This is a genomic window from Arthrobacter sp. D5-1, assembly GCF_017357425.1.
Classification (GTDB): domain Bacteria; phylum Actinomycetota; class Actinomycetes; order Actinomycetales; family Micrococcaceae; genus Arthrobacter.
On the sequence record NZ_CP014571.1, the window covers coordinates 848,461 to 905,596 of the forward strand.

Annotated in this window: 52 protein-coding genes and 1 pseudogene (2 of these 53 running past the window's edge); 19 read left to right on the forward strand and 34 right to left on the reverse strand. The window is 62.9% G+C overall.

From position 1 onward, the window contains the following. The 10 genes from AYX22_RS04040 to AYX22_RS04085 all read right to left on the reverse strand — a co-directional run. On the reverse strand, positions 1-1,188 hold the 5' portion of the coding sequence (locus AYX22_RS04040) for an MFS transporter (protein ID WP_207596221.1). The gene continues 159 nt to the left of window position 1, outside the view; the window shows 1,188 of its 1,347 coding nt (coding positions 1-1,188); its start codon is at positions 1,186-1,188; the stop codon falls past the left edge of the window. 9 nt (positions 1,189-1,197) lie between these two features. Then, on the reverse strand, positions 1,198-2,652 hold the full coding sequence (locus AYX22_RS04045) for an amidase family protein (protein WP_207596222.1): 1,455 nt from the start codon (positions 2,650-2,652) through the stop codon (positions 1,198-1,200). Between the two features lie 103 nt (positions 2,653-2,755). Continuing rightward, a complete protein-coding gene (locus tag AYX22_RS04050; RefSeq protein ID WP_207596223.1) occupies positions 2,756-3,781 on the reverse strand; it encodes a carbon-nitrogen hydrolase family protein in 1,026 nt (341 codons plus the stop codon). Positions 3,782-4,080: 299 nt separating this feature from the next. Continuing rightward, a complete protein-coding gene (locus AYX22_RS04055) occupies positions 4,081-4,557 on the reverse strand; it encodes a heme-degrading domain-containing protein (protein WP_207596224.1) in 477 nt (158 codons plus the stop codon). Beyond that, a complete protein-coding gene (locus AYX22_RS04060; RefSeq protein WP_207596225.1) occupies positions 4,550-5,566 on the reverse strand; it encodes a Gfo/Idh/MocA family oxidoreductase in 1,017 nt (338 codons plus the stop codon). The genes AYX22_RS04055 and AYX22_RS04060 overlap by 8 nt, the downstream gene beginning before the upstream one ends. Before the next feature lie 4 nt (positions 5,567-5,570). Further along, positions 5,571-6,479 carry a biopolymer transporter Tol gene (locus tag AYX22_RS04065; RefSeq protein ID WP_207596226.1) on the reverse strand — a complete coding sequence of 303 codons (909 nt, stop codon included), beginning with the start codon at positions 6,477-6,479 and terminating at the stop codon, positions 5,571-5,573. Between the two features lie 11 nt (positions 6,480-6,490). After that, complete coding sequence (locus tag AYX22_RS04070) at positions 6,491-7,492, reverse strand: sugar phosphate isomerase/epimerase family protein (protein WP_207596227.1); 1,002 nt, start codon at positions 7,490-7,492, stop codon at positions 6,491-6,493. A 1-nt stretch (position 7,493) separates the two neighbouring features. Then, positions 7,494-8,660, reverse strand: coding sequence for a Gfo/Idh/MocA family oxidoreductase (locus AYX22_RS04075; protein WP_207596228.1), 1,167 nt, complete (start codon positions 8,658-8,660; stop codon positions 7,494-7,496). Between the two features lie 15 nt (positions 8,661-8,675). Continuing rightward, the gene (locus tag AYX22_RS04080; protein ID WP_207596229.1) at positions 8,676-9,797 is read right to left on the reverse strand and encodes a Gfo/Idh/MocA family oxidoreductase; all 1,122 of its coding nucleotides are present in this window, start codon (positions 9,795-9,797) and stop codon (positions 8,676-8,678) included. Then, a complete protein-coding gene (locus AYX22_RS04085; protein WP_207596230.1) occupies positions 9,794-10,555 on the reverse strand; it encodes a sugar phosphate isomerase/epimerase in 762 nt (253 codons plus the stop codon). Before AYX22_RS04085 ends, AYX22_RS04080 begins: the two co-directional genes overlap by 4 nt. A gap of 220 nt (positions 10,556-10,775) precedes the next feature. Between AYX22_RS04085 and AYX22_RS04090 the strand changes: the two genes are divergently transcribed. Next, the gene (locus tag AYX22_RS04090; RefSeq protein WP_207596231.1) at positions 10,776-11,993 is read left to right on the forward strand and encodes an ROK family transcriptional regulator; all 1,218 of its coding nucleotides are present in this window, start codon (positions 10,776-10,778) and stop codon (positions 11,991-11,993) included. A gap of 91 nt (positions 11,994-12,084) precedes the next feature. Beyond that, entirely contained in the window at positions 12,085-13,278 is a 1,194-nt protein-coding gene (locus tag AYX22_RS04095; RefSeq protein ID WP_207596232.1) for an MFS transporter, read from the forward strand. Between the two features lie 120 nt (positions 13,279-13,398). On the opposite strand, the gene aceB is transcribed toward AYX22_RS04095, so the two are convergent. Together aceB and aceA are read right to left on the reverse strand one after the other, a co-directional pair. Continuing rightward, complete coding sequence (gene aceB / locus AYX22_RS04100; RefSeq protein ID WP_207596233.1) at positions 13,399-15,051, reverse strand: malate synthase A; 1,653 nt, start codon at positions 15,049-15,051, stop codon at positions 13,399-13,401. 249 nt (positions 15,052-15,300) lie between these two features. Next, positions 15,301-16,632 carry an isocitrate lyase gene (gene aceA / locus AYX22_RS04105; protein WP_089593676.1) on the reverse strand — a complete coding sequence of 444 codons (1,332 nt, stop codon included), beginning with the start codon at positions 16,630-16,632 and terminating at the stop codon, positions 15,301-15,303. Positions 16,633-16,785: 153 nt separating this feature from the next. Between aceA and AYX22_RS04110 the strand changes: the two genes are divergently transcribed. Continuing rightward, entirely contained in the window at positions 16,786-18,300 is a 1,515-nt protein-coding gene (locus AYX22_RS04110) for an XRE family transcriptional regulator (RefSeq protein ID WP_207597461.1), read from the forward strand. 171 nt (positions 18,301-18,471) lie between these two features. Then, positions 18,472-19,776 carry a serpin family protein gene (locus tag AYX22_RS04115; protein ID WP_207596234.1) on the forward strand — a complete coding sequence of 435 codons (1,305 nt, stop codon included), beginning with the start codon at positions 18,472-18,474 and terminating at the stop codon, positions 19,774-19,776. A 100-nt stretch (positions 19,777-19,876) separates the two neighbouring features. Here AYX22_RS04115 and AYX22_RS04120 read toward each other — a convergent pair whose 3' ends face one another. After that, on the reverse strand, positions 19,877-20,491 hold the full coding sequence (locus AYX22_RS04120) for a TetR/AcrR family transcriptional regulator (RefSeq protein ID WP_207596235.1): 615 nt from the start codon (positions 20,489-20,491) through the stop codon (positions 19,877-19,879). Between the two features lie 301 nt (positions 20,492-20,792). On the opposite strand from AYX22_RS04120, the gene AYX22_RS04125 reads away from it, so the two are divergent. Further along, positions 20,793-21,725 carry a cytochrome b/b6 domain-containing protein gene (locus tag AYX22_RS04125; RefSeq protein WP_207596236.1) on the forward strand — a complete coding sequence of 311 codons (933 nt, stop codon included), beginning with the start codon at positions 20,793-20,795 and terminating at the stop codon, positions 21,723-21,725. Positions 21,726-21,790: 65 nt separating this feature from the next. On the opposite strand, the gene AYX22_RS04130 is transcribed toward AYX22_RS04125, so the two are convergent. From AYX22_RS04130 to AYX22_RS04170, 9 genes are all read right to left on the reverse strand, one after another. Continuing rightward, a complete protein-coding gene (locus AYX22_RS04130) occupies positions 21,791-22,627 on the reverse strand; it encodes a hydroxymethylpyrimidine/phosphomethylpyrimidine kinase (RefSeq protein WP_207596237.1) in 837 nt (278 codons plus the stop codon). Positions 22,628-22,670: 43 nt separating this feature from the next. After that, positions 22,671-23,657, reverse strand: coding sequence for a TAXI family TRAP transporter solute-binding subunit (locus AYX22_RS04135; RefSeq protein WP_207596238.1), 987 nt, complete (start codon positions 23,655-23,657; stop codon positions 22,671-22,673). After that, positions 23,650-25,065 (reverse strand): HAMP domain-containing sensor histidine kinase, encoded by a 1,416-nt coding sequence (locus AYX22_RS04140; RefSeq protein ID WP_207596239.1) that lies wholly within the window; start codon positions 25,063-25,065, stop codon positions 23,650-23,652. Before AYX22_RS04140 ends, AYX22_RS04135 begins: the two co-directional genes overlap by 8 nt. Beyond that, positions 25,062-25,724 carry a response regulator transcription factor gene (locus tag AYX22_RS04145; RefSeq protein WP_207596240.1) on the reverse strand — a complete coding sequence of 221 codons (663 nt, stop codon included), beginning with the start codon at positions 25,722-25,724 and terminating at the stop codon, positions 25,062-25,064. Before AYX22_RS04145 ends, AYX22_RS04140 begins: the two co-directional genes overlap by 4 nt. Before the next feature lie 175 nt (positions 25,725-25,899). Next, the gene (locus AYX22_RS04150; RefSeq protein ID WP_207596241.1) at positions 25,900-27,297 is read right to left on the reverse strand and encodes an MFS transporter; all 1,398 of its coding nucleotides are present in this window, start codon (positions 27,295-27,297) and stop codon (positions 25,900-25,902) included. Positions 27,298-27,838: 541 nt separating this feature from the next. Next, positions 27,839-28,294, reverse strand: a complete 456-nt coding sequence (locus AYX22_RS04155; protein WP_207596242.1) for a hypothetical protein — start codon at positions 28,292-28,294, stop codon at positions 27,839-27,841. Between the two features lie 45 nt (positions 28,295-28,339). Then, entirely contained in the window at positions 28,340-28,612 is a 273-nt protein-coding gene (locus AYX22_RS04160; protein WP_207596243.1) for a hypothetical protein, read from the reverse strand. Positions 28,613-28,794: 182 nt separating this feature from the next. Then, the gene (locus tag AYX22_RS04165; protein WP_242703517.1) at positions 28,795-29,688 is read right to left on the reverse strand and encodes a TIGR01777 family oxidoreductase; all 894 of its coding nucleotides are present in this window, start codon (positions 29,686-29,688) and stop codon (positions 28,795-28,797) included. Continuing rightward, positions 29,688-30,350 (reverse strand): TetR family transcriptional regulator, encoded by a 663-nt coding sequence (locus AYX22_RS04170; protein WP_207596245.1) that lies wholly within the window; start codon positions 30,348-30,350, stop codon positions 29,688-29,690. The genes AYX22_RS04165 and AYX22_RS04170 overlap by 1 nt, the downstream gene beginning before the upstream one ends. A 310-nt stretch (positions 30,351-30,660) precedes the next feature. Between AYX22_RS04170 and AYX22_RS04175 the strand changes: the two genes are divergently transcribed. Continuing rightward, entirely contained in the window at positions 30,661-31,371 is a 711-nt protein-coding gene (locus tag AYX22_RS04175) for a queuosine precursor transporter (protein ID WP_089593686.1), read from the forward strand. Between the two features lie 81 nt (positions 31,372-31,452). On the opposite strand, the gene tgt is transcribed toward AYX22_RS04175, so the two are convergent. The 5 genes from tgt to AYX22_RS04200 all read right to left on the reverse strand — a co-directional run bounded on the left by tgt (position 31,453) and on the right by AYX22_RS04200 (position 36,204). Beyond that, positions 31,453-32,724 carry a tRNA guanosine(34) transglycosylase Tgt gene (gene tgt / locus AYX22_RS04180; RefSeq protein WP_207597462.1) on the reverse strand — a complete coding sequence of 424 codons (1,272 nt, stop codon included), beginning with the start codon at positions 32,722-32,724 and terminating at the stop codon, positions 31,453-31,455. Between the two features lie 107 nt (positions 32,725-32,831). After that, the gene (locus AYX22_RS04185) at positions 32,832-33,542 is read right to left on the reverse strand and encodes an SRPBCC domain-containing protein (protein WP_207596246.1); all 711 of its coding nucleotides are present in this window, start codon (positions 33,540-33,542) and stop codon (positions 32,832-32,834) included. 72 nt (positions 33,543-33,614) lie between these two features. Next, on the reverse strand, positions 33,615-34,676 hold the full coding sequence (locus AYX22_RS04190; RefSeq protein WP_207596247.1) for a DUF6707 family protein: 1,062 nt from the start codon (positions 34,674-34,676) through the stop codon (positions 33,615-33,617). A gap of 73 nt (positions 34,677-34,749) precedes the next feature. Beyond that, the gene (locus tag AYX22_RS04195) at positions 34,750-35,289 is read right to left on the reverse strand and encodes an NUDIX hydrolase family protein (protein ID WP_024819523.1); all 540 of its coding nucleotides are present in this window, start codon (positions 35,287-35,289) and stop codon (positions 34,750-34,752) included. A 183-nt stretch (positions 35,290-35,472) separates the two neighbouring features. Continuing rightward, entirely contained in the window at positions 35,473-36,204 is a 732-nt protein-coding gene (locus AYX22_RS04200) for a hypothetical protein (protein WP_207596248.1), read from the reverse strand. A gap of 85 nt (positions 36,205-36,289) precedes the next feature. Between AYX22_RS04200 and AYX22_RS04205 the strand changes: the two genes are divergently transcribed. Further along, a complete protein-coding gene (locus AYX22_RS04205) occupies positions 36,290-36,895 on the forward strand; it encodes a YdeI/OmpD-associated family protein (protein ID WP_207596249.1) in 606 nt (201 codons plus the stop codon). On the opposite strand, the gene AYX22_RS04210 is transcribed toward AYX22_RS04205, so the two are convergent. After that, positions 36,892-38,049: a glycoside hydrolase family 76 protein gene (locus AYX22_RS04210; RefSeq protein WP_207596250.1), complete on the reverse strand. Its 1,158-nt coding sequence runs from the start codon at positions 38,047-38,049 to the stop codon at positions 36,892-36,894. The genes AYX22_RS04205 and AYX22_RS04210 overlap by 4 nt on opposite strands. An 84-nt stretch (positions 38,050-38,133) precedes the next feature. Here AYX22_RS04210 and AYX22_RS04215 point away from each other — a divergent pair, with 84 nt between their 5' ends. Then, entirely contained in the window at positions 38,134-38,931 is a 798-nt protein-coding gene (locus AYX22_RS04215) for an SDR family NAD(P)-dependent oxidoreductase (RefSeq protein WP_207596251.1), read from the forward strand. Next, positions 38,931-40,223, forward strand: a complete 1,293-nt coding sequence (locus AYX22_RS04220) for an acyl-CoA dehydrogenase family protein (protein ID WP_242703518.1) — start codon at positions 38,931-38,933, stop codon at positions 40,221-40,223. The genes AYX22_RS04215 and AYX22_RS04220 overlap by 1 nt, the downstream gene beginning before the upstream one ends. A 26-nt stretch (positions 40,224-40,249) precedes the next feature. On the opposite strand, the gene AYX22_RS04225 is transcribed toward AYX22_RS04220, so the two are convergent. The 3 genes from AYX22_RS04225 to AYX22_RS04235 all read right to left on the reverse strand — a co-directional run bounded on the left by AYX22_RS04225 (position 40,250) and on the right by AYX22_RS04235 (position 43,533). Continuing rightward, the gene (locus AYX22_RS04225) at positions 40,250-41,077 is read right to left on the reverse strand and encodes a DUF1684 domain-containing protein (RefSeq protein WP_207596252.1); all 828 of its coding nucleotides are present in this window, start codon (positions 41,075-41,077) and stop codon (positions 40,250-40,252) included. 229 nt (positions 41,078-41,306) lie between these two features. Further along, positions 41,307-42,662 (reverse strand): Ig-like domain-containing protein, encoded by a 1,356-nt coding sequence (locus tag AYX22_RS24290; protein ID WP_207596253.1) that lies wholly within the window; start codon positions 42,660-42,662, stop codon positions 41,307-41,309. Positions 42,663-42,756: 94 nt separating this feature from the next. Beyond that, positions 42,757-43,533 (reverse strand): hypothetical protein, encoded by a 777-nt coding sequence (locus AYX22_RS04235; protein WP_207596254.1) that lies wholly within the window; start codon positions 43,531-43,533, stop codon positions 42,757-42,759. 166 nt (positions 43,534-43,699) lie between these two features. On the opposite strand from AYX22_RS04235, the gene AYX22_RS04240 reads away from it, so the two are divergent. From AYX22_RS04240 to AYX22_RS04275, 8 genes are all read left to right on the forward strand, one after another. Beyond that, positions 43,700-45,262 (forward strand): sigma-70 family RNA polymerase sigma factor, encoded by a 1,563-nt coding sequence (locus AYX22_RS04240; protein ID WP_242703519.1) that lies wholly within the window; start codon positions 43,700-43,702, stop codon positions 45,260-45,262. A 312-nt stretch (positions 45,263-45,574) separates the two neighbouring features. After that, a complete protein-coding gene (locus AYX22_RS04245; RefSeq protein ID WP_242703520.1) occupies positions 45,575-46,282 on the forward strand; it encodes a PIG-L deacetylase family protein in 708 nt (235 codons plus the stop codon). After that, positions 46,282-47,205 (forward strand): ATP-grasp domain-containing protein, encoded by a 924-nt coding sequence (locus AYX22_RS04250; RefSeq protein WP_207596256.1) that lies wholly within the window; start codon positions 46,282-46,284, stop codon positions 47,203-47,205. Before AYX22_RS04245 ends, AYX22_RS04250 begins: the two co-directional genes overlap by 1 nt. After that, positions 47,202-48,479 (forward strand): glycosyltransferase family 2 protein, encoded by a 1,278-nt coding sequence (locus AYX22_RS04255; RefSeq protein ID WP_242703521.1) that lies wholly within the window; start codon positions 47,202-47,204, stop codon positions 48,477-48,479. The genes AYX22_RS04250 and AYX22_RS04255 overlap by 4 nt, the downstream gene beginning before the upstream one ends. Next, positions 48,476-49,579 carry a hypothetical protein gene (locus tag AYX22_RS04260; protein ID WP_242703522.1) on the forward strand — a complete coding sequence of 368 codons (1,104 nt, stop codon included), beginning with the start codon at positions 48,476-48,478 and terminating at the stop codon, positions 49,577-49,579. The genes AYX22_RS04255 and AYX22_RS04260 overlap by 4 nt, the downstream gene beginning before the upstream one ends. A 174-nt stretch (positions 49,580-49,753) precedes the next feature. After that, positions 49,754-49,933 (forward strand): hypothetical protein, encoded by a 180-nt coding sequence (locus tag AYX22_RS04265; RefSeq protein WP_207596257.1) that lies wholly within the window; start codon positions 49,754-49,756, stop codon positions 49,931-49,933. Between the two features lie 118 nt (positions 49,934-50,051). Beyond that, positions 50,052-52,850, forward strand: coding sequence for a phosphoenolpyruvate carboxylase (ppc, locus tag AYX22_RS04270; RefSeq protein WP_207596258.1), 2,799 nt, complete (start codon positions 50,052-50,054; stop codon positions 52,848-52,850). 202 nt (positions 52,851-53,052) lie between these two features. Next, complete coding sequence (locus tag AYX22_RS04275) at positions 53,053-53,358, forward strand: hypothetical protein (RefSeq protein ID WP_089593699.1); 306 nt, start codon at positions 53,053-53,055, stop codon at positions 53,356-53,358. Positions 53,359-53,390: 32 nt separating this feature from the next. On the opposite strand, the gene AYX22_RS04280 is transcribed toward AYX22_RS04275, so the two are convergent. Further along, on the reverse strand, positions 53,391-54,035 hold the full coding sequence (locus AYX22_RS04280; RefSeq protein WP_207596259.1) for a DedA family protein: 645 nt from the start codon (positions 54,033-54,035) through the stop codon (positions 53,391-53,393). 54 nt (positions 54,036-54,089) lie between these two features. Here AYX22_RS04280 and AYX22_RS04285 point away from each other — a divergent pair, with 54 nt between their 5' ends. Further along, entirely contained in the window at positions 54,090-54,647 is a 558-nt protein-coding gene (locus tag AYX22_RS04285; RefSeq protein ID WP_207596260.1) for an O-acetyl-ADP-ribose deacetylase, read from the forward strand. A gap of 134 nt (positions 54,648-54,781) precedes the next feature. Here the strand turns inward: AYX22_RS04285 and AYX22_RS04290 are convergent. Further along, positions 54,782-56,008 (reverse strand): annotated as a pseudogene (locus AYX22_RS04290) (amino acid permease); the annotation flags it as partial. A 101-nt stretch (positions 56,009-56,109) separates the two neighbouring features. Between AYX22_RS04290 and AYX22_RS04295 the strand changes: the two are divergent. Continuing rightward, positions 56,110-56,604, forward strand: coding sequence for an Lrp/AsnC family transcriptional regulator (locus tag AYX22_RS04295; protein ID WP_242703523.1), 495 nt, complete (start codon positions 56,110-56,112; stop codon positions 56,602-56,604). A 52-nt stretch (positions 56,605-56,656) separates the two neighbouring features. Here AYX22_RS04295 and AYX22_RS04300 read toward each other — a convergent pair whose 3' ends face one another. Continuing rightward, positions 56,657-57,136, reverse strand: partial view of a pseudouridine synthase gene (locus AYX22_RS04300; protein ID WP_207597468.1) — the 3' portion only. Its footprint extends 450 nt past the window's final position; 480 of the gene's 930 nt are visible here — the last part of the coding sequence; its start codon lies beyond the right edge, outside the window; its stop codon occupies positions 56,657-56,659.

Below are 57,136 nucleotides of genomic sequence, written 5' to 3' on the forward strand. Positions count from 1 at the left end.
CAGTCCTTCAGCGATCGCCGGGGCGAAGCCACCGCCCAGGATGCCACCCACTGCGTAGGGGAGAGAAGCAGCTGTGTAGCGGATGCGGGGTGGGAAGAGCGTGGCAAAGAGGGAACTCTGGGGGCCGTAAGAGACGCCAAGTCCTATGGCGAGTACGAACACTGCCAGCGCGAAGGCCACCAGGGATCGTGAGTCAATCAGGGCAAACATCGGAACTGCCCAAAGTGCGATGAGGATGTATCCCGCCATCATTGTTGCCCGGGCGCCGAACTTGTCGGCGAGGGCGCCTCCCCAGAACGTGCTGCCGATCCAGACCAGCGAGGCGAACATGAGGATCAGCAGTACCGGACCGGCGTCCATGTTGAGGCCCACAGTTGTGTAGGGCAGGAAATAACCGATAAGGAGCAGCCCGGCAAGGATGTTTGCCATGAAGGCGCCGGCTGCCAGAACCATGTGCCAGCTGTAGCCCTTGAATGCTTCCTTTAGCGGGATCCTCACTTCACTGTGCTCGCGTTTTACTTCAGCGAAAGCGGGAGTCTCTTCGATGGAGGTTCTGATCTTAATGCCGACGAGAACAAGTGCAACGCTGATGAAGAACGGGATACGCCATCCGAAGGTAGTGAACTGTTCCGGAGTGGTGAGCGCTTGGACGAGGAAGAAGCTTCCCGTCGCCAGAACGAAGCCGGCAGGTGTGCCGATCTGGGAGAAGACGCCGTAGAAGCCGCGCTTGTTTTGCGGGGCATATTCGACAGCCATGAGGGCTGCTCCTCCCCATTCCCCACCGGTGCTGAGGCCCTGGACGAAGCGCAGGACGACGAGCAAGACCGGGGCGGCAATTCCAATCTGGTCGTAGGTGGGAAGTACGCCCATCCCAAGGCTGGCGATACCCATGACGGCGAGGGTGCCGATCAGAGTCGCTTTGCGCCCGTAACGGTCACCGAAATGCCCGGCTATGACGCCGCCCAAGGGGCTGGCGATAAAGCTGGCGGCTACGGATCCCAGGGATACGATCAGTGCGTCGGGGCCGAGCGCGCCGAAGTATTGCTGGCTGAAGATCAATCCGGCGGCCGAGATGTAAGCAAAGGACAGGTACCACTCGATAGTGGAGCCTATTCCACTGGCCAAGCGGACATTGCGCAGCTGCGCACGGCTTGGCGGCTGTTGTTGGGGGACCGATGGAGAGCTCATTGGGGTTCCTTAGGAAGAGCGGGGGAGGGGGGAATGTGGTGACGCATTGATGAGTTGGCTGGGTTTGGTGGTGTGGGAAATCAGCGGCTCCAAGGCAGCCGTTACGGCCAGGAGTTGGTCGTCGGTGTTGGGTGGCGACGAGAACTCCAAACCAATAGGGAGGCCAGTTCCATGGCCTCTGCCTACGGGGATTGAGATACCTGGTAGTCCAAGCACACCGCCCAGATCGGTGTGTCGGATAAGAGTGGGGAAAACCTGCACCGGGCGGCCATTGAGTTCCATCAGGTCCTCCTCGGCAATGAGTGGGGCCACGACAGGAACAGTGGGAAAGATCAAGGCTTGCACTCCGGCCGTCTGAAAACGCCGGAGTAGTTCTGCTCTAAGGTGTTCCCGGGTTTCGATGGCCGCGGAGTAGGCTGCGGGAGACACCGAACCAAAGTTGGACAAAACGAGTTTCCGCACATCAGGGCTGGCGATGTCCCGGACCAACTGCTGGAGTGACGGACCGCCTGTACGGACGAGGTAGTCCTCGAGGCTCCTCTCCGCCTCGCCCCAAAGGATGGTTGTCGCTACCGCAGCGGCATCCTCGACGATGTCATCGATCCCGACATCCATGAACTGCACGCCGAGGCCTGCCAGAATCTGCCGGACCTCGTTGAAACCCCTGGCGACGTCCGGATGCAGGTCACGTAGGTGACAAGGGCTGATTCCCAGGCGGATTCCAGCTGTTGCCGGGTTGGCTGAGACAGCGGGGCGTGATGCCAGTACGGAGTCGACGAGGAGTATGTCCTGCATGCTTCGTGTGAGCGGGCCCGCTACGTCCCGTGTTGGACTCAACGAGAGCATCCCGCCAGCCGGGTAGCGGCCGGGAGAGGGGCGGAAGCCGAATACTCCGCAGAGGGCAGCGGGCATTCGAACCGAGCCCCCGGTGTCGGTGCCGATGCCTATCGGTGCCAGTCCCAAAGCCACGGCGCCTGCGGTGCCGCCGCTGCTGCCTCCGCAGATCCTGGCCGGATCCCATGGGTTATGAGGCACGCCTTGGAAGGCATTGTTGGAGGTCGCACCCAACGCGAGTTCGTGCATTGTGTTCTTGGCCGTGATGACTGCCCCGGCAGACACGAGCCGCTCGATGAGCGGAGCGTCGGAAGAAGCCGTATGGCCGGCCAGTGCTGGCGTGCCGCCGGATGTCGGCAAACCCGCGACATCGATGTTGTCCTTCACAACGACCGCGACACCAGCCAGCGGCCCATCACTCAGTATGTCCGGAAGGTTTTCCACAGACGCGCTGAGAGTTCCGTACCCCGCAAGATCCCTGCTTCGTGAACGAAGAATTGAAAGATAATCGCGGGCATCACGCAAACCTGCGCCTGTCGCGGCCACGAGGTCTGAAGCCGTGAGATCCCAGGCGCCTCGTTCCTTGGCAGTGATATCGGCCACTGAATGGGCACGGTCAGGCGTTGTCATGACTATCCTTTTGCTTTAACCCCGCCTTGGGCGAGAGTTGTCTGGAGATGGCGGCGGAACCTGGAGCAGGATGGCTATCTCCCTGCCAAGAGGGCGGCAGGGGCTATCCCGGCTCTCCGTCGGAGCCATGGACATCGGCCTCGGGACTGAGCGGAGGGAAGCCCTCTGGCCGTGGAGTCTCTCCCCTTCCCCCCGCGGTAACCGGCAGGGATGGTGATGGATTGAAGACCAGGCGCAGGACGTCGGGCCGTGCGTAGTGTCCTGCCGGGTCAAGCGTGTTTTTGGCCAGGTCGATTCTCGACAAGTCGATATCCGCGTAGACAATGCCTTCCTCGTTGGGTGGCATGAGCTCGCTGATCAACCCTGAGTTTGGCCCGTAGATACGGGCGAATCCTCCACCCCCGGTGTAAACGGGACACGTGCCTTCGTTTGCGACCGCAAATACCCGGGCGCCTTCTTCGCTCATGATTTGGGAGGACGTGATCACGAAGGTGCCGCCCTCGAGTGCATAAGTCTGGGACGCCGCCATGATGGATTCGGGACTCAGGGCAGGTTCGTTGCCCAATATGCCCAGGCACGGCCAGGCTGCGACATGTATCTGTTCATTCTGCGAATACATGGCGTACTTGGTGAGGGGTTGCAGATGCTCGGCACAATTGAGGGCGCCTAATCGTCCCAGCGCAGTGTCAACCACCCGGATGCCGCTGCCGTCGCTCTCCCCGAACAGCGCACGTTCCACATGGGTCGGCTTCAGCTTGCGGCGGTGCAGTACGACATCGCCATCCGGCCCGATGATGGATTGAGCCATGTAGAGGGAGCCCCCGGCCTTTTCACTGTAGCCAACAACCACAGTGATGGAATTCTCACGGGCCGCCCTGCGAATACGCGCCATTTGAGCGTCCGAAACATGGAGGGAATTGGCGTGATATTTCGCCAGGAATTCCTGCTGCAGGTAAACCGGGTGGCTCCAAAGAAATACGGGGTACCCGGGAATCCAAGTCTCCGGAAAAGCAATCAGCTGGGCACCCGCCGATGCCGCTTCGGCTATCAATTTGAGCGTCTTTGACACTGTGGCTTCTGCATCAAGCCAAACGGGTTCAGCCTGCACCGCGGCAACACGAACAAGCATGGGTTTCTCCTGCGTCAAAGTGAACGGCGATACGGGATTTGTGTGAGCGTAGTCACTGCAAATTGAACTTTACCGCCGGACCTTCAATCGATCCAGTAAATATATTCACTATCCAAAATAGATAACCTCTATAAAGGCACAGAAGGCCAACTGCACGGTGAGATCCCAACATGAATAAACGCGGAGAGACGATGTTTTTGGGCTGCTGGATCAGCAGGTAGCAAGGAGCGTTTTCCCTCTTGTCCGCCTGATGTAAAAACGCCGATGGGGGCCGCTCCGTCATGCGAGCCCTGCTGCCCCTAAACCCCGACCGTCTTCAGGTAGTTCCGGATGCCATCGACCACCAGTTGATGGTCGTCGTCAGAGGACAGGCCGGAGGCCGTGACTGCCCCGATCACACCTGCGCTGGGCACACGGATCGGGAAGGAGCCTCCAGCCAGGGTGTAGTCCTCGTGGGCCAGCCACCCGTTGCCCAGGGGGCTGTGGGTCCGGGAAGCAAACAGCTCGGTCAACAGTGCTGTGCTGTGCTCAAACCGCAGGACGGACGCGGACTTCCGACGGATCCACTCTTCCTGGTCCGACGTTGCGCCGGGCAGGACACAGCGGAAGAGCACGATGTTGTGGCGGCGGATGTCGATCGCCACACCGAACTCCGAAGCGATGGCGTGGTTGGCGATGAGCGAGCCGAGCCGCCAAGCGTCGTGATGGTCGAAGCTGGCGAAGACCAGCTCTTCTTCCTGCTGGCGGAGCTCGGTAAGGCGCGGCGAATCAGTCATTGTCGTTTCCTTCCAAGACGGCGTCTGAGTCGTAGCGGAGCCCTATCTGCCTGCGGATCTCATCCATCGCTGCCATGATGGCCACGCTCTCGCTCGGCGGCAGGATGGTTCCAGCGGTGGAACCGGCCCTGACCAGGCGTTCCAGCTCGGCTGCCTGGTACTGCATGCCCCGGCTGTTCACCGGCTGGTCGTACCGTTCGATAACGCTGCCATCAACGGCATGAACGGTGAACGGCACGGGGTTGTACCAGGTGTGTTCGATGTCGATCCACCCCTCGGTGCCGATCACCATGGCCCGGTTGGCGCTCGCGGCGTCGAGTTCACAATCTACTAGTGCTTGCTGACCGCCCGGGTAGTCAAGAATGGCGGCCGTCTGCCGGTCCACACCCGTCGCGGTCATGGACGTGCTTGCCCGGATTGCGGCAGGCGTGCCAAGGATGTCGAACGCGAAGGAGATCGGGTAGATCCCCAGGTCCAGCAGCGCGCCACCGCCCAGAGCGGGATCGTTCAGCCGGTGGGCAGGGTCCTTGGGCAGGCTCTGGTTATGGCTGGCGACCACCTTCCGGACCTCGCCGATGGCGCCTTCCTGGATGAGTTCGCGGATGCGGATCATATGGGGGAGGAATCGCGTCCACATGGCCTCCAAAGCCACCAGGCCTTTGGCTTCGGCCAGAGCTACGATCTCCTGGGCTTGGTGGGCATTCATGGTGAACGCCTTTTCCACCAGCACGTGCTTGCCGGCGTTCAACGCCATGAGTGCGTTCGCGTGGTGGAAGGGATGCGGTGTGGCGATGTAGATGACGTCCACGTCAGGGTCCGCTACCAGCGCTTCGTAGCTCCCGTGCGCCGTGGTCACACCGTATTGCCCAGCGAACGCCTTGCTTGATTCAAGGCTCCGCGAGCCAACGGCCTGCACGGTAAAGCCGTTCTCGTTGAGGTCCTGCGTTTGCAGGCCGGCGATGAATCCGGTGCCAAGGATGCCCCAGCGAATCGGGGAGGGAGAGGTCACGTCGTTAGTCCTTCATTGAGTCTGCGAGTGGGTAGGCCACGAACGCAAAGTGCGTCGAGTCCGGCGACCAGCTGTTGACGTTGAGGGTACCTTGGCCACCGAAGAGTGGCCATGTATGGAGGGGAATGGTCCAGTCCTCGGTCGAAACAAGCACGACGGCGACCGGCAAGTCGGCGGGGTGGCCAACAGTACCGCTGGGGAACCGGAGATACGTGGCGTGGCTGCCGTCGGGAGAGAGGTGCGGGAACCAGTCGACGGTCTCTGATTCGAGGAGTTGTGCAAAGTTGGACCCGTCCACGCGAATCCGGGCGAGCTGGGCATGGCCGGGCGCCGTGGTGAAGGACTCAGTGTTCAGATAGAGCCATTTCCCATCGGGCGAGTACTCCGGGCCATCGCAGTGGCCTGAACCGACGTCAAGGGGCCCGACGTCGACGCTGGCGGCAGCACCGCCGTCGGACGCTATGGTCATCAGGCGACCCGGCTGCGTAAAGCCGCCGGCTTCGATCCCCACATACGCGAGTTCCTTGCCATCGGGGCTGACGCCGTGGAGGAAATGGAAGCGGCCGTCCTCATCCGTGATCCTGGTAGCGGGGCCACCCTCCAGCAATGTGCGGTAGATATGGCCGTCGTTCGCGGACAGGAAGATGCCTTCGCCATCAGGTGCCAGGACGTGATCGTTGTTCAGGGCCGGAATGCCGCTGAGTGGGACCTGATTGGGCTCGCCGCCCGAACCGCCCGAGACCTCCAGTGTCCATAACTTCCCGTCGCCGTTGAGGACGAGCGCGTCGCCGTCAAGGGTCCAGTTGGGGGCTTCGAACAATACGCAGTCGGTGCTGTACACCAGCTCGGCCCGACCGGTCACCGACGCGATCCACACCTCGCAGCGCTGGCCGGGTTGAAGGGTGCGGATCACGTCGGGTGGTCCTAGTCTTTGCTGCTGAACGCGGCGTCGAAGCTGGTTTGGGAGGCGGGGAAGTCGAATTTCTTGAGCGCGGCGAGGGCTTCGGGGGCGCCGTGGAGTCGGTCCATGCCTGCGTCTTCCCATTCCACGGAGATGGGTCCGTTGTAGCCGATGGCGGTGAGGGCGCGGAAGGACGATTCCCAGGGCACGTCGCCGCGTCCGGCGGAGACGAAGTCCCAGCCGCGGCGGGGGTCGCCCCAGGGCAGGTGGGAGCCCATGACGGTGTTCCGGCCGGTGGGGCGGAGCTTGGTGTCTTTGCAGTCCACGTGGTAGATCCGGTCTTTGAAGTCCCAGATGAAGGACACGGGGTCGATGCCTTGCCACATGAAGTGGGAGGGGTCCCAGTTCAGGCCGAACGCTTCCCGGTGGCCGATCGCTTCGAGGGTCCGGACGGTGGTCCAGTAGTCGTAGGCGATCTCACTCGGGTGGACTTCGTGGGCGAAGCGGACCCCGTTTTCGTCGAAGACGTCCAGGATGGGGTTCCAGCGGTCGGCGAAGTCCTGGTAGCCGGCCTCGATGACTTTCTCGGGGACGGGCGGGAACATGGCCACGTACTGCCAGATGGAAGAGCCGGTGAACCCCACCACGGTGTCCACCCCCAACGCCTTGGCGAGGCGGGCGGTGTGTTTCATTTCTTCGGCGGCGCGTTGGCGGACGCCTTCGGGCTCCCCGTCGCCCCAGACACGTGAGCCGACGATGGCTTCGTGGCGGAAGTCGATGGGGTCATCGCAGACGGCCTGGCCTTTGAGGTGGTTGGAGATGGCCCAGACCTTCAGGTCGTACTTCTCCAGAACGGCGAGTTTGGACTCGACGTAGCCGGGTTCGTCCCAGCGCCATGCGTCCAGGTGGTCTCCGGAGACGGCGATTTCCAGGCCGTCATAGCCCCAGCCCGAGGCAAGGCGCGCGACTTCCTCGAAGGGGAGATCGGCCCACTGGCCGGTAAACAAGGTGTACGGGCGGGGCATGTCAGGCTCCTTCAGTAGCGGATGCGTTGAGCTGGATCAGTGAGCTTTTGGCGGCCGCGGACTCTTCCACGGCGTCCAGGATGTGCTGGACGTTCAGTCCATCCTCGAACGACGGCGACGGCGACTCACCGGCCGCGATCGCGGTGAGGAAGTCCCGGATCTGGTGCGTGAAAGTGTGTTCCCAGCCGATGATGTGACCCTGTGGCCACCAGGCTCCAAGGTACGGGTGCTCCGGTTCGTTGACCAGGATCCGGCGGAAGCCCTGCTCACGGATGGGCGCTGTGGTGTCCATGAAGTTCAGCTCGTTCAGGTTCTCCAGGTCAAACATCAGCGAACCCAGCGAACCGTAGATTTCGAGCTGGAGCGAGTTCTTCTGGCCCGTGGCAACGCGGGAGGCCTCTACTGAGGCGATTGCTCCAGAGGCGAGCGAAAGGTTAACCCAGGCGGCGTCGTCGACCGTGACCTCCTCTGGACCTTCTGCGCCGGGGCGTTGATCAACAAAAGTCTGGAGACGGCCCGATACCTCGGTGACGTCATCGCCCAGGAGGTACAGGATCTGGTCGATGGCGTGGGAAGCGATATCCCCGAGTGCCCCGGAACCGGCGGTTTCCTTGCGGAGGCGCCAGGACATGGGGGACTCCGGGTCGGTGAGCCAGTCCTGCAGGTAGGCGGCGCGGACGTGCCGGACGGTGCCGAGGCGGCCTTCGGCGATGAGTTCGCGGGCCAGCGCCAGGGCAGGGACGCGGCGGTAGTTGAACCCGATCATTGACTGCACTCCGAGGGCACGGGCTTTGGCGGCGGCTGCGGTCATCAGCTCAGCTTCACCCAAGGTGTTGGCCAGCGGCTTCTCCACGAGCACATGCTTGCCCGCCTCCAGCGCGGCGACGGCGATTTCGGCGTGCATCCAGCCCGGTGCGCAGATGTCGATGATGTGGATGTCGTCCCGTTCGATCACGGAACGCCAGTCGGTGGCGGACTCGGCCCAGCCGTACTTGGCTGCGGCTTCCGCTACAGCATCGGCGTCCCGGCCCACCAGCACTTTCTGCTCGAACGCCGGGACGTCAAAGAAGCTGGCCACGTTCCGCCACGCATTGGAGTGGGCTTTGCCCATGAAGGCGTAGCCGATTGCCGCAACGCCCAGCGGTGCGGATTGAGGAATGGTCGTCATGTTCTTCGCCGTTTCCTAAAGGGTCGCTGTTTCGGGTGCCCAGTCCTCAGGGAGGGCAGCGGAGGCGGGTGCGTTGCTGGCGACGTCTACGAACGTGCCGGATTCCACGGATTCGGCGATCGAGACCATGCTGTCCAGCACGTGGTAGGCGAGATCGCCCGTGGCGCGGTGGGCGGTGCCGGCGCGGAGGGCGCGGGCCATGTCCAGGACGCCGAGGCCGCGGCCGTTCGCGGGACCGGTGGAGGGGATGATCTCGGGTTCTTCCGCGCCTGGGCGCCAGAGTTTGAGGTCGCCGTCGAAGTAGTTCGGGTCCGGCAGGGACAGGGTAGCTTCGGAGCCGGTGATTTCGACGAACCCCATCCGCAGGCGCGGGGACTCGAAGGAGAAGACGCTGTGGCTGGATTGGCCGCCTTCGAACTGTGCCATGGAGGAGACGTGCGTGGGGACCTCGACGGCGAATTCCTCGCCGGCTTTGGGTCCGGAACCGATGACACGGGTGGCTTTCGCGGAGGAGCCGACGGCGGCGACCTTGCGGATGGAGCCGAAGGTCTGGATCAGGGCGGTGAGGTAGTAGGGGCCCATGTCGAACAGCGGACCGGCGCCGTGCTGGAACAAGAACGCAGGGTTCGGGTGCCAGGATTCCGGACCGGGAGTCTGGAACGTGGTCATGCCGGTCAAGGGTGTGCCGATGTCGCCGCGTTCGATGATGCGGCGCGCGGTTTGCAGGCCGGCGCCCAGGAAGGTGTCCGGTGCGGTGCCGAGGCGGATGCCGGCGGCGTCGGCTGTTTTGAGCAGGCCGAGCCCGGATTCGCGGTCCAGCGAGAAGGGCTTCTCGGTCCAGACGTGTTTGCCGGCGTTGACCGCAGCGGTGGCGACCTCGACGTGCGCGGCGGGGATGGTCAGGTTCACGATGATTTCGACGTCGGGATGGTTCAGTGCCAGCTCAGGGGTGCCGAATTCGGCGATCCCGTATTCCTTGGCGCGTGCTTCGGCGGCCTCGACGAAGAGGTCGGCGATGACCAGGACTTTCAGGTCCGGGAAGACCGTGAGATTGTCCAGGTATTGCTTGCTGATGTTGCCTGCGCCGATGACGGCAACACCTATGGGGCCTTTACGGGTGGAGGGTGCGAAGCTCATGCCTGTACTCCTTCGGCTGCGTCTGCGCTGGCTGCGGCGGTGAGGTAGGCCAGGCTTTGGGTGATGCCTTCGAAGATGTCGCCGGAGTAGTCATCAAATTCCACCACGCCTACTTCCAGTGACTTCGCTGCGGCGATGACGTCCAGGACCGGGATGGTGCCCTGGCCTGCGGGCTGTTGGGCTTTGGTGTCGGTGGTGGCCGGGCCGTCCTTGATGTGGATGAGCTTTACCCGGTCACCAAGGCGGGCCAGGACTTCCACGGGATCCTGGCCGCCGACGGCTACCCAGTAGGTGTCTATTTCCAGGACCACTTCCGGGTCCAGCAACCCTTCGAAGTATTCCAGTGCGGTTTTGCCCTCGATGGTGGACTCCAGCTCCCAGGCGTGGTTGTGGTACCCCACGCGGATGCCGTACCCGGCGCCCTTCTTCGCTGCGGCGTTGAGCTTGGCAGCGGTGGCCTGGATGGTTTCGGCGTCCTGCCAGTGCTCCGCGGGAAGGAAAGGATCGATCACCGTGGTGATGCCCAGTTCCTTGGCGGCTGCGAAGATCTCGTCCTGATCCTGGGACAACAGCGGGGCGTGCCCGGACGGCGCGGTCAGGCCGTTCTCCTTCAACGCTGCACCGAGTTCCTTGGCCGTGGCCACAAAGTTGTACGGCTCCACCTGCGTGAAACCGATCCCGGCGACCTTCCTGATGGTTCCCGGCAGGTCCTCCTGGATGGCATCGCGGAGGGTGTACAGCTGAAGTGAATACGACATTGGGTTCCTTTTCGGGAGAGGGTGTTTCCGGGAGATCAGGGACTTGGCGCCAGTCTAGTGAGCACCCACTGGGGGAGCTAACGATTCCGCCCGGCAATGGACTGTTCGAGCACTCATTTCAGCCTAGAGGGACTTTTGCCGATCGTCTAGCAAAAGTCGAAGATATTCTGACAAAGTTCTGGTGGATGACATGCATAAGCAATCGTGCTTCACTATGTGGATGACAACAGCTGCTGGAACTGACGCCGGAAGAACCTCCGCGCCAGAGGCCGGCAACCTTTCACGCCCTGGGAATTTGTTTCAGCTCCTCCGCGACGGCAGGGCCCGTACACGTGCTGAGCTTGTTGAAACCACTGGACTGGCCCGTTCCACCGTTGCTGCCCGCATTGACGCCCTCATCAGTTCCGGACTTGTGGGTCCCGCCGGTGAGGCTTCCTCCAGTGGCGGCAGGCCGCCGTCGCGCTTTGCTTTCAACCCCGCCGCGAGGGTGGTCCTGGCCGTCGACGTCGGAGCTACCCACGTGATTGTTGCCGTCACCGACCTCGGCGGCAGCGTCCTGGCCGAGCGGCGCTTGGCGCAGGAAGTCGCCGACGGGCCGGATGCGGTCCTGGGCCGCGTGGTGGCTGCGGGCCGTGAACTCCTGGCCGAAGCCGGACGGAAACCCGGCGACCTCGCTGGCATGGGAATCGGATTGCCCGGGCCTGTGGAGCACCATACCGGGCGACCCGTGAAGCCGCCGATTATGCCTGGCTGGGACGGATTCGACGTCGTCTCCTACGTTCAGCGTTCTTGGCCGGTTCCTGTCCTGGTGGACAACGACGTCAACATCATGGCGCTCGGCGAGCGCACCGCCTACTGGCCGGACCACCAGAACTTCCTGTTCATCAAAGTGGCTACGGGCATCGGAGCCGGCATAATCAGCAGTGGTCAATTGCAGCGCGGTGCCAACGGCACCGCCGGCGACCTCGGCCACGTCCGTGTCCCACGCGGCGACGACGTTCTCTGCCGGTGTGGCAATCACGGATGCCTTGAGGCGCTTGCATCAGGTCCCGCCGTCGCGCGTCAGCTGCAGGCCCAGGGGCTGGAAGCGTCTACCGGCGGTGATGTCCTCAGGCTCGTTGGTGAAGGAAATCTGCAGGCGATCCAGGCGCTGCGGCAGGCGGGGCGCGACGTCGGCGATGTGCTGGCCACCGTGGTCAACCTGCTCAATCCGTCCATGATCATCATCGGCGGCAGTGTGGGGGAGTCCGGCGAGCACCTTGTGGCCGGCATCCGCGAAGTGGTCTACCGGCGGTCCTTGCCGCTGGCCACCACGCACCTGCGCATCGGCATCTCCATGGCAGGCCAGCGTGCCGCGGTCCTGGGCGCCAGCCAAATGGTCACCCAGCATGTCTTGTCGCCGGCCGTGATTGAGGCCACGCTCCAAGCAGCGGGTTAGGTCTTGTTGGGTACCGGTTGCCGGATGAGGGCGTGATAGCAATGAAAGTGATGAAAACTCCTCCTGCATTCTGTGCTTGCCCCTGCGCCCGATGACCCAGTTCCTCGCTAAAGTTCCCCGCGGCTGGCTGATCCTTGCGTGCATTGGCCTCATTGCCCTGAACATGCGCGGTCCCTTTGTGGCTGTGGCTCCTGTGGTGGACTCTCTGCAGCAAGACCTCGGATTCTCGCCTGTAGAGCTTGGACTGCTGACTGGCATTCCCGTGCTGTGCTTCTCCCTCGCTTCCCCGTTGGCTTCCCTGGCGGGACGCCGGTTTGGGGCCGAGTTCGCCGTCATGCTGACGTTGCTCGGAGTGTTGGCCGGCGTGGTCATCCGCTCCAGCGGTGGCGGTGCCTCGGTGATGGTGGGCACGGTGGTCATTGGCGTGGCCATCACCATCGGCAACATCGCGGTGCCGCTGATCATCCGGCGCGACTTCGCACCCCGGCGCCAGGCGACCGCGATGGGCGTTTACACCGCCGCGCTGAATGTTGGTTCGTTCCTTACCTCCGTGGCTACTGCTCCTCTTGCTGAGCTGGTGGGCTGGCGGCTTTCCCTCGCGGCGAGCGCTTTGCTGGCTTTGGTCGCGATCCTGTTCTGGGTTCCTACTGTTGGTCCGCGGCGGGCGTTTGTCCCCCTTGCGGTTCCTGCTCCTCCGGCTTCCCCGGCGGGGCGCGTCGCGGGTGTCCGCTGGCTGACTGCGGGCCTCACACTCGGCTTCGCGGGGCAGGCGTTCTCCTACTACGGGGTTACCGCCTGGCTCCCGAGCTTCCTCTCCGATGAACTCGCCATGGGCACCGCCGAAGCCGGGGCAGGATCCTCCCTCTTCCAGATCTTCGCGATTGTGGGCGGCCTGGGCGTACCACTCCTGGCTCGTTTCGCCAGTACGACGACGGTTGCGGTCACCTTGAGCGCGCTGTGGCTGACCGTACCCTTCGGATTGTTGCTGGCACCTTCGTGGTGGTGGATGTGGTCCTCGCTGGGCGGTATTGCCCAAGGTGGCGGCATCACGGTGATCTTCATAGCCATCATCAAGTTCGCCCAATCTCAGGCCGCCGCCGGCAGGATGTCCGCCGTGGTGCAGGGGGTGGGCTACTGCTTCGCTGCGTTGGCTCCCACTGCCATCGGGTTCGTGCACAGTGTTACCGACGGCTGGACGGTGCCGCTGTTCGTGATCCTCGGCTCGGTCCTGACGTTCTGTGTGTGCACCACGTTGTCCGTGCGCTGGGTGGCCCGGCAGCGGTAAATCGGCTGGGCATGGGTAAGCCCCGCTGCTGGGCTGCCTCCCCGACGGTCGGGGTCACTTGTTGCGAAGAGTGCAGGCAGCCCAGCGTCGGGGCTTGGTGTGTCGCTGACCAGCGAAAAGCTAGGCGGCGACGAGTTCCTCCTCCGTGGCCTCTTCACGGGCCTCGGTGAGGAAGCGGGCGTACGCGGGGATGGTCAGGAAGGTGGGGAATTCTTCGGCCAGTGTGACTTCTTCGAAGATGGCGCGGGCGTCAGCGAAGCGGTCTCCATCGAAGCGTTCCAGGCGGGCGTATTCCTCGTCCAGCATGTCTTCCACCCATTCGCGGGTGATGATATCGCCGTGGTCGGTGATGGCGTGGGAGTGGATCCACTGCCACAGCTGGGACCGGGAGATCTCGGCGGTGGCGGCGTCTTCCATGAGGTTGTGGATGGCCACAGCTCCGTTGCCGCGCAGCCAGGACTCGATGTACCGGATGCCTACCTCGATGTTCAGGCGGACCCCGCCCTCGGTGATGGTTCCCTCGGTGCTGGCGATGTCGATCAGTGCGCGGTCATCGGGGGTGACATCCTCGCGGGAGCGATCCAACTGGTTGGGGCGGTTTCCGAGAACTGAGTCGAACACTTCCCGGCATACCGGCACCAGATCCGGGTGGGCCACCCACGAACCATCAAAACCGTCGTTGGCCTCACGGGTCTTGTCGGCGCGGACTTTCTCGAAGGACGCGGTGTTGGCGGCTTCGTCCTTGCGGTTGGGAACAGCGGCGGCCATCCCACCGATCGCCATTGCCCCGCGACGGTGGCAGGCCCGGACCAGTTGCTCGGTGTAAGCGCGCATGAACGGCTGGGTCATGGTCACCTGGCCGCGGTCCGGGAGCACAAAACGCGGTCCGCGGGTGCGGAAGTTCTTGATCAGGGAGAAGATGTAGTCCCAGCGGCCGGCGTTCAAACCCGACGCATGGTCGCGCAGTTCGTAAAGGATCTCTTCCATCTCGAATGCGGCCGTGATGGTTTCGATCAGGACAGTGGCACGAATGGTGCCCTGCGGGATGCCGAGCAGGTCCTGGGCCAGGACGAAGATGTCGTTCCACAGGCGGGCCTCGAGGTGGTTCTCGATCTTCGGCAGGTAGAAGTACGGGCCCTTGCCCTGGGCGAGCAGGCGGCGGGCATTGTGGAAGAAGAACAAACCGAAGTCCACAATGCCGCCGGCGATCGGCTTGCCGTCGATCAGCATGTGCTTCTCGGGCAGGTGCCAGCCACGGGGACGGACCACGATGGTGGGCAGGTCCTCGGCGGACTTGAGCTTGTACTCCTTGCCCTCAGGGGACGTGAAGTCGATGCGCCGCTCCAAAGCATCGGTCAGGTTCAGCTGGCCCTGGATGACGTTGCGCCACGTCGGCGTGGACGAGTCCTCCATGTCTGCCAGCCAGACCTTGGCCCCGGAGTTCAAGGCGTTGATGGTCATCTTCTTGTCCACCGGGCCCGTGATCTCCACGCGGCGGTCCTCCAAACCCGGAGCCGGGGGAGCTACACGCCAGCTCGGATCATTCCGGATGCCCTCGGTTTGCGGCAGGAACCGCGGATCCTGGCCACCGGAAATCTGGTTACGGCGGGCGTGCCGTGCCTGCATCAGCTCCTGACGACGATCAGCAGTAGCCCTGTGCAACTTGCCGATGAACTCCAAGGCGTCCGGAGTCAAAACCTCGTTCTGCCGGCAGATGGGCTGCGCGGTGATAGTGATGCCATTGATAGTGAAGTTGTCAGTGAAGCTGTTCATTTCAATCTCTCCTATGAGAAGCAAATGTTCGACGGCGGCACTTGCATGAGGTGCGCACCAGACCGGAGGTGCGGTGATGCGGCAGCCTGCGTAAAGGGGCCCTGTGCCCGCCCCCGACCGAGCTCTACGAGGTCCTGGGGCGGGCATGGGGATAGCAGGCAGAGCATTACCGCACTGCAGGTCGGAGGCGAGTGCCGCCGTCGTGCCTTCCGGTGAGCGAAGCGAACAGCTCACCTTTGGGCGTTTTGGTTAGTGGAACTGGCCTTCTTCGGTGGATCCCACCAGGGCCAGGGTGGATGCGTTCGGGTTGAGCGCGGTTGCGATGTCGTCGAAGTAGCCGGTGCCGACCTCGCGCTGGTGCTTGGTAGCGGTGTAGCCGCGGGATTCGGAGGCGAATTCCTTTTCCTGGAGCTCGACGTAGGCGCTCATGCCTTCACGGGCGTAGCCGTGGGCGAGGTCGAACATCGAGTAGTTCAGGGCGTGGAAGCCGGCCAGGGTGATGAACTGGAACGTGAAGCCCATGGCACCGAGTTCGCGCTGGAACTTGGCGATGGTGGTGTCGTCCAGGTGCTTGCGCCAGTTGAAGGACGGGGAGCAGTTGTAGGAAAGCATCTGGTCCGGGAACTCGGCTTTGACCGATTCGGCGAACTTACGGGCCAGCTCCAGGTCCGGGGTGCCGGTCTCCATCCAGATGAGGTCGGAGTACGGTGCGTAGGCCTTGGCACGGGCGATGCAGGGTTCGATGCCGTTGCGGACCTTGTAGAAGCCCTCGGCGGTACGAACCGGCTGTCCGCCTTCGCGGAGGATGAATTCCTGGTCGCGCTCGTCAACGTCGGAGGTGATCAGGGTTGCTGCTTCGGCGTCGGTGCGGGCGATGACGACGGTGGGGGTGTCGGCGACGTCGGCTGCCAGGCGGGCGGCGTTCAGGGTCCGGATGTGCTGCTGGGTGGGGATCAGCACCTTACCGCCCAGGTGGCCGCACTTCTTTTCGGAAGCGAGCTGGTCTTCCCAGTGAACGCCCGAGGCACCGGCGGTGATCATGGATTTCATGAGTTCGTAGGCGTTCAGCGGGCCACCGAAACCTGCTTCGGCATCGGCGACGATCGGGACCAGCCAGTCCTCAACGGTCTTGACGCCCTCGGCATACTCAATCTGGTCTGCGCGGAGCAGTGCGTTGTTGATGCGGCGGACAACCTGCGGGACCGAGTTGGCCGGGTAGAGGGACTGGTCCGGGTAGGTCTGGCCCGAGAGGTTGGCGTCTGCTGCCACCTGCCAGCCGGAGAGGTAGATGGCGCGGAGGCCGGCCTTGACCTGCTGCACTGCCTGGTTGCCGGTCAGTGCGCCCAACGCGTTGGTGTAGCCGCCGGTGGGAGCTTCCTCGGTGAGCTGCTTCCAGAGCTTCTCCGAACCGCGGCGGGCCAGGGTGTGCTCTTCGGAGACGCGACCGCGGAGGCGGACGACGTCGGTGGCCGAGTAATCACGGGTGACGCCTTCCCACCGCGGGTTGGCAGACCATTCAAGTTCCAGCGCCGCTGCCTGCTGCTCTGCGGACTGCTCTGCGGGTTCAAACGATGCGGTCATTGCATGTCTCCTAATATCCAAGTGGGGCTCCCGGGCCGGCCTCCGCTGCGCCTTTGCTGCATCGGCCGGCTTGCCCGGGGTCTGTCTTTCTTTTTCGTAAGTCCTACTTTTCTGCACTTCCAAGGGGGTTGCTAGAGGAAAACTATGGAAAGAATGCACTTCTTCGCGTATTCTCAAGAAATGTCGCCTGTGAGCTGGAATCGTGAAGTCGCATCGCCGTCGTTGTCGCCTGCGCCCCCTGAACTGGACGTCATCAGCCTTGGCCGCCGCGTGCGCCACCTGCGCAAGCAGGCCGGACTGACGCTGGACGACTTGAGTGCCGCCGTCGGGACCGCACCAAGCCAGCTGAGCCTGCTTGAAAACGGCAAGCGGGAGCCCAAACTGGGGTTGCTGCAGCAGCTGGCCGTGTCGCTGAATGTGAGTATCGACCAGCTGTTGGGGGCCGAGCCGCCGAGTCGCAGGGCTGCGCTGGAAATCGAGCTCGAGCGGTACCAGCGCGGACCACTCTACGAGTCCCTGAACCTGCCGAAAATCCGCATCAGCTCGCGGCTTCCGCTTGATGTGCTGGAGTCGCAGGTGGGGCTGCTGCAGGAGCTCGAACGCAAACTTAATGAGCAAGTTGCGACGCCGGAAGAAGCCCGCCGTGCCAACGGCGAGTTGCGTGCCATGATGCGCGAGCGCGGTAACTATTTCCCCGAGTATGAGGCCGAGGCGCAGAAGGTCCTCAAAGGTGTCGGCTACACCACCGGTCCGCTGAGCCAGCATGTCATTGCCGACATCGCCGAGAACCTCGGGTTTTCCCTTCATCATGTGGGCGATTTGCCGCACTCCACACGGTCCGTGACGGACTTGAAGAACCGCAGAATTTACCTGACGCAGAATCAACGCCAGGACCATGATCCCCGGTCGGTCCTCCTCCAGGCGCTGGGCCACTACGTCCTCGGACACGAAACTCCGCGCAACTACGGGGATTTCCTGGCACAGAGGGTGGCCACCAACTACTTCGCGGCTGCTTTGTTGCTTCCGGAGCAAGCAACGGTGGAGTTCCTGCAAAAAGCCAAAGCGGCCAAGGAAATCGCTGTGGAAGACATTCGGGATGCTTTCGCCGTGTCCTACGAGACCGCCGCGCACCGATTCACCAACCTGGCCACGAAGCACCTCGGCATCACCACGCATTTCCAGAAGACGCACCAGTCCGGCATCATCTACAAGGCGTACGAGAACGACGGCGTCACTTTCCCGCAGGACCATACCGGGGCCATTGAGGGGCAGCCATCGTGCAAGGCGTGGACCTCACGTGCCGTGTTCGACGTGCCTGACAAGTTCAGCGCTTACAGCCAGTACACCGACACACCCTCGGGCACGTACTGGTGCACAGCGCGCACCGAGCGGTCAGCCAACGGCGAGTTCTCACTCAGTATCGGTGTTCCCTACCAGCACGTGAAATGGTTCCGCGGCCGGGAGACCACGGCCCGGGCCACGTCCAACTGTCCGGATCCCAATTGCTGCAAGCGGCCGCCGGCCTCTCTCGCCAACGAGTGGGCGGGCAACGCCTGGCCATCCGCCAGGGCGCATTCGCACCTGCTCGCGGCCATGCCTCCAGGAGCCTTTCCCGGCGTGGACGAGACCGAGGTGTACAGCTTCCTGGCCGCCCACTCCGACCGCTGACCCTCTCTCACATCACTCGTGCTTGAGGCCCACGCTCTCTCACATCACTCGTGCTTGAGCGTGACCGTCTATCACCTTCCGGCAACATTTGGCGATCCCTCTCTCACATCGAGTGAGTTCCCACGTCAAAGGGGGCACCATGTGAAGACAACGCCAAGCAGGGGATGCGCCATGAATTCAGTCCGGAAGGTGGCCGCGGCCATCGCGGCAGCCGCAGTGGTAAGTGGTTCTGCGACTCTCAGCGCCTGCGCACCCCAACCATCCGGCGTCGAACTCCAAACGGCCGACGGCGTGACCCGGGCGTCGGTGCAAACGGCGGACTACCCGGCGCAGCTTAAAGCCTTCAACGCCTCTGCACGCAAGCTCGGTGCCACCTTGCTCGCCGATGGCGGCGACTCCTCCAATGGAAACGTCGTGTCGTCGCCGGCAAGCCTGTTGATCGCGTTGAGCATGCTCCGCGCAGGCGCCTCGGGTGCCACGGCTGCAGAGATGGACTCAGCTCTGGGGTTGCCCACCGAGGGGCGCGACGAAGCGATGAACGCGCTGCTCGCCTCCTTGGAAAAGTTCGACGGCGACCCCAGCTCGGTGGACGAAGACGACCCGCCGCGCAAACCGGTGATGCATGCTGCCAACGGGCTGTTCATTGATAGAGGCGTCCCTACCGGCGGGGCCTTCCTGGCCACGCTCGCCAAACATTTCGGCACGGGGGTGTACCCGGTGTCGTTCCGGGACGAGGCCGTCACCAAACCGGCCATCGATCGCTGGGTCAGCAGGAACACCGGGGGTCGGATCAAGGAAGCACCCGCACAATACGATCCCGACAACACCTTCAGCCTGCTCAACACGCTCTATCTCGCAGCTGCCTGGCAGACGCCGTTCGACGCGAGCGACACCTCGGACGCGCCCTTTACCAAGGCTGGTGGAGAAGTCATCGAGGTACCGGCCATGAGCGCCCTCTTGGGGTTGGCCTACGCAGAGGGCCCCGGATGGAAGGCCGTGGACCTGCCTTACGCCGAGGGCTTCGTGATGCGGCTGATACTGCCCGACGGCGGTGCGTCGGGTTCGGCTGGTTCGGCTGCGGTTTCTGCGGAGGTGCTGGGTGAGGTGGCGGGCGGATTGAGCAGCGCCCCTTTGGATATGGTCCACCTGCAGCTGCCCAAGTGGGACCACAAGACCACGTTCGACCTGCGTAAGGTCTTCGAAACACTCGGACTCAACCAGATGCTGGCCACGGACAAGGACTTCAACGACATCCAGCCGGACATGAAACTGACACAGGCTGCGCAGGCCGCCAACATTACGGTTGCCGAGAAGGGCACCATCGCGTCGGCCGTCACTCAACTTAACGCCGTGGGCTCAGCCGCAGCGCCCGAACCCCAACGCGAGCTGATCCTCGACCGCCCGTTCCACTACGAGATCGTGCATGTGGAGACGGGAATGCCTCTGTTCACGGGGTGGGTGGCTGACCCGCGGTGAGGGCCGGCCTATCGAGTTCGCTGGAACGCTGCGGTAACGCCGGAAGTTTCCGGGGGTTCCCGGCGTTTTCCCGCGACCTCAGTGCCGGTAGTGGCCGCGGTTAGCGGACCAGGCGGCTCACCAGTATGGCCGCCGCATCTACCACTTCGTCGGCCTCGCGCTTGGTGGCGCTGAGGGCTACTTCCTGCCCTGCCACGGTGACGATGTCCGTGATGACAGCCACCGTGAGCCTGCCAAGGGTGTCGTCGCTGGCACCCAGGAGCACGGTATTTTGCCGGACCCACTCGCGTCCGCGCTCGCGTCGCAGTACCTCGAAGCCCGGGGGAGTGTCGCCTTCAATGAACACCCGCTCCAGATCACGGTGCTTCCAGGTGTAGTCGAAGTAGCTGCGGCTGCCTACGTTGAACAGGGCCAAGGGGTCGTTCTCGCCGTTTTTACGGGATTTGGCCACGGCCGCGGCCACCAGGCGCTCGTGTTCGTTTTGATAGTCGTCCCACAGTGCCAGGAAGAGTTCTGTCTTGCCGCCGAAGTGGTGATAGAGGCTGCCTACGCTGGATCCAGCGCGGGCCACGATGTCCGAGATGCTCGCGCCGGTGAAGCCATGCTCGACGAATACATCGCTGGCCGCATCCAGCAGGTTGCGTTGGGTTGCCGCGGTGCGGGTCCATTTCCAGGAGCCGGCATGGCTGGCTACTTCGGACGTCTTACGGACCACGCTTGGCCTCCCTTCGCGGCAGGACGTAGATCGGAGTGTCGGACGGCTATTTTTTGGAATCCTACCTCCCAAGGAAACCAGATAGCCAGCAACAAGCCTTGACTGGCTCATGAAACACAGGAAATAATTCTGGAAGTCTGTTCTAGAAATACGTATTGCGGCATGTATCCGAATGCTGCGATTTTTGACGTCGAACGCCCCGAAACCCGGGTGCCGTTTTCACCGTCGGGCCGCAACTGGTTGAATCGCTGTATAGCGCCAACTGGTCGCAGCCAAACAAGCCAGAGAGGAACGCGGCCTGATGTCCGTTTCAAGCAAGTCGTCCGGGATCACGTCGAACAGGTGGTTCAAACCCGTCGTCGTCACCGCAGGAGCTTTGGTGGTGGCACTGATTCTGGTGCTCGTTGCGCAATGGCTCCGGACCCTCCAGCCGGTCCAGCAATTCCTGACGGACTACCCCGGGCACTCGGCCGTTCCCGAGGGCACTCCTACCGGCTTCCCCGCGTGGCTCGGCTGGCAGCACTTCCTCAACATGTTCTTCATCGTCCTGATCATCCGTTCGGGCTGGCAGGTGCGGACCACCACCCGCCCGGCGGCCAACTGGACGCGGAACAACAAGGGCTTCATCAAGACCAAGAACCCGCCTACCAAGATCAGCCTGGACCTTTGGTTCCACCTGACGCTTGACGCGCTCTGGGTCTTGAACGGCATCATCTTCATCGTGTTGCTCTTCGCCACCGGGCAGTGGTTGAGGATCGTGCCGACCAGCTGGGACGTCTTCCCCAACGCAATCTCGGCCGGTCTGCAGTACGCCTCGCTGAACTGGCCCGTCGAAAACGGTTGGAACAACTACAACAGCCTGCAGCTCCTCACCTACTTCATCACGGTCTTCATCGCGGCCCCGCTGGCCATCATCACGGGCCTTCGGATGTCTGGGGCATGGCCAAAGAAGGCCGCGATCAACAAGTTCTATCCCATTGAACTTGCCCGCAAGATCCACTTCCCGGTGATGATCTACTTCGTCGCGTTCGTGATCGTCCACGTGACGCTGGTGCTGGCCACTGGCGCGCTGAGGAACCTCAACCACATGTACGCCGCAAACGACGACAACAACAGCTGGTGGGGCTTTGGGATCTTCGCAGCTTCCATTGTGTTCACAGCGGCCGCCTGGTTCCTCGCCCGGCCGTTGTTCCTGCGCCCGATCGCCTCGCTCATGGGCAAGGTCTCCCGCTAACCCGCACGCAAAAACAGCCGCCTCGGAAGTGTTTCCGGGGCGGCTGTTTTTGCGTGACGCAGAGGCTAGGACAGAGCCCCGCCCTGCCACAGCGCATCAAAGGGAGCCCCGGAGGACACGCGGTTCTTGATACCCGCGGTCACGAACGCCTTCGCCGTACGGGCTGCTTCAAGCGGCGTGGCACCCTTGGCCAATTCGGCCGTCACAGCTGCAGCAAGGGAGCAACCGGCGCCGGACACAGCAACTTCGCCGACCTTCGGGGCACGCAGGACTTCCAGCGTCTCGCCGTCGTAGTAAACGTCGACGGCGTCGGGGCCTTCCAGTCGAACCCCGCCTTTGGCGAGGACTGCTGCGCCGCTGATCTCGTGGATGCGGATGGCGGCGGCCTTGAGCGTCTCTTCGTCAGTAATGGTGAGGCCGGACAGCGACTCGGCTTCGAAGTGGTTCGGAGTGACGAAGGTGGCCAGTGGCAGGATCTGCGCCTTCAACGCCTGGTCCGTGTCCAGGGCGTGGCCTGGTTCTTGCCCCTTGCAGATGAGGACCGGGTCCAGCACCACGTGCTTGAAGGATCCGTCGGTCAGTGCCTTCTCCACGGTGCTGATGGTTGCCGGGCTTCCGAGCATACCGATCTTCACGGTGTCCAACACCGACGGTGCGCCGGAAGCGGCACCATAGGCCGCCGTCGTGGCTTCCAGCTGGTCTGCAATGACGTGCTGGTCCACCGGCACAAAGCGGTGGTTCCAGTTGTCCTGCGGGTTGAAGGACACGATGCAGGTGAGGTTCGCAATGCCGAACACTCCGAGTTCCTGGAAGGTCTTGAGGTCGGCCTGCGCGCCGGCGCCACCGGTCGCTTCGGAGCCGGCGATGGTCAGGGCAATGGCAGGGGCAACGGCTGAAGTCATGTCATCATTTTGGCAGTTGCTCCGGTTTGACTCCTAAACGGGGCTAGCCGTGCAGCGCCCGGTAGGCAGCCTGTGCAGCCGGGTGCAACGGGACGCCGGCGGTGTTAATCAGTGTTTCGGGGCTGAGGAACTGCACGCCGGTGCTGGATTTCGGCACCAGATCCTGGGCCTGTTCCACCAGGAGTTCCACGGTTTGCCGGACAACGTGATCGGCCAGATCCCTGCGGCACAGGAGCAGGTTGGCTACGCCCACGGTCCAGACGGCGGGTGCGTTCCCGTAGCTGTTCGCGGGGATGAGGACGCGGTCGTAGAAGAAACCCGATTGGGCCCGGGTCGCCGGGATGAACTCGGAGATGTCGAGGAGACGCACGCCTGTTTCCTGGGCTGCAGCAGCGATGGGCGCCGTCGGGACACCTCCGGACTGGATCATCACGTCAAGGGAACCCTCCCGCAAGGCGGCCAGGGCTTGGTTCAACCCAAAGTTGGCTTGCTTCAGTGCCCGTTCCGGCCCGGCCGTTTCAGGAGACAGCCCGGCGGCAGCAATGATGCGCCCGGCCGTGAGGGTGGTTCCCGAGCCCACCTCACCCACGCCCGCAGTCTTCCCGGCGAGGTCAGCGAAGGTTCGGATTCCGCTGTCTTCCCGAACGATGCAGTGGACGTAGTTCTGGTACACCTTTCCCAAGGCCACCAACTGGCTTTCACCCCGTCCGGGAGCTGCCTGGGCAGCTGCGTCGGCCAGCGCGACGGCGAGCGTCGCCTCGCCGGATAAGACCCGCTGAATGTTCTCGAGGCTTCCGCCGGTGGTCAATGCAACTGACCTCCCAGCGACCCCTTCACGCTCCAGCAAGTCGGCGAGCAGGCTGGCGAACTCAAGGTAGAAGCCGCCCGATTCGCCGCCGGCAACGGTGATTTCCTGAGGGCGTTCCTCTGTGGTGCAGCCTGCTGTTGAAGCGAGCAGACTGCCGCCCAAGCCAAGCGCCACGGCTGTCTGGAAGACACTCCGCCGCGAGACTTTGAGGGGTTCAGACATGCGTGTCCTCCTCCGGTTTCACGAACTCGAGGCGTGCCGCCAGGCCATGGGGCTCGCGGGCCTCCAGGACCAGCCTCGCGCCATTTGCTTCTGCAAGCCGCTCCACGATGGTCATCCCCAGCCCGTTGCCGGGGATCCTGCTGTGTTGCGGAGCCCGCCAGAACCTGGTGGTGGATGCGGCGAGCTGTTCGGCCGGGAGGCCCGGGCCGTCGTCGGAAATCACGACGGCGGTGCCTCCTTGCGTCTGCCGGGTCGCCACCGTGATGGTGGCCCCCGGCGCGTATTTGATGGCGTTGGCGAGGAGTTCGCCCACCATGTGCGCGAGTTCATCGGGGTCGCAGACGATCGGGCTTTCTGACCCAGGGCCCTCCAAGGTGAGCTCTGATCCGGCACGGTGAGCGGCCGGCGTCGCCCGTTCAACCTCGCCTTGCAGAATCGGGTACGGGTCGATGACGGCCAACCGCTGGTGTTCCGGTGCTTTTTCAGCCCGGGCAGACCCCTCAAAGGCGCGGTGTTCCGCCGTCGCGAGCTTCAGCACGCCGTCGAGCATCTCTTCCACCCGCTCAAGTTCCGCCACGACGCCGGCCGCCGCTTCTTTTTCGGGCACCGAACGCAAGGCGAGCTGCAGCAGGTCGATCCTCAACCGCAGCGCCCCTACGGGGTTGCGCAGTTGGTGCGAAGTATCAGCGATGAGCCGGCGCTGCGACTCCATGCTCTCGGTCACCGTATCCGCCATGGCGGTGAAGGATCGGCTCAGTTCCCGGAGCTCAGGCGGCCCGGCTTCGGGGAGCTGGCTGGTTTTTCCCGTCGTTTCGAGCTCGTGGACTGCCTTGCTGAGGCGATGGACCGGGCGCAAAACCCATCCCGTGATGCGCGATGCCGCTACGAGCAGCAGCACGCCCAGCGCCACCGCGGCAAGTACGACGACGAGCCACCGCTCCCGTAACTTCTGCCGGGCTGCGTCGAGGTCGACTTCAAGGACCACCTCTCCGAGTACCTGGCTGGCTGTCCCGAAGGACCTGGAGATGAAGTCGTTGCCGGTACCGAAAGCGCGGACCGGGTTGAGCGTGGTGTCGCTGAGGTTCAGGCTTGCCCGGCTGAGGGCGTCCTCGACCTCTGAATGGTCTTCGCTGAGACCGCCGGCGCGGAGGGTTTCCTGCTGGAGGCGGATCAGGATTCCCTCGCCATAAAGCTCGGAATAGCGGTCCATTTCCCGCTGAAGTTGGGTTGTGTTGTTGTCCTCCACGGCGTCACTGGCCAGTTGCGCGAAGCGGTTGAGGGCTGCGACGCGGTTGATCTGCAGTTCCTGGGTGAGTTCCCGGCTGGCCGAGGTCAGGATCACGCTGGATACCGTCACCACAATGATCACCATCAGCAGGCTCAGAATGCCGAGGACGCGGACTTTCACGGTTGCTCTACGCGGTAGCCGACGCCCCGGACGTTGATGATGAATCCGGGAAGTTGGAGCTTGGACCTGAGGCCTGTCAGGTGCACGTCCAAGGACCGGGAGTGGGCCAGGAAAGCATCTCCCCAGAGTGCGTCCAGGATCTGTTCCCGGGTGACCACGGAGCCTGCATTCCTGGCCAAGAGGCTGAGGAGGTCGAACTCGGTTGCGGTGAGGGCGAGGTGCCTTTGGCCCACGGATGCCACGCGACGGTGGAGGTCCACTTCCAGTTCCCCGAGGACTATGGTGTGCGGGGTTTCCTGGCCTGAGCGATTGGTGCGCCTGGTGACCGCTTCGATTCTGGCGAGCAGCTCCACGAGCTTCACGGGCTTGACAAGGTAGTCATCCGCCCCGGATCGAAGACCCAGCACCACGCTGCGCTCGTCGTCGCGTGCTGTCAGGATCAGGATGGGAATCTGGGTTACTTGGCGGAGTTTCCGCAGGACGTCCAAGCCATCCAGGTCCGGGAGGCCGAGGTCCAGCAGGATCACTTCGTGCTGCCGGTGAGCCAGGAGTGCGTCCTCGCCACGGGATACCCTGGTGTGCTTGTGGCCGGCTGAGGCGACGGCAGCGCTCAAGGCCGACGCCATGGCGTCGTCATCCTCGACGATGAGCACTTGCACTGTCAGGGTCCTTTGTCTTGCTCGGCTGGTTTACTGCGGGCTGGTTCGCTGGTTCTGGTCCGCTGGTCCTGGTCCGCTGGTTCTGGTCCGCTACTAGAGCTTAACGTTGTGAGGCCCGCTCTGCGCCCTTCGGAGTGTCCAAAGGGGGCAGAGCGGGCCTCACAAAGCGGCCAGGTCAGGCGTTGACGAGGTCCTTCTTGTCGTCGTCGTCCTTCGCAGTGCCCTTAGCCACAAAAGCGTTGCCTTGCTCGGCATCCAGGTGAGTGGCCTTCTTGTTCTTCAACGCGAAGATGTACACCAGGAGCGAGATGAAAATGGCTGCCGTGACGTAGGTGAAGAACAAGTCCACCTGATCCGACTTCTGCAGCGCTGCGCCAATCAGCGGAACGGTGCCGCCGAACAGCGAGTTGGCGATCGCATAACCGAGCCCGACGCCGAGCGCGCGGATGGAAGCCGGGAACAGTTCGGCCTTCACCAGCGCGTTGATGGACGTGTAGCCGCCAACCATCAGCAGGCCGCCGAGCATCAGCAGGAACGCCATGAACGGATCCTTGGTGCCGGACAGGGTGGAGAGCAGTGGCCATGTGAAGAGCACACCGGTCACGCCGAACCAGATCAGCAAGGGCTTGCGGCCAACCTTGTCCGAGATCAGGCCGTACACCGGCTGCAGCAGCATGAAGATGAACAGAGCCCAGAAGTTGATGACGGAGGTATCTGTCTTCGCGATGCCGGACGTATCGTTCATGAACTTCAGGATGAAGTTGGTGTACGTGTAGAACGCCACGGTACCGCCCAGGGTGATGCCGATGCAGATGAGCAGCGGCTTCCAGTGCTTGGTGAACAGCAGCTTCATGGTGCCGGGCTGGGCTTCACCCTCAACCTTGACGTGGGCGGCGCGGAGCTGATCGGCCGAAAGGGTTTCTTCCATGGAACGGCGGAGCCAGAGAACAACCAGGGCAGCCACACCACCTATGGCAAACGGAATACGCCAGCCCCACGCGGTCAGGTCTTCTTTGCTCATGGTGTTCTGCAGGATCACGAGCACCAAGAGGGCAAGCATTTGCCCGCCAATAAGCGTCACGTACTGGAAGCTGGAGAAGAAACCGCGGCGCTTGGCCGTCGCTGCCTCGGACATGTACGTGGCGCTGGTGCCGTATTCGCCACCGACAGAGAAGCCCTGCACGACGCGGATGAACACCAGCAGGATCAGGGCCCAGAGGCCGATCACGTCTTGCGTTGGCAGGATCGCGATGGCGAAGGAACCGGCCGACATCAGCGTCACACTGAGTGTCAGGGCAGCCTTGCGGCCCTTCCGGTCGGCATAGCGGCCGAAGAACCAACTGCCGATGGGACGCATGAGGAACGACGTCGAGAAGACAGCCATCGCCTCAAGGCCTGCCTGCAGGTCGTCCGAGGAGTTGAAGAAGTGCGACTGGAAATACGCAGCGAAAACCGTATAAACGTAGAGGTCGAACCACTCCACGAGGTTGCCCGCGGAGCCCTTGAGGATGTTGCTCACGGCCTTACGTGTCTGGGCGGCTTCGCTCAGAGGTGCAGCTTGTTGGGTGCTCATCAATGAACCTTCCTGGACGGCGCCTGATACGGCAGCCGTGTCTTGCATGAGTTCGTTCTGTCCATGAAGCTGGTGCTCATGGCGTCCTTGCGCATGGCTCTTCGTCGACTAAGAAAGGCCCTCCGGGGTGAAGAGGACATGTTCCAAGCTATGGGTGATGCACGGCACAGCCATAGCTGGCAGGGCATTTCCTAACACTTCCTTAGGTTTCGGCCGGTACGGCTGGTATCACGGGTGCCGGGTGAGGTTCGACGGCGGTCGGGACCGGAGGGCGGTTGGGACCGGACGGCGGGGCGAAGCGTTAGCTGGCGCGTCCGGACGCACGCTCGCTCACATCCCTCGGGCTTGAGCGTGTCGCTCGCTCACATCCCTCGGGTTTCCGACGGACGCTCTTTCACCACCCTCGGGCTTGAGCGTGTCGCTCGCTCACATCCCTCGGGTTTGGCTGCGATGCTCTCTCAGGTCCCTGCGGGTTTGGCTGCGATGCTCTCTCAGGTCCCTCGGGTTTGGCTGCGACGCTCTCTTACGTCCCTCGGCGAACTTACTTGCTGAGCACGCCCGCGTCGTTGATGCGCACGAGCTTCCACGCGGCGAGCCGGCCAATACCAGCGGCCAAGGCAATCGACGACGAGAAAAGTAGCGGACCCGTCGCTGACAGTCCGCCAAACGGCGCACACATCAACAAACCTCCGGCGAAGAACGCGGCAACGTGAAGCCACTGATTTCGGAGGCGACGCAGAGCCAGACCGAGAAGGAACCCCACTGCGGCGCCGATTGCCCAAACCGGGAGCAGGCTGTAGAGGAAGAAGACAACGGCCCATTCTGGGCTCTGGCTGGACAGCAATGCGCTGAAGGTCAGGTGGGCAACCCCGACGCCCACTGCCAGCCCCTTGCCGCTGAGCACCACCCGGTCCCTGGGACCGTAACGCCAGCCTCCGGTTGGGCGTGTTGTTGCCAGCGCGTACGCATCTTCGTCGGTCCATGGTTCCTGGCTCACGATTACCTCCGAGTGATGTGAGAGAGCGTTCGGCTGAAGGGGTGGTTATGTGAGAGAGGGATGGTCGTTGATGCGGACGAGTTTCCAGACGGCCAGTCGGCCAATGCCGGCTCCGAGCGCTGCAGGCAGTGTCATGTAAGCCAAAGTGTGAATAGTCCAACCCGTGAAAGGAACTCCAACCAGGGTTCCCACCAGAGCGCCGGCGACGATAAAGGCAGCCACGTGGATCCACTGGTTGCGAATACCCCTCAAGATCTTGCCCAGCAGCATCGCGGTCGGGAGGCCAACCAAACCGATGGGGAGGACACCAAAAACCATGAGAATGGGTAGAAATGAAAGCTGATATGCGGCATGTTGTGGATCTTGACTCGCCTTCATGACCCCAGGCACCAGAAAGAACACAACATCGGCAACGAGGACGCCTACTAGAAGTCCCTTCCAGCCCCGGACCACGCGGTCCCGGTATTCGTAGGGCCAGAATGCCGGATGGTGAGTCGAGTTCATGGAGTAGCCGCGATCTCGTTAAGCGCGCCAGCCAGCGAGGGATACTCAAACGCGAACCCCGCGTCGAGCAACTTCCGGGGTTCTACCCACCGGCTCTTGAGGACCAGCTCGGTCTGTGTCCGAATGAGGACGGCGCCGGCCTCGAGCAGCCATGCGGGTGTCGGGATGCCAAAGGGGACACCCATGCTTCGCCGAACCATGGCCATGAGCTCCCGATTGTCCACTGGGTGGGGCGCCGCCGCGTTCACCGGACCGCTCAGCTCTCCGTGATCGTGGACGAACAGCACCGTCCTGAACAGGTCCTCCACATGGATCCAGCTGAACTTCTGCGTGCCCGGACCCATGTGCCCACCCAAACCGAGGCGGGCGAGGTTCCGGAGGGGACTCATGACGCCGCCCGCCCCCAGGACAATCGCGATGCGGAGCGGCACTTTGCGGGTGCCGGGGACAACGGCAGCCGCCAACTCGTCTTCCCACGCGCGGGCAACGTCCACGGAGAAGCCAGTGCCCAATTCGCCGGAAACCTCGGATTGCGGAGCGTCTTCCGCATGCCGGTAAATGGTTCCGGTGCTGGAGTTGATCCACGTCCTGGGCGGTTCGGCGCAGGCAGCAACGGCCCGGCCCAAGGCACTTGTTGTGAGAACCCGGGAGTCCAGGATCTCCCTCCTGTGCCGCTCGTCATAACGGCAATTCACGGATCGTCCGGCGAGGTTCACCAGAAGTTCGGCACCGTCCAGCACTTTGGTGATGGCGCCGTCGTCGTGCCATTGCGCGTCAGCCGAAGCGTCCCGCCCAACGGTCCGGACCTGCCAGCCCTTTTGAAGGAACCGCCGCTGGAAGTAGCTGCCAATGAAGCCAGTAGCGCCGGCGATGACTACTGTCCGCCGCATCACGAATCTTCCTTGACGTTGCGCACGAGTCCCAGAACGTCATCGAACACCTTGCTGACGCCCGGAATCTTCGCCAGCGACAAGCCGCGCGCCACCAGCGGGGCGGCGCCGTCGATCAGCTTGCGTGTGCGGCGCTGGTTCTCGGAGGTGTCGTAAACCCAGAACAGTGCGACTCCCATGTACGCCAGCCACAGCAGCTCGGGCAGATCGCCGCGCAGCTTCTTTGCGACGGCGGGGGAGGAGCCCTCGACGGCGGACCGGAAGATCGCGAGCGAAGCCTCCCGTGCGGCGGTGGACGCCTCGCCGAACGGATTGACGGGCGACGACGGCCGGATCGCCGTCGCGATGAAGTCGGAACCAAACTGGTGGTACGGCGCCATGACGTCGATGCCGGTGTGCAGCACTGCCTTCAGGCGGCCTGCGAGATCTTGGACTCCTTCCAAGGCCTGCGCCGCGACCACGGCGTGTTCATCCTGCACTTGAACGTAAAGCTCCTGGACGAGCTCGTCCTTGGATGCGAAATAGTAGTAGGCATTGCCGACGGAGACCCCGGCCTCCTGGGCAATGGCTCGCATGGTGGTCTTCTCAAAGCCAACCTCGCGGAACATTTTCAGCGCGACGTCGGCCACTAATTGGCGGGTCTGCTCACTCTTTGCTGCCATGGTGCCGCTCCCTGGGACGTATTTTGAACGTGTTCAAGACTGAGTATGGCATATTTCTGAACACGTTCAAAAGGGGGACGTGAGTGAGCGTTGGGTTCAAGCCCGAGGGATGTGGGAGAGCGTTGGGTTCAAGCCCGAGGGATGTGAGAGAGCGTTGGGTTCAAGCCCGAGGGATGTGAGGGAGCGTTGGGGTGAAGGAGTGGGAGAATGGAACCGGTGCCGGGCCACATGCCCCACCAACCACAGTGCTAATACAGCGGGGCGCCCTGAACGAAGGAGCCTGCGCGAACCACTACGAAATGGATGACCCATGCCCTCGCCCTCAGGCTCCAGTACCTTGAGCAAGCCCGCCCCACGCTTTGCTTCAATAGGCTCCCCGTATTTCGGCATCATGCTGGCCATCATGGCCGTGGTGCTGATCCTGTCCAACATCGGCGCTTCCAAGGGCGTCGCGCTCGGGCCAATCCTGACTGACGGCGGGTTCTTCCTGTTCCCCATCGCCTACATCCTGGGTGATGTGATGAGCGAGGTGTACGGCTTCAAGGTGGCGCGCAAGGCCATCATCACCTCGTTTGCCCTCTCGGTCTTTGCCTCTCTCTGCTACTGGATCATCATCGTGCTGCCCGGTTTCAATGACGAGTACAGCATCGGCAAGCAAGCAGCCCTCGAAGGCGCCCTCGGACCCGTGCCGCTGATCGTCCTTGGATCGCTCCTTGCCTTCCTTGCCGGACAGACCATCAACTCCTGGATCCTGGTGAAGATGAAGGCCCGCACCGGCGAGAAGTCCCTGTGGGCACGCCTGATGGGCTCGTCCGTGGTGGGCGAATTCGTGGACACCCTGATCTTCTGCAGCATCGCGGCATCGGTCATCGGCATCACGGACTTTGGCTCGTTCCTGAACTACGCCCTGGTTGGCTTCGTCTACAAGACGGCCGTGGAGTTCCTGTTCGTGCCCGTCACCGTGTTGGTTGTCGGGTGGATCAAGAAGCGCGAGCCAAGCTACGGGGTAACGGCAGCCTAGGCTCGGGCCGAGTTCGCCGGAACCGTGTGAGTTCGCCGGAAGTTTCCGCACGCCCACGCACGCTTCCGGCGAACTCGACGCCTACGAGTAGTACCGGCCCAGGGTCTCCGCCTTGAACTCGAAGAAATCCCCGGATTCGATGGCCAAGCGGGCGTCGTCCACCATCTTCACCACGAAGCGCTCGTTGTGGATGGAGATGAGCGTTGCCGAGAGCATTTCCTTGGCCTTGAACAGGTGGTGGATGTAAGCCCGCGAGTAGTTCACGCACGTGTAGCAGTCGCAGCCGTCCTGCAACGGCCCGAAATCGGTTTTATAGCGGGCCCCGGACAGGTTGAACCGGCCGAACGGTGTGTAGAACGCCGAATTTCGGGCCACGCGGGTGGGGGAGACGCAATCGAAGGTGTCGGCGCCGTTCTCGATGGCCGTGAAGATGTCGTCCGGCTCGGAGATGCCCAGAAGGTGCCGGGGCTTGTTCTCGGGCAATTCCTCGTTGCACCAGCGCACAATCGTGCCCAGGTTTTCCTTCTCCAGCGCCCCGCCGATCCCGTACCCATCAAAGGGCATGGCACCGAGATCCCGGCACGCCTTGCGGCGAAGGTCCTCATACTGCGCACCCTGGATCACGCCGAACAAGGCTTGATAGGGCTTGCCCACGCGGGAAGAAGTCAAGGAAGCGTGCTCCTCCAAGCACCGCCGCGCCCACAGCCGGGTCCGCTCCAGGGACTCCTCCTGGTAGGCCCGCGAGTTCTGCAGCGTGGTGAGCTCGTCGAAGGCGAACATGATGTCCGCGCCGATCTGGTGCTGGACCTGCATGGAAATCTCGGGGGAGAAGCGGTGCCTGTCCCCGTTGAGGTGCGATTTGAACCAGACGCCGTCGTCGTCAATGTGCGCCAGCCGTTCCTTGCCCGGTGCCACGGCGTCGTCGGGTCCGGACGAATCGACGTTCTTCATGTCGATGACCTTCTTGAACCCAGAGCCCAGGCTCATCACCTGGAATCCTCCGGAGTCGGTGAAGGTCGGCCCGGACCAGTTCATGAACGCGCCCAGCCCGCCGGCGGCGTCGAGGATCTCCGGCCCCGGCTGCAGGTACAGGTGGTATGCGTTGGCCAGCACAGCCTGCGCACCGAGGTCGGCGATGGACTCGGGCAGTACTGCTTTCACGGTGGCTTTGGTCCCGACGGCGATGAACGCGGGCGTCTGGATGGTTCCGTGCGGTGTGGTGATGGTTCCGGTGCGGCCCAGGAAAGCTCCGCCGTTGGCATTCACTTGGGCGTCCGACGGCGAGCACGTTTCAGTCAGGCGCTGGCCCACCGAAAACGAGAACCCGGATTGCCGGGAGGACAACCCTGGCAAGTCAGGCTGGCCGGGAGTAGGGGAAGACACAGACGCGGAAGCAGAAACGGAAGCTGGCACGCTACCAAGTGTGCCAGCTTTACCCGAAGTAACCCGCGGAGGAAGCCCTACGAGCCGTAGTTCTCAGATTTCCAGTTGTCCCACGACGAGCGGATGTCCGCCAAGGTGTGGGCCCCCAGATCGTAAGTGGAGGCGATCACCATGGAGCCGCCGTCGGGCCTTTTCTCCGGAATCGGCAGCTGTTCCGCGACGATCAACAGGCCGTCTCCATGCTCCGCGTAGCTGTGGACGGTGAGGCCAACTTGATGCCGGCTCTTGAACCAGACCTTGCCGGAGATCTTCTCGCCCGTTGCCAGGGTGAGCGAATACTCCTCCCCAACGGGCGGCAAATCCCCGAGTCCCAGCTTTTCAATCGCCGGCCCGCCCTTGCCCGGAAGCGAAATAAAGTGCGTCCGGCGGTGCCCATGCGGGTGACGTTCCAGGGCGAAGCGCAGCTGATGCAGGAAGGTGAGCCAGCCCTGGGTGATGTCCTCGTCCCATTCAGCCCACTCGGAATTGTGGTCGAGCGCTGCCCTGGTGACCCTCACTTCCGTTCCGCCGGAGACAGGGTGGAGCTCAAAGACATCGCCGCCATTGACGGTCAGGCTCGTGTGATCGGGCCCCTCCACAACGTCGGTGTTGAAATAGATCTGTTTGATTTCGTCGGTGAGATCGTCGGCTTCCCAGCCGTGCCATTGAGCCACCAGCGACGGTTCACGCAGCATTGTCCAAACCTGCTGCGCGTCGGCATTAATCACAACGCTCAGATTGTTCGTCATGGCCCCGAATCTACCGCCGTTCGCGCCCGCATAACAGGTCTTGAAATACCCAGAAGCGGCGGGTCCGGAAATTTATGCCCGCACTGCTTCGAGTTCGTTGCTGATCCGCCGGGCCAACTCGTCTTCGCCGATGGTCTTGGAGCCGCCGTGGGCGCGCAGGAACATGAGCGCTTCGAGTCGGAGGAACCGCCAATCGCGTTCGGCCTCGTGGTTGCCGTTGTCGATCGCGCGGAAGATTTCCTTGTCGTACAGGTTGGGTTCGTTGAGCGAGCGCTGCCGGACCCGGGCGTTGATCCGGGCCTTGAACGGGTCCTCTTCCTGGGACTCGGGCGCGCGCAACAGTTTCTCGTAGACCGCGGCACGTTCGGCTTGTCCGGCTTCGCGGCAGATGAAACTGGACAACGCCAGCGCCCGCTCAATGGATGCCCAGCGGTCCAGGTTGCCGTCAAAGGGCAGCACGTTGAGCAGGTCCGCTACGGCCAGGGCATGGTCCGGATCGCGCAGCACAATGCAGAGGTCGAACGCCAGGTTGCTGAGATCCCGGAGGCAGCTGCCTGATTTGGTGTTGATGCCCTTCGTCAGGCGATCCGCCAGGACCTGGACGCCGTTCTTGCCCTTGTGGTTGGCCGCGGCTGCGCTCACCACGGCCTCCGGGGTGCCATCCGGTTCGGGGATCAGGGCCAACTCTTCGGCGCTGGGGCGGGTGTACGTGGGTGGCATTTCCGGGCGGGGAGGAACGACGACGGCCGGCTCGGGGGAGGCATCGGAGCCTCCTTCTGCGGAGGTACTGGAGGCAGGGGTGCGGGAGTCGAGTGCACCAGAGTCCGGAATGTTGGAATCCGGCGTATTGGACTCGGGGGCGCCCGCGCCCGCCGTCCCGGCGTCGCTCTCCGCATCCACGCCTGCATCGACGGCGTCGCACACAGGGACACTGGACCCGACAGCGATCCGCACCGTGCCGCCGTCGACCATGGTCACCAGCAGCAACGCGGCAACGTCGTAATCGTCGTTCTGCACCTCGATGCCGGCGATTTCAGCGGCTGGCCCGTCGCCGGGCGGATAGACAAAATCTCCGGGCCGCAGGTCCCCAGCCTGCTTCTCTCTGTACTGCTGTGTGGCTGGGCTGTGAGTCATCGGAAGTCCTTTGGTTCTCTTGGGGTCCGCCGTCCAGTCTACAAAGGGCGGCTGGTGCAGGTGCGGGGACCCGCTAGAGAACGATGCCCGAAAAAGCCAGCGCCTGGCGCACGAGGTTCCCGCGTCCGCCGTCGAATTCCTGCTGGACGTTCTCGCTCAGCACCTCTTGCGGCGTCATCCAGGTGAGTTCCAGTGCGTCCTGGCGTGGTTCGCATTCGCCGGTCACCGGGATGACGTAGGCCAGCGAGACCGCATGCTGGCGGTCATCCGTAAAGCCGGTTTGGGAGGGGGCCGGGAAGTATTCGGCCACGGTGAAGGGGACCGGGCTGATGGGGAGCTGCGGGAAGGCCAAGGGACCGAGGTCCTTCTCCATGTGACGCAGGAGAGCTGCGCGGATGGTCTCGCGGTAGAGGACGCGGCCGGAGACGAGGTAGCGGACCATGTTGCCGTCGGCGTCGCCCTGCAAGAGCGTGCCAACCTCATTCACATACCCGAGCGGATCCAGCCTGACCGGAACAGCCTCCACGTAGACCATGGGAAGTCGGCCGCGGGCTTCGAAGAGGTCTTCATCTGAAAGCCAGCCTGGATACGGGTCGGGTGTACGTACGCTCATGGTTAAGTTCTACCCCATCCCCAGCCGAACTTCCTTGGTGGCGTTCCGGTGGCTGCGAGGTTACGCTCGCGGCGGTATTAGAGGACCAGAATCGTCTCGTCCGGCTTCCCAGGTGTTATGTGGGCAAGGATTTTCTCCTGCGGATGCGATCAAACGGCGCTTCCGCAGGGCAGCTGCCAAAGACTAGCTGCTTGGGCTCGCCGGCGCCTGCTGCGATGGTGATTGTTCGATCACGATCGACGCCGGCGCTGCCCCACCCGCAGCATCCGGGTTGGCGACGTACAGCACGTCCTCGCTGATCCTGGCTTCGATTTTCGCTTCGGTGAGCCGGTGCAACAACGGCTCCAGCCCGCCGTCGTACTCGAAGGAAAGATCCCCGTTGGCGCTGTCCGCGCCGTGGATCGCGCGCAGGATGCCGCCGTTCTTGGTGGTGAACGTGGCTGACTCGTCGTCCTCCGTGCGCGGCCGGGCGCCGATGTTCCGCAGATCGTTGGCCGCAAGGCCCACGAAAGGGCTGATCCAGTTGCCTACTACGGCCAGCGCCGGGTCAGCCTCCGTGGACGTGGCCCAGGTGCCATCCGCTGCCCTGGTCGCAGGGAACGCGAAGAACTCGAAACCGTCCTCGGCAGAGATCCGCACGGTGGGTCCGTCCTGGGTTTCGTTCCAGTCAGCCTGGGTGCCGTCTTCCTCGGTGCGGCGCGCAAATTCCGCCAGGTTCCCCACCTCCACACCGAAAATCGTGGAGCCGTCCAACGGATGACCCTGCTCCACGAATCCCACCGCGAGGCGACCCGAACCGGCGTCGAACTCGCACCAGGCGTCGTCGTCCACGGTCTTCACCATCCCGAGCGCTTGGAGGAGCGTGGACCACTGATCGGGGCGGGACGTGTAATGGGTGGGGCGGGCTCGCAGCATTGGTCCTCCTGGGCAGGGTAGTCACTTCCCAGCCTATGCCGCGTGGACTTGCCTTGGACCGCCCTTTTCACAGCAGAATAGGCTCATGCCCATTGAGCTTCCGGAACTCCTTCTCCAAGACGGCGCCGCGTGGCGTGACTGGCTTTCGGCGCACGCTGCCGAGAGCCCGGGAGTGTGGCTGATCCTGCACAAGAAAGGCGGCACGGTCACGGAGCTGGACTACGACGCCGCCCTGGATGAGGCACTGTGCTTTGGCTGGATCGACGGTCAATCGAAGAGCCGCGACGACGAAAGCTACATGCAGCGCATGACGCCGCGGGGCCGCAAAAGCATCTGGTCAGTCCGGAACGTGGGCCACATTGCCCGGCTGGAATCCGAGGGCAAAATGACCGACGCCGGACGTGCCGCCGTCGAAGCTGCCAAGGCCGATGGCCGCTGGGAAGCTGCCTATGCAGGTCCTGCGGACTCCGTGGTCCCTGACGATCTGGCTGCCGCCATCGCCGCGGTGCCGGAAGCGCAGGCGATGTTCGAGGTCCTGACCTCCCAAAACCGCTTCGCGTTGATCCACCGCACCAACGGAGTGAAACGTGCAGAGACCCGGGCCCGCAAGATTGCCGGGTTCGTGGAGATGCTGGCCCGGCACGAAACGCCGTATCCGCAGAAGAAGCGCCCGGCTGCCGACGGCGGTTAGAGCGTGGCCGCAGCTTCCAGCGTCATCCAGGCTTGAAGCTGCGTGGACAGTTCGACGGCGGCACCCACCGGATACGTCTCGGCCGCCGGCCGCAGCGGATTGGGGGAGAATATGAGCGCCGGGGCTTCGGTGGGGGCTGGTTCCGACGCCTCACGACGCGTCATCCAGAACGCCTCGGCCGTAGCGTGCACCAAGGCCCGGGCAGTGTCCCGAGCAGTTGCGGGCAACCGTTGGTCCCGCGCGGCAAGTGCGAGGTAGCGGACCAGGATGCCGGTGAAAAGTCCGCCGTCGCCCGTGCCGTCACCATGGATGACTCGTGTTCCGGGGACCGTCAGTTCGCGGGACACCGACTCAACCAGCCGCGCAGCACGTTCCAGGTTCTCCTGGCCACCAAGTTCCAGCAAGGCACCAAGGATTGGACCTTGGTTGTAGGTGTAGACCGCCTCCTCGAGGACGGTCTCGCCATTGCGGATGCGAAGTCCATCCAAGTAGACACCCCGTTGCGGGTCGAAAAGCCTGCTGTTGAGCCACGTCACCAGAGACTGCGCCCGTTCCCTGTGCCCGGTCCGCGCAAAGTAGAGCGCTACGGGAGCTGTAGCAGGAGTGTTCTTGAAGTCCCGTTGGGTGCTCCAAAACGTTCCGCCGCCCAGATCGTCCGTGGAGGCCGAGTGGAACTGCAGGGTGAGCTTCTTGCGGACGTACGCATTGCGCCGACGACCCGGTTTCCTGGTTTCATCCGCCAGCTTCTCCAGCCGGTGCGTAGCGAGGGCGAGCCACGCCATGTCGTCATAGAACTGGTTCTCGAACCTCAGCAGATTCCGCAACCGAATGGTGGTGACCAGCCGCGAAGCGAGCCTGCCCGCACTGGGGCGGGAGACGCCGTCGAACTTTGTTGTGGTGGCCAGCTCACGGCGGCCGGCGTCCACCAGGCAATCGACATAGTGCGCCTGCCACCAGTAATGCCAGGGACCAAAGACGCTGCGGAGAGTAGTGGCGGGAAGGCTGACCGCCCCGATATGCGTGCCGGGAAGGAAGAGCAGGCGCCGGCCGAAGGTCCGCGTCACTGATCGGGCGGCCTGGTTGGCGCGCGTTGCCCACTCGTCCTGGTCCGTGAGGGGGAGCGGCTGGTCGGCAGCGAAAGCGTCGGCGGGCATGGTCCCAGCCTACCGAGGGTGCGCTGGCCCACAATTCCAGTTAACATGCATTAACGGATTTTGGGTCTGCATCAAGGAGGATGAATGGACATCAAGGGCACGGTCGCGCTGATTACCGGCGGGGCATCAGGGCTGGGGGCCGCCACCGCAAGGCGGTTGTTCGAGGCCGGAGCGTCGGTGGTCCTGGTGGACCTGCCGCAGTCCGCAGGGGATGCTTACGCCGCAGAACTGAACGCCTTGGGTGCAGGTTCTGGTCCGAGGGCGGTCTTTGTCCCCGCGGACGTCACCCATGAAGCGCGGATTCAGGCCGCGGTCGATGCTGCAACCGCCCTTGGCCCGCTGCGGATCGTCGTTAACTGCGCCGGCATTGCCACACCCGGCAAAGTGTTGGGACGCGACGGCGTGCTGCCCTTGGAAACTTTCAACAAAGTTATCCAAATCAACCTCGTGGGAACCTTCAACGTGATCCGCCTTGCCGCCGCAGCCATGGTGGAAACGGAACCGGTTTCCACCGAACTGGGCGGGCCCGAGCGCGGCGTCATCATCAACACCGCATCCGTGGCAGCGTTCGAAGGCCAGATCGGACAGCCCGCCTATGCTGCTTCGAAAGGCGCTGTGGCGGCCATGACCCTGCCATTGGCACGCGAGCTCGCACGTTCTCTGATCAGGGTGGCCACCATAGCGCCCGGCATCTTTGAAACACCCATGATGGCCGGTCTTCCGCAAGCGGCACAGGATTCCCTGGGCCAGCAGGTCCCGCATCCAGCGCGGCTGGGACGTGCGGCCGAATACGCACAATTGGCCGCGCACATCGTGGAGAACGCCATGCTGAACGGTGAAACCATCCGGCTGGACGGCGCCATCCGCATGGGAATCAAATAATGGGCGACTACAGCGGCGGCGCGGATTCCCCATCTTCGCCGGCGGTGCCCGCGGGCTCCGCCGGTGCGATACCTTCCTCCGTGGCGGGGTTGCCCACCGCGGACTTCTTCGACTTCGAGTCGCTGCTCAGCGTCCAGGAACAGCGGAAACTCAACGAACTCCGGGCCTTCCTTGCTTCGGAAATCGCCCCCTACGCCGGGCAGTGGTGGGAAAAGGCCGAGTTCCCGGAACACATCCTGCCCAAGCTCGCGGCGCTGCGGCTCAGTGCGCCGGCCCAGCGGGGGTACACGCACCTGTTCGCCGGCCTGGTCATCGCCGAAATGACCCGTGTGGACACCTCGATCGCCACGTTCTTCATGGTCCATCACGATCTCTTCGTTGAGTCGCTGTACGACTTCGGGAGCGACTCACAACAGGACCGCTACCTCGACGACGCCTCAAACCTGCGCACCACCGGCGCCTTCGCGCTCACCGAGCCAAACCATGGGTCGGATGTGGCAGGTGGCATGGAGACCACGGCGCGCAGGATCCAACGGGCAGCTTCCGACGGCGGTGACTACTGGGTGGTCAACGGCGCCAAACGCTGGATTGGCAACGGGACGTTCTGCGACTACATGCTGGTGTGGGCCAAAGACGAAGCCGACGGAGCCATCCGCGCGTTCATCGTTGACGCTTCCCTGCCTGGCATCACCCGCAGCCGCATCGAAAACAAGATCGCGCTGCGGACGGTGCAGAACGCCGACATCCGGTTCGTGGACGTCGAAGTCGCCGAATCGGATCGCTTCGCCGGGATCAGCAGCTTCTCCGACACCAACCACTTGTTGCGAGGCTCCCGAATCATGGTTGCCTGGCAAGCCGTTGGCCAGCAACTGGCGGCGTTCGACGTTGCCCGGCAGTACGCCGTCGAGCGCATGCAATTCGGGAAGCCGCTCGCCAAATTCCAACTCATCCAACAACATTTGGTGGACATGCTGGGAAACGCTGTAGCCAGCATGGGGATGATGGTGAGGATCGCCCAGCTGCAGGAAGACATCTCCACGGATGCCCAAGGCATTCGGCACGGCGGCGCCGACATGGCCCAAGTGGCCCTCGCCAAGGCCTACTGCAGCGCCCGGATGCGGGAGACAGTGGCTCTGGGCAGGTCCATTCTGGGCGGAAACGGAATTGTCACCGACTACCGGATCGCCAAAATCTTCGCCGACGCTGAAGCCATTTACACCTATGAGGGCTCCTACGAGATCAATTCGTTGATCGTTGGCCGCGCAGTGACGGGGGTTTCGGCAATCACCTAGTCCGGGTGGGCTTGGCGGTCCGTAATTTAGTCTCGGGGGAGTTTCTCACCGGCTTCCACCCTTACATCGATCGAATTGCCCCGCACCGGCATAGGGCATGTGCCGTAGGGGGTGAAGGCGCTGGGGTAGTTGATGCTGCGGTTGAAGTCGATCACAACGGACCCGTCCGGGCGGGGGCGAGGAATGAAGACCTTTCGCCACTCGTCCGTGGTGGCACCGTTGGTCTCATCGTGGAAGGTCACGTTGAGGGCACCCAGCTTCTCTTCCTCCGCGTGGAGCCGGATTTCATGGGGCACACCCGGTACCCGGAAAACGACCTCTCCCACTGAGCGATGGACCCCGTCCACCAATGGATTAGCTGTGCCGATGGGAACATCGCGAGGCTCCTCGTACGCCTCGAAACGTCCCTGGATGACCCACTCGGGGTTGTAGTCGTAGGTGGGAACGCCTTGGAAATCCGTGAGAACGGGGGAGCTGTTGTCACGGGTGCGGATGGCGTACTTGTCCGCACGCATGGCAAGTTCCACCACCACTTGCTTACCGTCGACGCCACCGTACTGAACCCACATCAGTGACTCTTCGTCCTGTAGGACTGCGCTGACTGTCCCGTCCGCAGGCTCGCCGGTCTGGACAAATGTGAGGCCGTCCGCTGCGCTCGCCGAAAGAAAAGCGGTAGAACCGTCGGTTGACCAGAGACCGGGGGCGAGTTCGACCTCGGCCGGGTCCGACTCCAGCCACTGGAAAGAGGTCAGGGTCAGCCAGCCATGCTCGGTTGCCAGCGCCGTGTGCCGGCCCGTGCGGAACCGCTCCCAACGGGCCAGCTGGGGATCGGTTGCTGTGGTGGGCGAGCTCATGGGTCTCCTCGGCTTGTCTTCGCGGCACGTGGCGTGGTTGCACTTTCCTCAACTATGCGTCGTGTGTGGGCATTCCCTGAACTCGAGTCGACGCCGGGGCGCAGCTGCATTGGGACGGCTCGCGCTGGCCCCCAACCCATGCCAGCGCGAGCCGAGATTGAAGAACCGGCTGATGGGCTGGACATCATGTGCCCGGCCCATCAGCCGATCCGGCACTCAGCGGGCCTTGTTAGTGCGACCTGCGGCCGGACCAGCGTGATCCTGCGAAGGCGAGCACCGATCCGACGGCCAGGAGCGCGGCCGCTATGAAGACGAATGCCGATCCCTGCGTGCCCGTGTTTGCCAACGGTTCCTCAGGTTCCTCTGCCGCGGGCTCCGACGGGTTCTCCGTGGGCGCCACAACCAGGGGGTCGGTAGTCACGACAATCGGCTCATCCGTTTCAGTGGGCATTGACGTAGCGGTCGGGGTGGGAGTGGGGGTGGGGGTGGGGGTGGGGGTGCTGGGGCTAGGGCTCGGTGTTGGTGTTGCGGTGGCCGTCGGAGTGGCCGTCGGAGTGGGGGTGCTTGGGCTTGGTGTGGGTGTTGCGGTGGCCGTCGGTGTCGCCGTCGGCGTCGGAGTGGGCGAACCGTTGCCTGTGCCACTTCCGCTGCTCCGGCGGGTCTGGGCCGCCACAGGTGTTTCCTGCCCCGAGATGGTGACAGTTCCGCTGTTCTCGTAGACGTTCAATGCGGCATCGGTCACCTGGGTCACAACGTAGAGCTCCACATGAAGGCCTTTGGGAAGGCCAGTCCAGCTCGCCGTGAGTTTCTGCGGAGTGCAGTCGAGGCTTGCAGGGTACTGCTCGTTGGCATATGGCTCGGTGATGTTCCCGTCGTCGTTCAAGACTCGTCCAACGCGGGGTGTGACACGGCTGCAGTCGATCTCCATGCCGGCTGACGGAGTATCGGTAACCACCACATCGTTGGTCTCCGCAGCCATCGGCGGCATGTAGAAGATCGACTCAAGGACTGTCTGGGCGGGGTCAACCCACCACATGGCCTTGCCTGCTTCAGTCGGGAGGGACGGACCGCACTCCGACGTGCACGGCTGAACAGCCACTGGGACACGCAGCACTGTGGAGCCGACGTTAAAGCTCAGTTCTTCAATTTCGCCGTCACCGGGATCAACCGAGTACTGCGTGCTGAAGGAACACGTCCCACCGACATTGAGGGGCTGTTCTGCCACAAAGTCCGTCAGCGTGAATACCACCAGGCCCGAGTCGTTGGCCCTTGCGGTGGCGACCGTTTCGCCGTCAGGATTCTGGAGATCAAATTCTGTGACTCCAAACCACCGCAGTTGCGGGGGCAGTTGGATGCTGAAGGTGTCACCCGGCCGGGAGTTGTCCGGCACGGACCATTCACACGTCAAATCCACCTGGTCCCACTGACTGGAAACTACTGATTCCGTCCTCAGGGTGATGTCCGCGTCCGTCAGCTCTGCAGCGTTGGCGGGCAAGGCTGACAGGCCCAGCCCCAGGACGGCCATGACAACCGCCAGAAGGGCGGCCACCAATGACGCGGTTTTTAGATGGATCTGATTTTTCATGTGCTGGATGGTCCTTAGAATCCGTGGTGAGATGCTCCGTCAATAGATGAGTGTTGGGCCATACTGGTTCGTGACGGCGTCGTAGGGAGCCGGCTTATTTTGTTTCGCAGGATGAATCCTTGGCTGCTGTTGCCGTGTCGGCGGACACCGCTGCAGCAGCGGAAGACAGCGGGTAGAACCGCAGCCGGGCAGGGCCCAGGGTGCCATCCCCCAAAGCTTCCAGCGCGGCTTTGCACTCCACCAACCTGCACAGGTTGCTTTCACTGAAAGGGAACAGCACATGCACGGCGGAGTTTTGGTACATGGCCATCGCTCCGGTGCCATGCAGTTGCCCTTTAACGGCTTCTCCCATCCGGGCCAGGAGGGTCCAGCAATGGCTCCGGCCGTCTCGAGGGCCGGCGATGGAGATGATGGCCATGGCATGCGCGCCCGGGCAATCGGGCCCAGTCCCCATTGACGACACTTCATGGATCCGCCGCTGGAAGTGTGCCTGTGTAGCCAGTCCTGTGTAGACATCCGTGCACGAGATCGGCGGCGCCGTTTCCGCAACCTCCGCCCAGCCTTCCGCCACTGACTGCAAGGCATCGACGTCCAGGGTCCTTTCCGCGGCCGAAAAGAGTGCCCGGAAATCAGTCATGGTCTCACCGATGCCCACGCCATTCCTGGCCCGTGCGGCGCCGAGCGATTTTGCTGCAGGTGCCGGAACGGATGCGCTGTCAGCCAGTGAGGAGACGACGGTCCGGACTTCGGGCAAGAACCAGTCAGCATGGAAGCGCCAGCCTGTCTGGTAACTGGTGGTCTGCCATCTACGCAGCAAAAGGTGCCGCGAGAACGTGCACTCTGCGAATGATTTTGTCCGGAACGATGTCATATCCGAAGAGTGTGCGGAGAAGCCGTTTCGTGACGAAGCGGACGGCAAAATCGTTGCTAAAGACAGTGTATAAACCGCGTCACGTCTTGCCGCTTACCCCCACTCAATAGATATGGGCAGGATTATTTACGTTTCGGGGGTGCCATAGATGGCACGAAGGTCACAAGTGGACAGTCAAGTGGACGTCGACGTCGATAGCGACGGGCACCTCATCAGGATGGTCCGTGCCGGAGAGATGTCCGCATTCGACGGGCTCTACGCGCGCCACATTTCCATCGCCTCCGCCGTAGCCAAGCGCAACGTGGACAATCCGAGCGATGCCGAGGATGTAGTTGCCGAGGCGTTCCAGTCCGTGCTGCAAAGCCTGGTGGCAGGGAAAGGGCCGGATACCTTCTTCCGGGCGTACTTGTTGTCCACGGTAACCCGGCTGTCCCACCAACGGAATCGAAAAGCCGGCAGGGTCCTGCCAAGCAGTGACGAGTCTGTCCTGGACCAAACTCTGGCAGATTCCGATCCAGCCGTCAGCGCCTTCGAATCACAAACAGTGGCCAGGGCGTTCCGTGCCCTGCCGGAACGTTGGCAGGCTGTGCTGTGGTACCTGGACGTTGAGCGCATGAAGCCGGCGGCCGTCGCTCCCATTCTTGGGCTGTCCGCCAACGCGGTTTCTGCACTGGCGCTGCGAGCACGAGAGGGGCTGAGGCGGCATTATCTTCAATTCCATATCGCAGATCAGCCTGATGACGGGTGCGCCGCGTTCGTCACGAAACTGGGTAACTATCTCCGGGGCGGACTCTCCACTGGAACGGAACGCAAAGTTCGCGAGCACCTGAACGGCTGCTCCAAATGCACGGCAGCCCTTGCAGAACTGAAAGACGTCCAGAACAGCATGAGGGTGGTACTTCTTCCGCTGGTGACGGGTATCCCAGTGACTGCGTGGGCGGCAAAAGGGGGCGGTCTGGGCGTTCTTGGCGGGATGGCGCCGGCAAAGGCGGTGGTCGTTCCCGCCCTTGCGAAACCCGCCGTGATGGCCGTCATTGCAGCGGCAGGAGTGGGACTGGTCTTGGGAACAGTGGGAATAGTGGACCAACTAACCCCTGACGCTTATATGGAAGAGCGCGCTGTCGAAACCGGCGCCCCTCCGGTGGGGACGGGCCGAGCGCTCGTTACACCTTCAGCGTCCCCAACCAGTACCTCGGCCCCTGCCCCATCGGCCGAGGTTCAGCCGGCGCCGGTGGAGACCACCCCTCCGGTGTCAGTGCCGGAGCCGTCAACGGAGCCCGTGGCGCCACCAGTACCGGAGCCGGATCCCGTTCCGGTTCCGACGTCCACCCCCACCACGCCTGTACCAGTTCCCTCTGCGGTGCCTTCGCAATCTGGGCGGGCACAGGTCTCCGGTACTGCCAGGCGCACCTCTGAGGGCTACTTCCGCGGCACTGCCATGGAAATCGACTTCAATGCCTCAGGCACCCGACCCTTGGGCGCAGGTACGGCGGTGTTTGCAGTGGGCAGGGATTCACGGATTGTGGAGAACTCCATCGAGGCACCAGAAGGATGGTCGTGTTCCATGGCGGGGGGCACAGAAGTTACGTGCAACACGGCTTCAGTCCAGCGCAGCGATCTGCACTTCCACGTGACGGTGCAATCCAAGCGCCATAAGTCCAACAGCGTGCTGAGGTACTCACTGAGCGGAAGCGGCCTGGTCAAGGGGGAGTTTGAGTACCGCTATTAAAGGGATTCATCGGCAGCGTCACGAATCTCCTTCCCAGTTCACTACTTCTACGGCGGTCTCCGGAGATGGGAACCGTGCTAATTCGCTACGCATTATGGGGGCATTATGGAAGCAACGCTGTTCTCCGTTGCTGGTTTGTTGGGGATTCTGGTAGCTGGCTGGACTTTGGTTCCAGCTGGCCGGAACTGGTTCGCGCGAAAGTTCAGCTCACCGAACAGGCTCCGTTGGACGTTGGCCTGTTTTGGAAGTTTGCTGCTGGTAGCCCTTGCGGGGTGTGCAGTCGGCCGGACACATCCTTCCTGGCTGAATACGGTGGTTGTGCTTGCCGGTGCAGGGCTGATTGTTGCGTGCCTTGTTGCTCCGGCTTTTCGGATCCGCTACAGGGTGGCTGCCCGGCCTCGAAGAGTGCTCGCCATCGGAGCACACCCCGATGATCTGGAATTGGCCTGTGGGGCCACGCTGGCCAAGTTGTCCGACGCCGGCCATGACGTCAGGACCATGGTGATGAGTAACGGGAGCCAGGGCGGAGACAGCAGAGTCCGCGTAACGGAGGCTGCTGCAGGCTCGGACTTCATGGGCGCCACTGCAGTGCAGGTCCACCACTTCCAAGACACCAACTTGTCCGGGCATGGGCCGGAGATGGTCAAAGCGATCGAGGAGGCCATTGAGGACTTCCGTCCGGACGTTGTCATCACGCATTCCCGCAATGACTACCACCAGGACCACCAAGCGGTCCATAGTGCCACTATGCGGGCGGCGCGGCGGCACTCCTCCATTCTGTGTTTTGAAAGTCCGTCATCCACGCGGCAGTTCGATCCCAGCGTTTTCGTGGACATCGCCGGGTATGTGGACGTAAAAATCCATGCCGTGGGTATGCACCGGAATCAAAAGGGAAAGCCGTACATGAGCGCTGAAAGGGTCCGCAGTCTCGCGGCCTTCCGGGGCTCACAGGTCAAGACCACCTATGCAGAGGGTTTTGAACCTGTCCGGTTGCTCGGCTCTGCCGTAGGGGAGTTCTGATGGTGCGCGTGCTGGTGACGGGTGTTGGCGGGCCGGCTGGGGACTCCTTGGCACGTCAATTGGTGGACCAGGGACATTGGGTTCTGGGCGTCGATATGAAACAGGTCCACGCTTCGGCGGCGGACGCCGTGTCTATGGTGTCACCCTCTAGTGCACCGGGCTACTTGTGGGAACTTCGCGGACTCGTAGCCGCTTATGAGATAGAACTGGTGGTGCCAACCGTCAGCGAGGAACTGGTGATGGTGGCGGAGGCCCGGGATGGTTTCGCTCCGGGAGTCGAGATCCTGATCGCGGACCCGACACCCGTTCGGCTCGCGAATGACAAGTACCTCACCATGAAGTGCCTTGCCAACGCCAATGTGGGGGTTCCGGATTTCGCGTTGCCGGGGGATTTCAGCTCAATCAATGAGGCAATGGCCCGCTTTGGCGGATCCTTGGTGGTCAAGCCCCGGGTATCGCGCGGTGGACGCGGAGTCCAGATCCTGGAAAGGGCTGCCGACGGCGGAAGAAGCGCCGCGCGCATATGGTCCTCATTGGATGATTCCTGGATCGTGCAGCGCTTTGCGCCGGGCGCCGAGTATGCGCCCGTGGTGTTTCGGCCCTGGCAGGAGTCGGAGCAGGACGATCTTGTGGTGGTGCTGGAAAAGACAGAGCTTAAACACGGTCGCATCGGCAACGCGCTCTCGGTCAGGAGAGTGGATACGCCGGAGGCTCCCGATATCGCCCGGATAGCGGAAGCAGCCTCCGCCGCACTGGGCCTGGCTGGTCCCGTCGACGTTGACGTCCGCCGCATGTGGGACGGAACTCCGGTGGTTCTGGAGGTCAACGCCAGATTTGGTGCCAATAGTGCCTTCGCACCGGAACTCCTGGAACGGGTCCTGCGGAGCTATATCCACGGGCCAATGCTCGGACGGACTGTGTGAGTTTGGTTGACGCGGCCATGGTGTTCGTCCAGTGTGGTGGCTTGGTGATCCTGGGTTTCGGAGCGGTCAAGATCGCCTACGTTCCATTGGCCTTGTATTTCAACTGGTTCCACCGTTCCAAAGCTCCAAAGCATCGCTACTCGGTTCTCAGCCAGAGGCCCTTGGTGTCGGTCATCGTCCCCGGCTACAACGAAGCCGTGGTCATCACCAAATGCGTCGAGTCGATCCTGGCGAGCAGGTATCTGCGGCTCGAGGTCATCCTTGTAGACGACGGCTCCACCGATTCCACTGCGCGCATCATGGCGGGACTGGCGGAGCAGTATGACAGGGTGCGCTTCCTGTCGCAGACGAACGCCGGGAAAGGGGCCGCCCTCAACAATGGAATCGCCGCAGCGCACGGCGACATCCTGATGTTTGTTGACGCTGACGGGATCTTTGCACCGGACACACTCGTGAACATGCTGGAAGGTTTTGACCATCCAAAGGTCGGAGCGGTGTGCGGCGATGACCGGCCCGTGAACCTGAACCGTGTCCAAACCATGATGCTTGCCGTCCTGAGCCACGTTGGCACGGGCCTGGTCCGCAGGGCTCTCTCCTTGTTGCACTGCCTGCCCATTGTTTCCGGGAACATTGGCGCCTTCCGGAGCGAACTTGTGAGGGAAGTGGGCGGATTCCACGAGGACACCCTTGGTGAAGACCTCGAACTGACGTGGAGGGTCTACAAGGCGGGCTACCGGGTTCGCTTCCAGCCCAGTGCCCTGGTCTACGCTGAGTCGCCCTCCACCATAGGAGGACTGTGGCGCCAGCGTGTGCGCTGGTCGCGCGGGTTGCTGCAAACACTCCGGATGCACATGGGGATGCTCGGGCGGCGTCGTTACGGACTGTTTGGCATGTTCCTGGTGTTCAACGCCATCACCATGGTGGTGATACCCGTGCTGCAACTTGCCATCCTGGCAGTCCTGCCCTTTCTCTACATCGCCGGTGAAGGTCCGGTGCCGGGCCAGGTCTTCGCGATTCTTGGCTGGTTGGGCCTTTTCGTGTCTCTGGCCTTGGTGTGTTTTTCCATTGGTCTTAACCGGTCATGGCGGGATCTGCGATTCCTTTGGACCCTGCCGTTATGGCCCTTCTATTCGGTGTTCGTTGGACTGGCGTTGGCCAGCGCAATCGCCAAGGAGATCCGTGGCACACCGGCCAAATGGAACAAGTTGCAACGCACCGGTGTCATCAGCGTGATTGCTGCCGAGGCCAAAGTCCCGAAAGAGGTGGGCGCGTGAACCGCGCAGCCTCGGCGATCGCAGGCGCCCTGTTGGCTTCGACCCTGACGATGGCCTCGTGCGCCGGGGAACCACTTCCCAAGCCTGCGGACCGCATGGTCAACCTGGGCTTCGAGGACGTGGTGAACAGTGAGCCCGGCTATCTTGCGAAACTCTCAGAACGTTTGGACTCAGTGAATGCCACGGCGGTGTCCATCTCCGTTGGACGCACCGATTGGACAGCTTTCCCATGGCCGGACCAATCCGGGGCGGAGTCCAGTGAGGTTTCCCAGTCAGGACGGGACTTCGTGGCAGAGTCCATCACGGCGCTGGAGACTGCGGATGACGGAAGCAAACGCGATGTCATCCTGACCATCGACGTCTTATTGGACCGCGCGCTGAAGGAAGATCCTGCCCTTGCCGGGAGGAACGTTGACGGGGCGGCATCCGATTCCTTTGCGGGTGTGTGGTCATTGAGGCACGGCGCGGCCGGTACCCGGCTGGCTTCCCTAGCCGCTGGTGTCGCCAAGAAGTACAGGCCCTCGGCAGTGAACCTCACAGAGCTCATGTTCGACGACTTCACTTTCGGCGGCAACGATCTCAAGGACTTCAAAATCACCACCGGCTCCACGGACTGGCCCCGAAACGGTGACGGAACCATCGATACGTCAGACCCACGAATCCATACGTGGCGCAGCGAAGCCATGGCGGACATCGTGCGCAAGGTGAGTGCCGCCGTCGAACCTTATGGTGTCAATCTGGACATGGACGTGCGCTCGCCGCGCGATTCACCGTCCGGGGACCGGGCGGACAGCGGACATGACTACGATCTCCTACTCAAGCAGGTGGACCGGCTTCACGTGTGGGAGTACGTGGGGCTCAACAGCGAACGGTCCCCCAAGACCCGGGAATTGGCTGAATCCATGAACCGCCGCGCGGGTTCCCGCATGTCCTTGTCGGTGGGACTTTGGTCCAATGAGGGCCGGATAACGGCGGGAGAGTTCGGTACAGCTTTGCGGGAGGCGGCGCTCGGCGGGGCCACTTCTGTATCCGTGACGCCCGCCAGTCTCATGGAGGAGCAGCACTGGGGGGAACTGAGGAAGGCCTGGGTGGGGAAGTGAGCACTGTTGAGCCGATTCCCCGCGGAGTACGCTGACCGCATGGGGATGGACACAGTGGTTGCAATCGTTGTCAGTGGTGCCCTGATCTGCGGCTCCATTTGGGCTGGCACGGGACTTGTTAAACGGGGTGTTCGCGCGAAGGGGGCAACAGGCACACTGGGTAGTGTCCTCTCGATGATTGAACCTGCCACCGGTGCGCCTACCAGAGTGGAGGCGGCTGCTGCGATCGAAGAAATGCGGCAGCGCAGGCACGAGAAGCTCTCCGCGGGGCCCGGCTTGGTGCACGACGAGCTGATGAGTGGCAAGGTGGTCCTGCCCGGGCGGACTGATCAAAAACGTGACGCCAGAATCTGAGACGCATTCCATGGGTCGAGTTCGGGGCGGGTAAGATCCCGTAGGAAACCCTAGTAATCCGGCTCACAGTATCCAGCGCAGTGTACGGGCCAAAACCAGATCCCGAAGGTATGCATCCATGGTTCACACTGCCCCTCAAGACACCGATCTCGCTGCCGAATTGCGCGCCGATGTGCGCCGCGTTTCCACCCTCCTGGGTGAATCGTTGGTTCGCCAGCACGGTCCGGAATTGCTTGCCCTCGTGGAGCAGGTCCGCCTGCTGACCAAGGAGTCCAAGGAAGCCGCGCGCGGCGGTGCTGATGCCACCGGGCCTTGGAGCGCGCACGACGTCGTTGCCCAGGTCCGCGAATTGCTCGCCTCCCTGCCGCTGGACCAGGCGACGGATTTGGTGAGGGCCTTTGCGTTCTACTTCCACCTCACCAATGCGGCGGAACAAGTCCATCGTGTCCGAGGCCTCCGCACCCGGCAGGAAAAGGACGGCTGGTTGGCCAAAGCGGTTTCCGAGATCGCCGGCCAAGCGGGTCCACAGGTCTTGCAGGACGTGATCAACGAGCTCGATGTCCGCCCCATTTTCACGGCGCACCCTACGGAGGCCTCACGCCGGTCCGTGCTGGACAAGGTCCGCAAACTCTCCGATGTCCTTGCCGAGCCCACGGCGGAAGGCACGTCCGCGCGTCGTCGACAGGACCGGCAGCTTGCCGAAATCATTGATCAGATGTGGCAGACCGATGAGTTGCGCCAAGTCCGCCCCACGCCCGTGGATGAGGCACGAAACGCCATCTACTACTTGAACAGCATCCTGACCGACGCCATGCCGGAAATGCTGACGGACCTGTCCGAGCTTTTGGCCGAGCACGGTGTCGCACTCCCGGTGGCCGCCGCTCCGCTGCGGTTCGGTTCGTGGATCGGTGGTGACCGTGACGGCAACCCCAACGTCACAGCCGCTGTCACCCGGGAGATCCTGCAGCTGCAGAATCAGAACGCCGTGCGCATCAGCATTGCCTTGATCGACGAACTCATTTCGGTTTTGTCCAACTCCACGGCACTTTTTGGGGCCGACCAGGTACTGCTGGATTCGATCGCCGAAGACCTCAAGAACCTCCCGGGGCTGGACAAGCGCATCCTTGAACTGAACGCTCAAGAGCCCTACAGGCTCAAGCTGACATGCATCAAGGCCAAGCTCATCAACACTGGACGCCGCGTTTCGGCGTCGACGTATCACGAGCCTGGCCGGGACTACGCCACCACCTCCGAGCTGCTGGCAGAGTTCGGGCTGTTGGAGGACTCACTGCGGAACCACTCAGCCGCGCTGGTGGCAGATGGTGCTCTGGCCCGTGTTCGCCGGGCAATCGCAGCCTTCGGCCTGCATTTGGCAACGCTGGATATCCGCGAGCACGCCGATTACCACCACGACGCTGTTGGCCAGCTTGTGGACCGACTCGGCACGGAGAAGCCGTACGGCGACCTCAGCCGTGAGGAGCGCTTTACGTTCCTGGGCGCAGAACTGGCCTCCCACCGCCCGCTCTCCGGGCACCCCATCAAGCTGGAGGGTACTGCCGACGGCACGTATGACGTCTTCCGGAGCATCCGGCAGGCACTCCACACGTATGGGCCGGACGTCGTGGAGACGTACATCATCTCGATGACCCGGGGCGCTGATGATGTCCTTGCCGCGGCGGTCCTGGCCCGTGAAGCCGGACTGATTGACCTTTTTGGGGCCAAGCCCCACGCCAAGATCGGGTTCGCCCCGCTGCTGGAAACCGTGGAAGAACTGCGCGCTTCTGCCGAGATCGTGGACCAGTTGCTGTCCGACCCGTCATACCGGGAACTTGTCCGTCTCCGCGGCGATGTCCAGGAGGTCATGCTGGGCTACTCCGATTCCAACAAGGAATCCGGTGTGATGACCAGCCAATGGGAAATCCACAAGACCCAGCGCAAACTGCGCGATGTTGCGGCCAAACATGGTGTGCGAGTCCGTTTGTTCCATGGCCGCGGTGGTTCCGTGGGCCGCGGCGGCGGACCAACATACGACGCCATCATGGCGCAGCCCAACGGCGTCCTGGAAGGTGAGATCAAGTTCACCGAGCAAGGTGAGGTCATTTCGGACAAGTACTCCCTGCCCGAACTGGCACGCGAAAATCTTGAGTTGTCCCTTGCAGCGGTGATGCAGGGCTCGGCCCTGCACCGGACTCCGCGTACTTCGGAGGACGAGCGCGAGCGCTACGCGAACGTCATGGAAACCATCTCCGACGCAGCATTCGACCGCTACCGCGCACTGATCGACGATCCCGAGTTGCCGGCCTACTTCCTTGCCTCCACCCCGGTAGAGCAGTTGGGTTCGCTGAACATCGGATCACGCCCGTCCAAGCGTCCGGATTCCGGCGCGGGCCTTGGAGGTCTCAGGGCCATCCCATGGGTCTTCGGTTGGACCCAGTCCCGGCAGATCGTTCCCGGTTGGTTCGGTGTGGGTTCAGGCCTGAAGGCTGCCCGCGAGGCAGGCAACACCGACCAGCTCCTGGAGATGATGGACCGCTGGCACTTCTTCCGCTCCGTCATCTCCAACGTGGAGATGACGCTGGCAAAGACTGACATGGAAATTGCCGGTCACTACGTTTCCTCGCTGGTACCGGAGGAACTTCACCGCCTGTTCCACATGATTCGTGACGAATACGAGCTCACCGTGGCCGAAATTGAGCGGCTGACAGGCGAGATCGAGCTCCTCGATGCCCAGCCCACGCTCAAGCGGTCGCTGGAGATCCGCGACCAGTACCTGGATCCGATCAGCTACCTTCAGGTGGAGCTGCTCCGCCGCGTGCGCGAAGAGTCCGTGTCCGGAACCGAGATCGACGAACGGCTGCAGCGGGCCATGCTCATCACGGTCAACGGTGTAGCCGCGGGCCTGCGCAACACCGGCTAACAAACGCTCACTCACGTCCCTCGGTGTTTCGAGGATCCCTCTCTCACCTGGTGAGAGAGGGATCCGCTCAAGGGCGCGGGATGTGAGAGGGGGATCTGCCCAAGGGCGCGGGATGTGAGAGAGGGATCTGCCCAAGGGCGCGGGATGTGAGAGAGGGATCCGCTCAAGGGCGCGGGATGTGAGAGAGCGTTAGGGTGGTGGGATGCCGTCGTTCCAAACCAAGTTGAAGATCACTGGCCTCAAACCGGGGAATGCGCCTGAGTCAGTGATGGCCGCAGCCGTGGAAGCCTTGGAAACCCGCCACCACGTGGAGTCGAACCAGCTGGATATCGTGGGCGGCGTACCCCAGATCAGCCTGCGCTTCACGGTGGGCGACCGCGATTATTCAGGTGAGAACGACGAAGCCCGGACGTCGGCAGCCATGATGCGTGACGCCGTCGAACGCGTGGCCATCACGGGCAGCCTTTACGTATTGCGCCGCAGCCGCGGACGCTGGTCACCGGTCTAACGACGCAGGTCACCGGTCTAAATCGGGGAAAGTTACTCGGGCTGGGGTACGTCGCCGGGCTTATCGGCGTTGTACGGTTCGTCAACAGGTGAGCTGCTGCCGCGGCGACGCGTGACGATCAGTCCCACCATCACGCCGATCACCAGGCCTACGGCCACGCCGATGAGTGAACTGGCCCAAAACGGCAGCTTGGTGGTTGAGCCGGTGAAGTAGCCGAGGCCCACTTGCCAGACCGCCCAGAGGACCGCACCCAGGCCGGCGCAGAGGCTGAAACCGCGGACGGAAACGTTGGCAATGCCCGCCGCCGAGGATGTAGCAAGCCGGCCTCCGGGGATGAAGCGTGCGCCGATGATGGCGCCGTAAGTGGAGGAGCGTCCGGCTTTGGCGATGGCCTCGTGGATTCCGCGGTGTAGCCGACGGCCCCACGACCACCGGTCCAGGACATGGCTGATGCGCCGTTTGAAGAGGATAAAAACCGCCATGTCGCCGAGCCAGGATGCCAAGGCGGCGAGGAACAAGATCAGCCAGAAGTTGGCGTGGCCGTCGGCGGCGAGGGCACCGCCGGTGATCACCACCATTTCCGAGGGGATGGGCGGGAAGATGGCGTCGCCCAGCACAATGGGGACGATCCACAGGTAAATCGCGGATCCCCACGTCTCAGGGGCGGTGATGTCCATGGGCACAAGGTACCGCACTTGCCGCATCCGCCGCTCCGGCGCGAGACTGACGCCATGCGAATCGACATTTTGAAGGGGGACATCACCAGCCGCCCGGTGGACGCGATTGTCAATGCCGCCAACTCGTCTCTGCTCGGTGGAGGGGGAGTGGACGGGGCCATCCACAGGGCCGCCGGCCCGGAACTCCTCGCCGCGTGTCGCGAGGTGAGGCGGACGTCGTTGCCGGACGGGCTGCCGGTGGGCTGTGCCGTCGCGACCCCCGGGTTCCGGCTTCCCGCACAGTGGGTGGTGCATACGGTGGGTCCCAACCGGCACGCGGGGCAGACGGATCCGGCGCTGCTCGCCTCGTGTTTCCACGAAAGCCTGAAAGTCGCGGCCGGTCTGGGCGCCAGGACGGTCGCCTTTCCCGCGATCAGCGCCGGAATTTACGGATGGGACGCCCGTCAGGTTGCCGGGGTAGCGCTCGACGCCGTGAGGTCGTTTTCGTCGTCATCTTCCGGCGGCGTGGCTGCGGACAACCTGCTTGAGGTGGTGGAGTTCGTGCTGTTTTCAGAGGATACGACGGCGGTCTTCCGGGCGGTGTTTGGTTCCTCACCGGGGCCGGACTCCTGACGTTTGCGGCGCTGAACCACGAAATAGAGCGCCGCGACGAGCGCCAACGACGGCAGGCCGAAGATCAACGTCATATTGAAGGCCGAGGTGCCCAGCGTACTGATGCCGATGGAGAGCATGAGCACGGCGCCAAGAATGGTGCCCGCTGGGTAGAAGCGGGTCTTGTAGGAGAGCTCCGTTCCGCTGCGCTTCATACTGCGGCGGAAGAACCAGTGGGTGATGAAAATCATGAACCAGGTGAACATGGCACCGAACATGGAAATGGCCATCATGAAGGTGAAGGCTGTCTCCGGGAACATCGCGTAGACCACCGTGGCAACGGCGATTCCGGCCGTGGACAGGACCAGCGCATTCACGGGGGCGCCGTTGGAGCGCAGCTTTCCGAACATGGCCGGGGCGTCCCCGCTGCGGGAGAGGCTGAAGATCATGCGGGTGGAGATGTAGAGCTGGCTGTTCATGGCCGAGAGCGCAGCAATGATCACCACAAAAGTCAGCAGGCTGTCGGCGAAAGGGATGCCCAGGTTTTGCATGACAGTGACGAAGGGGCTGCCGCCGGCAAGGATCTGGCTGACCGGTGCGATCGCAAGGATGAGCGCCAGGGTGACGATGTAGAACAGGAGCAGCCTTGCGATGGTGGTGCGGAAAGCCTTCTTTACTACTGTTGCGGGGTCCTTTGCTTCACCTGCCGCGATGGCGATCATTTCGATGCTGAGGTAGCTGAAGATGGACACGATCACGGCGAACCAGGTGCCGGACAGGCCATTGGGGAAGAAGCCGCCTTCGGCGGTGTAGTTGTGGAAACCCGTGCCCTCCGTACGGGCGCCGAACACGATGTAGGCGCCAAGCACAATGAAGGCGATGATCGCGAAGACCTTGATGCTGGAGAACCAATACTCCAGGGTCCCGAATACCTTCACGTTCATGGTGTTCACGCCGATCAGCACTGCGGAGAAGAAGATGACCCATAGCACTGATGGAACGTCCGGGAACCACAGCTTCATGTATTCGCCAACGGCCGTTACTTCAGTTCCCACAGCCAGCACAATGCAGGACCAATACATGTACTTGACCAGGAACCCGGCCAGCGGGCTCACGTAGTGCTCGGCAAAGGCACCGAACGAGCCTGACGTGGGGTGTGCCACCGTCATCTCGGACAAACTGCCCATGAGTAGCAGTGCGATCAACCCGCCTATGGCGTAGCTGATGATCACGCTTGGACCGGCAAGGCCGATGGCAAACTTGCTCCCCAGGAACAGTCCTGTGCCGATAGCACCGCCCAGCGCGATCATGGTCATCTGGCGGGAGGTGAGCTGCCGTTTAAGCCCACCTTCACGTGCCTGGATCTTGTCGAAACTGCCCATCGCGACCTCCTCGTCGATTCTGCAAATCGCTCCAAGATAGAATCCAGCTCAAGGCAGAACAACGGATTTCGAAGCATCACGAGAATATTGGAGGTGTGTTCGTGTCGGATTCACCCACAACGCGTACATGGGGAGCCGTTTCGAACCGGGTTCGGCTCGACGAAACCGACCGGCTGATCCTCAAAGAACTCATGGCCGACGCCAGGATCCCCAACAACGTGCTCGCCTCGAAGGCGGGCATCGCGCCCTCCACGTGCCTCGGACGGGTCCGGGCACTGCGGGACGCCGGGATCATCCGGGGTTTCCACGCTTCGGTGGACCTGGAAGCGCTGGGGTTCCTGGTCTATGCGCTGATCTCAGTGCGCGTGAATCCGCAGGCAAGGAACAAGATGCTGGCCATCGGCCAACGGTTGAGGGCGCTGCCGAACGTCCAGAGCGTCTTCCTGCTGGCCGGGGACCAGGACTTCCTCATGCATGTGGCCTGCGGGACGCCCAAGGAACTCCGGGACTTCATTGCGGTTCATCTGGCCTCGGATCCGGCTATCGCGAACACTCAAACAAACCTGGTCTTCGACCACCTGACGCCGGGGGACTGACGCAGCCGCCGGGCCGCGCGGAACAAGTGCCGGAAAGACCCGCGCCAGGTGCTCAAGCCTGGGCTTCGCTGAGCTCCAGCTGGCTCCGGTATTCCACGGGTTGTTTGGTGATGGGGTCAACGAACCGGATGCCGCGGGCCAGGAGCTGGAGCGGCTTGCTGTAATCGTCCGGGGCCTTGTCCAGCAGGTCCGGGTAGAAGGCATCGTTGACGATGCCCAGGCCCAACGACGCCATGTGGACGCGAAGTTGGTGCGTTTTTCCGGTGTGGGGTTCCAAGCGGTACAGCGCGCGTTGGTGAGTGCCGGCGTCGAACGTTGCTGTTTGTTCGATCCGCGTTTCGGCGTTTGGTTCGCCGTCGATGACTTCGGCGAGCAGATAGCTGCGGGACTTGGTCATGCGGTTGCGGACCACCGTGGGGAACTCGACGGCGGGATAGCCTGCGGCGGGCGTCGCGGCAGAGACGCACTCGTATTCCTTCTGGACCTGGCGCTTCTCGAAGAGCACCTGGTACTTTCCCCGGGTGTCCGTGTT

Bases quoted from the DNA above. Each gene is read 5' to 3' on its own strand.
- AYX22_RS04045 (WP_207596222.1), bottom strand. From the start codon at position 2,652: ATGACAACGCCTGACCGTGCCCATTCAGTGGCCGATATCACTGCCAAG.
- AYX22_RS04050 (WP_207596223.1), bottom strand. From the start codon at position 3,781: ATGCTTGTTCGTGTTGCCGCGGTGCAGGCTGAACCCGTTTGGCTTGAT.
- AYX22_RS04055 (WP_207596224.1), bottom strand. From the start codon at position 4,557: ATGACTGATTCGCCGCGCCTTACCGAGCTCCGCCAGCAGGAAGAAGAG.
- AYX22_RS04070 (WP_207596227.1), bottom strand. From the start codon at position 7,492: ATGCCCCGCCCGTACACCTTGTTTACCGGCCAGTGGGCCGATCTCCCC.
- AYX22_RS04075 (WP_207596228.1), bottom strand. From the start codon at position 8,660: ATGACGACCATTCCTCAATCCGCACCGCTGGGCGTTGCGGCAATCGGC.
- AYX22_RS04080 (WP_207596229.1), bottom strand. From the start codon at position 9,797: ATGAGCTTCGCACCCTCCACCCGTAAAGGCCCCATAGGTGTTGCCGTC.
- AYX22_RS04085 (WP_207596230.1), bottom strand. From the start codon at position 10,555: ATGTCGTATTCACTTCAGCTGTACACCCTCCGCGATGCCATCCAGGAG.
- AYX22_RS04090 (WP_207596231.1), top strand. From the start codon at position 10,776: ATGACAACAGCTGCTGGAACTGACGCCGGAAGAACCTCCGCGCCAGAG.
- AYX22_RS04095 (WP_207596232.1), top strand. From the start codon at position 12,085: ATGACCCAGTTCCTCGCTAAAGTTCCCCGCGGCTGGCTGATCCTTGCG.
- aceB (WP_207596233.1), bottom strand. From the start codon at position 15,051: ATGAACAGCTTCACTGACAACTTCACTATCAATGGCATCACTATCACC.
- aceA (WP_089593676.1), bottom strand. From the start codon at position 16,632: ATGACCGCATCGTTTGAACCCGCAGAGCAGTCCGCAGAGCAGCAGGCA.
- AYX22_RS04110 (WP_207597461.1), top strand. From the start codon at position 16,786: ATGCACTTCTTCGCGTATTCTCAAGAAATGTCGCCTGTGAGCTGGAAT.
- AYX22_RS04115 (WP_207596234.1), top strand. From the start codon at position 18,472: ATGAATTCAGTCCGGAAGGTGGCCGCGGCCATCGCGGCAGCCGCAGTG.
- AYX22_RS04125 (WP_207596236.1), top strand. From the start codon at position 20,793: ATGTCCGTTTCAAGCAAGTCGTCCGGGATCACGTCGAACAGGTGGTTC.
- AYX22_RS04130 (WP_207596237.1), bottom strand. From the start codon at position 22,627: ATGACTTCAGCCGTTGCCCCTGCCATTGCCCTGACCATCGCCGGCTCC.
- AYX22_RS04135 (WP_207596238.1), bottom strand. From the start codon at position 23,657: ATGTCTGAACCCCTCAAAGTCTCGCGGCGGAGTGTCTTCCAGACAGCC.
- AYX22_RS04150 (WP_207596241.1), bottom strand. From the start codon at position 27,297: ATGAGCACCCAACAAGCTGCACCTCTGAGCGAAGCCGCCCAGACACGT.
- AYX22_RS04160 (WP_207596243.1), bottom strand. From the start codon at position 28,612: ATGGTTTTTGGTGTCCTCCCCATCGGTTTGGTTGGCCTCCCGACCGCG.
- AYX22_RS04165 (WP_242703517.1), bottom strand. From the start codon at position 29,688: ATGCGGCGGACAGTAGTCATCGCCGGCGCTACTGGCTTCATTGGCAGC.
- AYX22_RS04170 (WP_207596245.1), bottom strand. From the start codon at position 30,350: ATGGCAGCAAAGAGTGAGCAGACCCGCCAATTAGTGGCCGACGTCGCG.
- AYX22_RS04175 (WP_089593686.1), top strand. From the start codon at position 30,661: ATGCCCTCGCCCTCAGGCTCCAGTACCTTGAGCAAGCCCGCCCCACGC.
- AYX22_RS04185 (WP_207596246.1), bottom strand. From the start codon at position 33,542: ATGACGAACAATCTGAGCGTTGTGATTAATGCCGACGCGCAGCAGGTT.
- AYX22_RS04190 (WP_207596247.1), bottom strand. From the start codon at position 34,676: ATGACTCACAGCCCAGCCACACAGCAGTACAGAGAGAAGCAGGCTGGG.
- AYX22_RS04195 (WP_024819523.1), bottom strand. From the start codon at position 35,289: ATGAGCGTACGTACACCCGACCCGTATCCAGGCTGGCTTTCAGATGAA.
- AYX22_RS04200 (WP_207596248.1), bottom strand. From the start codon at position 36,204: ATGCTGCGAGCCCGCCCCACCCATTACACGTCCCGCCCCGATCAGTGG.
- AYX22_RS04205 (WP_207596249.1), top strand. From the start codon at position 36,290: ATGCCCATTGAGCTTCCGGAACTCCTTCTCCAAGACGGCGCCGCGTGG.
- AYX22_RS04210 (WP_207596250.1), bottom strand. From the start codon at position 38,049: ATGCCCGCCGACGCTTTCGCTGCCGACCAGCCGCTCCCCCTCACGGAC.
- AYX22_RS04215 (WP_207596251.1), top strand. From the start codon at position 38,134: ATGGACATCAAGGGCACGGTCGCGCTGATTACCGGCGGGGCATCAGGG.
- AYX22_RS04220 (WP_242703518.1), top strand. From the start codon at position 38,931: ATGGGCGACTACAGCGGCGGCGCGGATTCCCCATCTTCGCCGGCGGTG.
- AYX22_RS04225 (WP_207596252.1), bottom strand. From the start codon at position 41,077: ATGAGCTCGCCCACCACAGCAACCGATCCCCAGCTGGCCCGTTGGGAG.
- AYX22_RS24290 (WP_207596253.1), bottom strand. From the start codon at position 42,662: ATGAAAAATCAGATCCATCTAAAAACCGCGTCATTGGTGGCCGCCCTT.
- AYX22_RS04235 (WP_207596254.1), bottom strand. From the start codon at position 43,533: ATGACATCGTTCCGGACAAAATCATTCGCAGAGTGCACGTTCTCGCGG.
- AYX22_RS04250 (WP_207596256.1), top strand. From the start codon at position 46,282: ATGGTGCGCGTGCTGGTGACGGGTGTTGGCGGGCCGGCTGGGGACTCC.
- AYX22_RS04265 (WP_207596257.1), top strand. From the start codon at position 49,754: ATGATTGAACCTGCCACCGGTGCGCCTACCAGAGTGGAGGCGGCTGCT.
- ppc (WP_207596258.1), top strand. From the start codon at position 50,052: ATGGTTCACACTGCCCCTCAAGACACCGATCTCGCTGCCGAATTGCGC.
- AYX22_RS04275 (WP_089593699.1), top strand. From the start codon at position 53,053: ATGCCGTCGTTCCAAACCAAGTTGAAGATCACTGGCCTCAAACCGGGG.
- AYX22_RS04280 (WP_207596259.1), bottom strand. From the start codon at position 54,035: ATGGACATCACCGCCCCTGAGACGTGGGGATCCGCGATTTACCTGTGG.
- AYX22_RS04285 (WP_207596260.1), top strand. From the start codon at position 54,090: ATGCGAATCGACATTTTGAAGGGGGACATCACCAGCCGCCCGGTGGAC.